The following is a 56,162-nucleotide window of genomic DNA, read 5'->3' on the forward strand; positions in this document are numbered from 1 at the left end:
GCCGCGGCCGCCGGCGCCGCCGCGGCCCTCGGCACGGCGGCCCCCGGCTCCGCCTCCGCCGCCCCGCGCGCGGGCCGGGCCGCCGCCCCCGACCTCGGCCCGAACGCCCTGGTCTTCGACCCCTCGATGTCCGCCGAGTCGATCCAGGCGAAGCTGGACGAGGTCTTCGCACAGCAGGAGAGGGACCAGTTCGGCAGCAGCCGGTACGCGCTGCTCTTCCTGCCGGGCAGCTACCGGGTGGACGCCAATATCGGCTTCAACACCCAGATCCTCGGGCTCGGCCTGTCCCCCGACGACGTGACGATCGACGGCACCGTGCACGCCGAGGCCGACTGGTTCGACGGCAACGCGACCCAGAACTTCTGGCGGGTCGCGGAGAACCTCTCGGTGACCCCGCCGAGCGGCGGCGACCGGTGGGCCGTCTCCCAGGCCGCCCCCTACCGCCGTGTCCATCTGCGCGGCGACCTCGCGCTCGACGACAACGGCTGGGCCAGCGGCGGCTTCCTCGCCGACTCGCGGATCGAGGGGCAGGTGAACTCCGGTACCCAGCAGCAGTGGTTCACCCGCAACTCCGGCCTCGGCAGCTGGGCGGGCGCCAACTGGAACATGGTCTTCCTCGGCACCGGCGGCGCCCCCGGCGACTCCTTCCCCGAGCCGCCCTACACCACCGTCGACCGCACCCCGGTGATCCGCGAGAAGCCCTTCCTGTACGTGGACGAGGGCGGCGCCTACCGCGTCTTCGTACCCGCGCTGCGCACCGACGCCACCGGCACCAGCTGGGAGAACGGCACCCCGCGCGGGGAGTCGCTGCCCGTCGAGGACTTCCTGATCGCCCAGCCGGGCACCCCGGTCGCCGAGATCAACAGCGCGCTGGCGGACGGCAGGCACCTGCTGCTGACCCCCGGCATCCACGAGCTGGACGGGACCATCGAGGTCACCCGCGCGAACACCGTGGTCCTCGGTCTGGGCCTGGCGACCCTGACCCCGGCGGGCGGGGCCGCGGCGCTCACCGTCGCCGACGTGGACGGCGTCAAGATCGCCGGGATCCTGGTGGACGCGAACGAGCAGTCCTCGCCGGTCCTCCTGGTGGTGGGCCCGGAGGGCGCGGACGCCGACCACGCGGCCAACCCGACCTCGCTGCACGACGTCTTCTGCCGGGTCGGCGGACGGCACGCGGGCCGGGCCGACGTCAGCCTGGCGATCAACAGCAACCACGTCATCTGCGACCACCTGTGGCTGTGGCGCGGCGACCACGGCGAGGGCATCGGCTGGGACACCAACCCGGCCAAGTACGGACTGATCGTCAACGGCGACGACGTCACCTGCTACGGGCTCTTCGTCGAGCACTACCAGGACTACCAGGTGTACTGGAACGGCGAGCGCGGGCGGACGTACTTCTTCCAGAGCGAGATGCCCTACGACCCGCCGAACCAGGACGCCTGGATGAACCGGGGCACCCGCGGCTTCGCCTCCTACAAGGTGGACGACGCCGTCGACGACCACCAGGCCTTCGGCCTCGGCGTGTACTGCTTCTTCAACGCCGACCCCTCCGTCGTCAGCGAACGCGCCGTCGAGGCACCGCAGAAGGAGGGCGTGCGCTTCCGGCACCTGGTCACCATCTCGCTCGGCGGCGGCACCGGGACCATCAACCATGTCGTCAACGACACCGGGGGCGCGGTCACTTCGGGCCACACCGAGGAGAACCTCGTCTCCTATCCCTGAGCCGCGGGCACGGTCGGCGGGGCCGGGCGCACCCCGCCCCCGCCGACCGCGGCACCTGCCCCGCTACGGCCGCCGCGGGAATGTATCCGCTTTGTATGCCCGCCCCCTTGAATCGCCGGGTCACCCGACGATCCAAGGGGAGAACCATGCACAGACACATGCGCCGGCTGCTGGCCGCCGCGGGGACCGCCGCCGCCGTGCTGGCCACCGCTCCGCTCGCCTCCGCGGCCACCCAGGAGAACGCCGCGGGGGTCGGCGTACTGGCGAGGCCCGCCTTCAAGCTGCCCTTCGACTGCGGCCAGAGCTGGCGCGGCAGCAACTGGAACGGGCACAGCCCGGCGCACTCCATCGACTTCAACCACTACGACGCGAACGGCACCCCGGACGACTTCGGCCGCCGCGTCTTCGCCAGCGCGGGCGGCACGGTCCTCTCCTCGTACTACGCCACCGACACCGGTTACGGGAACACCATCGTGATCGGGCACGGCGACGGCTGGCAGACCCGCTACGCGCACCTGAGCGCGCGCGACGTGAAGGCGGGCGACACCGTCGCCGTCGGCCAGCAGATCGGCAAGGTCGGCAAGTCCTCCGCGCTCTACGACCTCTCCCCGCACCTGCACTACGAGCAGATACACAACGGCAGCGTCGTGGTCTCCGTCCTGCAGGGCGTGACCTGGAACGACTTCCTGGCGCGGTACCAGACCAGCACCAACCGCTGCTGACCGCGCGGCGGCCGGGCCGGGCACGGGGCCGGACCCGGCCGCCCGCCCGGCCGCTCAGTGCAGCGCGCGGAGCTTGGCGTCCACCAGGGCCGCCTGGTCGCGGGCCTCAAGGCGGCGCCAGGTGGACAGCGAGCGGTGGAAGTAGCGGCGGGCGGTCTGCTTGCGGCCGGTGGCGTGGTGCAACTCGCCGAGCAGACAGGCCACCCGCGCCTCCGCCCGCCGGTCGCCCAGCTGCCGCTGCACCACGAGCGCGCCCACGAGCAGCGCCGAGGCCTGCGCCGCATCGCCCTGGCGCAGGCAGAGTTCGCCGATGCTCTGCTGCACATAGGCCGCGCAGTGGGTGTCCGCCAGCTCGTCGAAGATGCCGAGCGCCCCCTCCAACTCGGCCCGCGCGGCGCCCGGTTCACCGCGCAGCTCGTGCAGTACGGCGATCCGGCGGCGCACCTGTGCCTCGCGGTGCCGGTCGCCCAGCTCACGGGAGAGCCGCAGCGCGCCCTCCAGCCAGCCGGCCGCCGCCCGGGGTTCCCCGCGCTCCAGCCACACCGAGGCGAGGGCGTTGCGGGCGATGGCCTCGCCGTGCCGGTCACCGGCCCGGACGAAGAGCTCCAGCGCCTCGGTGAAGGCGGCCAGCGCCGCGTCGAGCCCCCCGGTGACCCGGTGCACCGACCCCGCGCCCACCGCGGCGAAGCCCTCGCCCGGCAGGTGCCCGAGGGCCGCGAACAGCGTCCGGGAGCGGGCGAAGCTGTCCAGGGACTCGGCGTACCGGTCCTGGTAGAGGTGCAGTTGCCCGAGGTTGCGCAGCAGGGCGGCGGCGTGCACGTCCCGCGGCTCGTCCATGGCGTCGAGCACCAGGCGGTGGGTGCGCAGCCAGTCGTCGTAGTAGCCGCGCATGTCGAAGAAGCTGGCCAGCTCCACGGCGAGCGCGGCGGCGCGCGGGACGTCCCCGAGCCGGGCCGCGCGGTCCACGGCGGCGACCAGGACGCGGCGCTCGCCCTCGAACCACTCCACGGGCCGGGCGCGCACCGCCTCGGTGAGCGCGGCGGCGGGACCGGCCGGGGCCACCGGCTCCCCGAGCACGCCGAGGAAGCGGGTCGGCATCGCCGCGTTGGCGGCCTGCGCGAGCGCGGTGAGCGCGTCCAGCACCCGGGTACGCCGCCCGCTCCGTACCCGGCGGTCGTCCTGTTCGGTCAGCTCCCGGGCGTAGCAGCGCAGCAGTTCGTGCATCCGGTAGCGGGGCAGGCCGAGGCGGTCGGTGTCCACCAACTCGACCAGGTGCTCGTCGAGCAGGGTCTCCAGGCCGGTGGCCGCCTCTCCGCTCTCCCCGGTGGCCGCGGCCACCGTCCAGCCCGCCACCGCCTCGTCGGGCAGCTGGCCGAAGGCCCGGAAGGCGCGGGCGGCGGGCTCGGGCAGATGCCGGTAGCTCAGCTCCGCCCCGGCCCGCACCTCCAGTTCGCCGGTCTGCAACTGGTCGAGCCGCCCGCGCTCGTCCTCCAGGAAGCCGGCGAGGGCGCCGAGGGTCCAGCCGGGGCGGTTGGCGAGCCGCGCGCCCGCGATCCGCACCGCGAGCGGCAGCGAGCCGCAGCCCGCGAGGACCCGGTCGGCGTCCGCCGGGTCCCGGTCGAGCCGTTCCGCGCCGACCAGCGAGCCGAGCAGCGCCCGGGCGTCCTCGCGTTCCATCACGCCCAGCCGGATCTCGTGGACCGGCAGCCCGGTCAGCCGCCGTCGCGAGCTGACCAGGACCGCGCTGCCGCCGGTGCCGGGCAGCAGGGGGCGCACCTGGGCGCTGCCCGCGGCGTCGTCCAGGACCAGGAGGAGGCGGCGCTGGGCCAGCCGGGAGCGGAACAGGGCGGCGCGTTCGCCGAGCCCCGCGGGCAGCGCGCCGTCGATGACGCCGAGTCCGCGCAGCATCTCGGCGAGCACGTCGGCGGGCTCCCGGGGCCGGGCGCTCAGCCCGGCCAGGTCGACGTAGAGCTGGCCGTCCGGGAAGTGGGCGCGCATCCGGTGGGCCGCGTGCACCACCAGGGTGGTCTTGCCGCAGCCCGGCGGTCCGGTGACGGTGACCGCGACAGGCTGCCGCCCGGCGGTGGCGAGCCGGTCCTCCAGTCGGCCGATCTCCGCGGCGCGGCCGGTGAAGTCCGGTACGTCCATGGGGAGTTGGCAGACCGGGCCGGGGTCGGCCGGGCGCCGCCGGGTGGCGTAGCCGTTGATCTCCTCGCCCAGGGCGCGCAGCGGGGCGCTCGGCTCGGTGCCCAGTTCCGCGGCGAGCAGCCGCTCCGCCTCCGCGTACCCGGCGCGTGCCTCGGTGGTGCGTCCGGCGTCGTACAGCGCGCGCAGCAGCATCCGCCACAGGTCCTCGCGCAGCGGGTCCTCGGCGAGGCGGGAGCGCAGTTCGGCGACGAGCGGGGCGTGGTCCCCGCGCAGCAGCCGCACCTCGAGGCATTCGTCGGCCGCCGCGGACCGCAGCGCCTCCAGGCGGGAGACGGCCGGGTCCCAGACCACGCTGGAGGGCACGTCCTGGAGGACGCCGCCGCGCCACAGCCCGAGCGCGGCCTCGTAGCGGCGGAGCGCCCCGGCGCTCTCGCCGCGCTCGCGCAGGGCGCGCGCCTGCTCCAGGCGGCGCTGGAAGAGCAGCTGGTCGAGGGCGTCCGGTGGCACGTCGAGGGCGTAGCCGGAGGACTCGGTGCGCAGTCCCCCGATGGGCACCCCGGCCGCCGCGAGGGTGCGGCGCAGCGCGCGGACATAGGTACGCACATTGGCGAGGGCAGACCGGGGCGCGCCGCCGGGCCACAGCACCTCGGTGAGCTGGTCGACCGAGACGAAGCCGCCGGGCTGCAGCAGCAGGGTGGCCAGGATCGCCCGCGGCTTCGGCCCGCCGACCCGGACCGGCAGGCCGCCCACCCTGACCTGGAGCGTGCCCAGCACGCCGAACGTCGGTTCCCCCATCCCCGGCCTCCGCGTCCCGTGAACTGCCGCGCAGCGTACCGGCGTTCGAGCGGCGCCGGGCGGGCAATCCGGAAGGCGGCGCGGCCCGGTCCCGCCGCCGGGGGCGACATACCGGCCGCCGCACCCGAAATCCCTTCGCCCCGTGACGCGGTCCACTGCTTGGCTTGCCCCATGGAGACTCCGCACATCCGCCCCGCCACCCGGCCCGACATCGACGCCGTCCTGCGGTTCTGGCGGGAGGCCGCCGAGGGGACGAGCATCAGCGACGACGCCGAGGGGCTGACCCGGCTGCTCACCCGCGACCCCGGGGCCCTGCTCCTCGCCGAGCGCGAGGGCAGCGTTGCCGGGACCGTGATCGCGGGCTTCGACGGCTGGCGCTGCCACCTCTACCGGCTGGCCGTGGCGCCCGCGTACCGCAGGCAGGGCATCGCCCGCGCCCTGCTCGCCGCGGCCGAGGCGCGCTTCACGGCGCTCGGCGGGCGCCGCGGGGACGCGATGGTGCTCCGGGACAACGCGCGCGCCCAGCACGCCTGGCGGGCCGCCGGATACGGACCCGAGGAGCACTGGCGCCGCTGGGTGAAGCCGCTGGCCTAAGCCTTCAAGCCCGGCCCGGCTCACCCCCGACTTTGCCGATCCTTTACGATGGCTCCTACAGCCCAGCCACCGAGGAAAGGTGTGAGAGTCCCGCCGTGGACGAGCCCCCCAGTAGCCGATATCGCGCAGAACCGCCGCCCCTGTCCGACGATGGGACGGAGGTGACCCGATGATCGAAGTGCTCCTGCTCGCGGTGGCCGTCCTGCTCTCGCTGGCCTGCGGTGCCTTCGTCGCCGCCGAGTTCTCGCTCACCACCGTCGAACGCGGGGAACTGGAGCGCGCCGCCGAGCGCGGCGAACGCGGTGCCGCCGGTGCCCTCAAGGCGGCCCGGCACCTGACCTTCCAGCTCTCCGGCGCCCAGCTCGGCATCACGGTCACCAACCTGGTGGTCGGCATGCTCTCCGAGCCGTCCATCGCCAAGCTGATCGCCGGGCCGCTGGAGGACATCGGCCTCTCGCACTCCGCGGCCCGCTCGGCCGCCCTGGTGCTCGGCACCGCGCTGTCCACGGTCTTCTTGATGGTGGTCGGCGAGCTGGTGCCGAAGAACTGGGCCATCTCCTCGCCGCTGCCCGTGGCGAAGCGGGTGGCGACCCCGCAGCGCTGGTTCAGCGCCGCCTTCCGGCCCTTCATCACCCACCTCAACAACACCGCGAACCGGGCCGTACGCCGCTTCGGCATCGAACCCACCGAGGAGCTGGCCTCGGCCCGCGGCCCGGAGGAGCTGGTGGCGCTCGCCCGCCACTCCGCCAAGGAAGGCGCCCTGGAACCCGACACCGCGGAGCTGTTCGTCCGCACCCTGAACCTCGCCGACCTGACCGCCGAGAACGTGATGACGCCCCGGGTCCAGGTGATGGCCCTGGACGCCCAGGCCACCTGCGAGGACGTGGCCAACGCCACCCGCGCCACCGGCCTGTCCCGCTTCCCCGTCTACCGGGGCAGCCTCGACTCGGTGGTCGGCATCGTGCACATCAAGGACGTGCTGGCCGTGCCCGCGCAGCGCAGGCTCAGGCACCCGGTCTCCGCGCTGATGCGCGAACCCCTCCTGGTGCCCGAGACGCTCACCGTCGACCGGCTCCTGGACCGGATCTCCGGCCGCCGCACCATGGCCGTGGTGATCGACGAGTACGGCGGCACCGCCGGGGTGGCCACCCTGGAGGACATCGTCGAGGAGGTCGTCGGCGAGGTCCGCGACGAGCACGACCCGCACGAGACACCCGACCTCGCCCCCGCCGGACTCGACGAGGAGGGCCGGTCCCGCTATTCGGCCGACGGCGCCGCCCGCATGGACCAGCTCGCCCGCGTCGGACTGCGCGCCCCGGAGGGCCCGTACGAGACGCTGGCCGGTCTGGTCGCCCGGGAGCTGGGGCGGATCCCCGCCACCGGCGACAGCGTCGAGGTCGCGGGCTGGCGCCTGGACGTGGTGGACGCGAGCGGCCACCGCGCCGCCCGGGTCCTGCTGCACGCGCCGGTCACCGGCAGCGCCCTGAGCGAGGGGGAGCGATGATCGCCGTCCAACTGCTGATCGCCCTGGCGACCCTGGTCGCCAACGCCTTCTTCGTCGGCGCCGAGTTCGCGCTGATCTCGGTGCGGCGCAGCCAGATCGAGCCCTACGCGGAGCAGGGCAACCGGCGCGCGCGCAGCGTGCTGTGGGGCCTGGAGCACGTCTCCGCGCTGCTCGCCGCCGCGCAGCTCGGCATCACCCTGTGCACCCTGGTCCTCGGCGTGGTCGCCGAGCCCGCCCTCGCGCACCTCCTGGAACCGGGCTTCGACGCGGCCGGGGTGCCGCACGGCCTCGTCCACCCGATCTCCTTTGTCCTCGCGCTGGCGCTCGCCACCTATCTGCACATGCTGCTCGGCGAGATGATCCCGAAGAACGTCGCCCTCGCCGAGCCGGTGCGCAGCGCGATGGCGCTCGGACCGCCGCTGGTGGCGCTCGCCCGGGCGCTGCGCCCGGTGATCTTCACCATCAACGCCTTCGCGAACACCCTGCTCAAGCTGCTCAGGGTGGAGTCGAAGGACGAGGTCGCCGCCACCTTCTCCGACGACGAACTGGCCCGCCTGGTCAAGGACTCCTCGGCGGCCGGCCTCCTCGACGACCGCGCCACGGAGCGGCTGCGCGAGGCCCTGGAGCTGCGCCGCCACGCGGTACGCGATGTGGTGCTGCCGCTGGAGCGGGTGATGTACGCGAGGCTCGGGATCACCCCGGAGGGGCTGGAGCGGCTTTCCGCCGAATCCGGCTTCTCCCGGTTCCCCGTGGTGGACGACGGCCGCCGGATCATCGGCTATCTGCACGTCAAGGACGCGCTGGACGCCATGCCGCCGGACGTCCCCTTCCAGATCCGGGACATGCGGCCCATCGCCCGGATCCGCGAGAGCACCCCGCTCGACGAGGTGCTCGCCGCGATGCGCGGCAGCCGCACCCACCTGGCCGCGGTCCTCGGCGACGACGGGCGCCTCGCCGGTCTGGTGACCATGGAGGACGTGCTGCGGGTGCTGTTCAAGCAGCCCACCGCCTGAGCCGGGGCGCCGTCGCGGCGCGGTGCCGGCCCCTCCTCGGCGGGGTCCGGCACCGCGCTACGATCGTCGGCGTCATGGGGATCGATGCGAAATTCACCAGTCTCGTCACGCTCGGCGACAGCTTCACCGAGGGCATGTCCGACCTGCTGCCCGACGGCAGCTACCGCGGCTGGGCCGATCTCCTCGCGGCCCGGATGGCGGCCGCCGCCCCGGACTTCCGGTACGCCAACCTGGCGGTGCGCGGCAAGCTGATCGGGCAGATCGTCGAGGAGCAGGTGGGCCCCGCCGCGGCCATGGGCGCCGATGTGATCACCCTGGTCGGCGGCCTCAACGACACCCTGCGCCCGCGCTGCGACATGGGCCGGGTGCACGCCCTCCTGGAGGAGGCCGTGGAGCGGCTCGCGCCCTCCTGCAAGCAGCTCGTCCTGATGCGCAGCCCCGGCCGCAGCGGCCCCTTCCTGGAGCGCTTCCGGCCGCGCATGGAGGAGCTGTACACCGCCCTCGGCTCACTGGCCGAGCGGCACGGCGCCCTCGTGGTGGACCTCTACGGCGCGCCCTCCCTCGCCGACCAGCGGATGTGGGACGTGGACCGGCTGCATCTGACCGCCGAGGGCCACCGGCGGGTGGCGGAGGCGGTCTGGCAGGCCCTCGGCCACCCCGGCGAGAGCGACTGGCAGGCCGCGCTGCCCCCGGCGGCCCCGGCGAACTGGGCGGCCAGAAGGGCGGCCGACGCCCGCTTCGCCCGGGTGCACCTGCTGCCGTGGATCGGGCGCCGCCTGACCGGCCGGTCCTCCGGCGACGGCCGCGCGGCCAAGCGCCCCGAGCTGCTGCCGTACGAGGACCGGGTCCGCTGAGCCCGCGGCACCCGCCCGCGCCCGAGGGCGGCGTGACGCGCCTCTCGTAGCTTCCGACGAACGCGTGCACGGCGCTGGCCTGCAGGAATCGACCAGTAGAATCGTCTTCCGTGACTGCGTCTGCGAAGCCCCGCATCCCGAACGTCCTGGCCGGCCGCTATGCCTCCACCGAGCTGGCGACCCTGTGGTCCCCCGAGCACAAGGTGCGCCTGGAGCGCCGGCTCTGGCTGGCCGTCCTGCGCGCCCAGAAGGACCTCGGCATCGAGGTGCCCGAGGCGGCGCTCGCCGACTACGAACGCGTCCTCGACGAGGTCGACCTCGCCTCCATCGCCGACCGGGAGAAGATCACCCGGCACGACGTGAAGGCCCGGATCGAGGAGTTCAACGCGCTCGCCGGGCACGAGCACGTGCACAAGGGCATGACCTCGCGCGATCTCACCGAGAACGTCGAGCAGTTGCAGATCCGCCTCTCCCTGGAACTGGTCCGGGACCGGGCGGTCGCCGTCCTCGCCCGGCTCGGCAAGCTCTCCGGCGAGTACGGCGAGCTGGTCATGGCGGGCCGCTCGCACAATGTCGCCGCCCAGGCGACCACCCTCGGCAAGCGCTTCGCGACCGCCACCGACGAACTCCTGGTCGCCTACGCCCGGGTCGAGGAACTCCTCCGCCGCTACCCGCTGCGCGGCATCAAGGGCCCGGTCGGCACCGCGCAGGACATGCTCGACCTGCTCGGCGGCGACGCGGCGAAGCTGGCCGAACTGGAACAGCGCATCGCCGCGCACCTCGGCTTCGGACAGGCCTTCACCTCGGTCGGCCAGGTCTACCCGCGCTCCCTGGACTACGAGGTGGTGACCGCCCTGGTGCAGCTCGCGGCGGCGCCCTCCTCGGTGGCCAAGACGGTCCGCCTGATGGCAGGACACGAGCTGGTCACCGAGGGCTTCAAGCCCGGCCAGGTCGGCTCCTCGGCGATGCCGCACAAGATGAACACCCGCTCCTGCGAACGCGTCAACGGACTCATGGTCATCCTGCGCGGCTACGCCTCGATGACCGGCGAGCTGGCGGGCGACCAGTGGAACGAGGGCGATGTCTCCTGCTCGGTGGTGCGCCGGGTCGCCCTGCCGGACGCCTTCTTCGCGCTCGACGGCCTCCTGGAGACCTTCCTCACCGTCCTCGACGAGTTCGGCGCCTTCCCCGCCGTCGTCGCCCGGGAACTCGACCGCTACCTGCCCTTCCTCGCCACCACCAAGGTCCTGATGGCCTCGGTACGCGCCGGGGTCGGCCGGGAGCTCGCCCACGAGGCCATCAAGGAGCACGCGGTGGCCTCCGCCCTCGCCATGCGCGAGCAGGGCGCCGAGCGCAACGAACTGCTCGACAAGCTCGCCGCCGACACCCGGATCCCCCTGGACCGCGCGCAGTTGGACGCCCTGATGGCGGACAAGCTCTCCTTCACCGGCGCCGCGAGCGACCAGGTGGCCGCCGTGGTGGCCCGCGTCGAGGACGTGGTGAAGCAGCGCCCGGAGGCCGCCGGGTACACCCCTGGTGCCATCCTCTGAACCTGCGGCGCGCAGCCGGGGCGGGATCGCTCAACTCCGTTTCTCACCGGGGCCGTTGACCTACCGGACGTCCGCAGATCGCGGGCGTCCGGCGCTGGGCGGGCGGCGCTGGGCGGGCGGCGCTGGGCGGGCGGGCGGACGACGGGAGAGCGGACTGCGCCCCGCCGCAGCAGGGAACGCTCCCCGTCGTAGGGGGACCGCTCCCCGTCTCACGGCGGGTCGGTCTCGGTGACCACGGCGAGCAGGCGGGGCGCCTGCTCGGGGCCGGTCCGTGTGATGCCGAGTCCCAGCCAGCGCCCCTCGGGGTCGGTGCGCCAGAGGTAGAGGTGCCCGGCCTCCTCGCTCAGCGTCTTCCAGGGCTCCGGTATCTCCTCCGCGCGCTCCCAGGAGCGCAACAGCAGCCCGTCCAGGGCCAGTTCCCCCGGGTCACCCCAGCGCGCGGTCAACTGCGCCCGCAGGGCTTCGCGTTCGGCCTCGCGCTGCTCCAACTCCCCTACGCGGGCCTCTGGTTGACCGCACTCCTCGGCTCCGGCCCACCCCGGCCCGGTACCCCGGGACGTCTCCGCACTCTCCACCGACTGCGTACCGAGGTACGCCATCCGAAAGCCGGGACCCGCGAAGCCCGCACCGGATCCGCTGTGCTCGGCGGGGAACTCCCCCGAGCACAGCAGCTCTATCGCCGCGAGATCCTGTGGCCTGGTCATGCCTCAAGTAAACAGCCCCGCACCGACATTGGCGGTACGTCAGGTGGGTCGACTCGGGGCTCCGGGGCCTGCGCCGGGAAGCCCGTCGGCAGCCCCACCCCCCGTGGACGAGACCGCCACCCTGCTGCTCAGGCGTCCCGCCACCGTAGCGCCCACCACCCCGCGAGGGCGTCGAGGGCGGCCCAGGCCGCGCAGACCGCGCAGAAGACGATCAGGAGGATGGGGATGAGCAAGCTCAGTACGGCCACGGCGCTGCGCGGCAGGACGGTCAGCCGGGCCACGCCGAGGATCCCCGCCGTCTTCGCCCCGTATAGCAGCCCCCGGCCCGACACCGCGGACAGCGAGACACGCAGGGCAGCCGTTCCGGTACTCGGCACCGGCCGCGGTGGCGCCGAAGCAGAGAGCGGCGATCTGGCCGAAGGTGAGGGCGAAGAAGGCACCGAAGAGCGGGTCGGTGTCCTCGGCGGGGCCGGCGGTGGCGTGGACGAGCACGGTGACGGCCGAGGTCACGCCGAGGGCCGCGAGCAGGGACCCCCAACTAGCGCGCACCGAACGGATCTTGAGCCATTCGGAGTGGGCGACGGCGAGCGGTGACATCTCAGGGGTCCTGCCGGGTGGCGGCGAACTCGGCGTCCGAGGCGGCGAGTCGGAGGTACGCCGCCTCCAAGGTCGGTTCCTCTTCGGCGAGTCCCTGGAGGGCACCCCCGCCGCGGCGGTGATCCGCCCACCTCCGCGGCCCTGGCCCCGGCCACCCGCCAGCGATCCGGCGGGGCGGGCGCCAGGGTGTGGCCCGCCTGGGCGAGGGCGGCGGCCCGCCGGGCGTGCCACATCCAGGAATCCGCCCCAGCACCCGGGGCCGGAACAGGAAACCGGAACCAGGGGCTACCCACCGGTAGGGACTTACTGACAGACTGTCTAACCCCCCTGCCCGACCCCGATGACCCTCCGAGGAGCAGCATGACCGCCACGGCCTCCTTCACCGTCGAGTCCGCGCACGGTCCGCAGACCGTGACCGTCGCCTACGACCGCGCAGGCAGCGGCGAACCGCTGGTCCTGCTGCACGGCATCGGCCACCACGGGCAGGCCTGGGACCCGGTCGTCCCGGCGCTCGCCGCGCAGTACGACGTCATCACGGTCGACCTGCCCGGCTTCGGCGTCTCCCCGGGCCTGCCGGACGGCGTCCCCTACGAACTGGGCAGCGTGGCGCGGATCCTCAACGCCTTCAGCGAGTCGCTCGGCATCGAACGCCCGCACCTCGCGGGCAATTCGCTCGGCGGACTGCTCGCCCTGGAACTCGGCCGCCAGAAGCTGGCCCGCTCGGTGACCGCCCTCTCCCCCGGCGGCTTCTACACCGAGGGCGAGCGCATCTACGCCTTCCGCACCCTGCAGGCGATGCGCGCGGGCGCCCGGCTGCTGCCGCTCTCCCTGATCGAACGGCTGTCCCGCTCTGCGGCCGGCCGCGCGGCCTTGACCGGCACCATCTACGCCCGTCCGGCCCGCCGTTCACCCGAGGCCGCGGTCGCCGAGACCCTCGCCCTGCGCAACGCCACCGGCTTCGACAAGACTCTCGCCGCCGGACTCGACCTGCGCTTCACCGAGGACGTGACCGGACTCCCGGTCACCATCGCCTGGGGCGCGAAGGACCGCCTCCTCCTGCGCCGCCAGGGCATCCGCGCCAAGCGCCTCATCCCCGACGCCCGCCTGATCCGCCTCCCCGACTGCGGCCACGTCCCGATGAACGACGACCCGGCCCTCGTCGCCCGGGTCATCCTGGACACCGCGGGGCGGTAGCGGGCCGGGCGGTCCAGCGGCGGACGGTGCCCAACCGCACTACCCCCAGGCCCAGTTGCCCGAGCCGCCAGCCCGTCCCGCCGGAGCGGCGGCCAGGCTCCCGCGGAGCTTTCCGGTCATCCCCGCGCGGACGCCTCCGGACCTGCCGCCCGGTGCCTACAGTGGGCGCCCATGCCTCCCCTCTCGGGTTCGCTGCTGCGGCAGCGGCCCTTCCTCCTGCTCGTCCTCGCCCGGGCCGTCTCGGTGCTCGGCAACGGCTTCGCGCGGGTGGCGCTGGCCTTCGCCGTCCTCGGGCTGCCGGGGACCGGGCCCGGTGCCCTCTCCCTGGTCCTGGCCTGCCAGGCGCTGCCGCAACTGGTCTTCGTACTCTTCGGGGGTGTCCTCGCGGATCGGATGTCGCGGGCGCGGCTGATGGTGCTCGCGGACGTGGCCGGTGCCGCCGCCTACACCGCGCTCGCCGTGCTCGTGCTCGCCGGGCGCGCGCCGCTGTCCGCCCTCTGCGCCCTCGCGGTCGCGGCCGGGACGGCGACCGCGCTCTTCGCACCGGCCATGGAGGGCATCGTCGTCCAGGTCGTCCCGCGCGAACGCCTCCAGCAGGCCAACGGCACCCTGCGGATGGCCACCAACACCTCCCTCGTCCTCGGCCTCGCGCTCTCCGGCGTCACCGTCGCCCTCGTCGGGGCGGGCTGGGCCCTCGCCCTGAACGCGGCCTCCTTCCTGGTGAGCGCCCTGCTCACCGCGGCCCTCGGTACCAAGGGCCCACCGGCGAGGGGGACTTCGGGCTGGGCGGACCTGCGGGAGGGTTGGCGGGAGTTCGCCGGGCGGCAGTGGCTGTGGGTGGTGGTCGCCCAGTTCACCGTCGTGGTGGCCGCGCTCAACGCCTACCTGGGCGTCCTCGGCCCGCTCACCGCCGAGGAGCACGCGGGCGGCGCCCGGGCCTGGTCCCTGCTGGTCGCCGCGCAGGCCGTGGGCACCGTCGCGGGAGCGGGTGCGGCCGCGCGGCTGCGGGTGCGCCGCCCCCTGCTCGTCGCCGTGCTCGCGACCTTTCCGTACGCGCTGCCGCTGGTCCTGCTGAGCATGGGCGCCCCGCTGTGGACGAGCGCCTGCGCCATGTTCGCCTGCGGGGTCACCGGCGATGTGTTCGCCGTCCTGTGGTCGACCACCTTGCAGCAGCGGGTCCCGGAGGCGGCGCTGTCCCGGGTCAGCTCCTACGACCTCTTCGGTTCGCTGGCCTTCGCCCCGCTCGGGCTGCTCCTCGCCGGTCCGGTCGCCGGGGCGGTGGGCACCCGGGCCGCGCTCGCGGGCTGCGCCGCCGCCATGGTCCTGGCCTGCGCGGCGGCCCTGCTCTCGCCCCAGGTGCGGCGCCTCACCGCGCCTCCGGCCGCACCGGCACCGGTCCCGCAGCCGCCGCCCGTCCCCACCCAGCAGGACGCCTCGACCGAGCAGGACACCTCAGCACAGCGCCACCCCGGCTGACCGCCCGCGCCGCCGCCCGCTCACCCGTTCCGCCACCCCCGCCGGCACAGCACCAGCCGATAGCCGTCCGGGTCCTCCACCGTCACGCCCCAGGTGTTCCAGTACGGATTCGGCGAGGCGACGACCCGGCCGCCGTTCTCCTCAAGGCCCCGTACGGTCTCGCCCGGCACCTCCCCGTCGACGTACAGGACGAGCAGGTCCTCCTCGGTCGGGCGCGGGAGGACCGGGTGGGCCGGGTCGCGGCCGAGTTCCAGGTGCCAGTCGGCGTCCGGCCAGCCGAGCATCAGCAGCTCGTGCTCGCCGGGCTCCCGGCCCTCGGCGCGGTACTGGACGGCGAGGCCGAGGCCCCGGGTCCAGAAGCGTTCGGCGGCGGCGAGGTCGCGGCTCGGGCGGGCGAGGCGCAGGTGACTCCGTGCGTCCAGGGGCATGTGCGGTGTCCTCTCCTCCGGCCGCCGGTGCTCCGCCGGAGACGGCCCGGCCGGGAGCCTCCGGTGGCCGCGGCCCGGATCGGGAGCCTAGGAGGTGCCCGGGGTCGGGCGCCTCGGTCCCGGGCCGGGGCGCGGCTCCTCCGCTCGGCCTCCTCCGCAGGTCCCGTACGGGCAACGGACCGGTCGTCCGACCGAGGTTCGGGGAGTGCCGGTCGCCGGGAAGGAGGAGGGGGCGTGCGTCGTGGACGACGGCGGGCGCTCACTTCTGGAGGTCCTGCCCATGACATCGCGTTCGCCGCTTCCGCTTCCCGGCCGCCGCAGTGTGCTGCGCGGTTCGCTCGCCGTCCCCGCCGCGCTGGCGCTGCCCGGGCTCGCCGCCGGGGCCCCGGCCTTCGCCCGGTCCGGGCGGCCCGCCGCGCCCTGGGGTGTGCAGAGCGGGGATGTGAGCGCGCACTCCGGTCTGGTCTGGGTACGCGCGGACCGGCCCGCCCGGATGCTGGTGGAGACCGCGGCCACCGAGTCCTTCCGCGACGCGGTGCGCCACCCGGGGCCCCTCCTCGGCCCGGGCACCGACTTCACCGGGACGACGCGCCTGGCCGGGCTGCCCGCGGGCGAGCGGATCCACTACCGGGTGCGCCTCGCCGACCCGGACGACCCGCGCCGCACCGGCGAGCCGATCACCGGCAGCTTCCGTACCGCGCCGCTGCGGCGCCGCGAAGGGGTGCGCTTCGTCTGGTCGGCGGACATCGCGGGCCAGGGCTGGGGCATCAACCCGGACCGCGACGGCTGGACCGTCTTCGCGGACATGCGCCGCCGCTCGCCCGACTTCTTCCTGTGCAGCGGCGACACCATCTACGCCGACGGCCCGATCGAACCCCTGGTACGGCTCCCCGACGGCCGGACCTGGCGCAATCTGGTCACCGAGGAGAAGGCGAAGGTGGCCGAGACCCTCGCCGAGTTCCGCGGGGCACAGCGGTACAACCGGCTCGACCGGCACGTACGCGCCTTCTCCGCGGAGGTCCCCGTGATCGCCCAGTGGGACGACCACGAGGTGCACAACAACTGGTCCCCGGGCGAGATCCTGGACGACGACCGCTACACCGAGAAGGACACCCGGGTCCTCTCCGCGCGCTCGCTGCGCGCCTTCGGCGAGTACCACCCGGTCTCCACCCTGAGGCCGGACGGCGGCCACGGCCGGATCCAGCGCGTGGTGCGGCACGGGCCGCTGCTCGACGTCTTCGTGCTCGACATGCGCACCTACCGCAACGCCAACTCGCCCGGCCGCCAGCCCGAGGACCGCACGGGCATCCTCGGCGCCGAGCAACTGGCCTGGCTGAAACGGGAACTGGCGCGTTCGCGCGCCGTGTGGAAGGTGATCGCCGCCGATATGCCGCTGGGTCTCGTGGTCACCGACGGGAAGACCGACTTCGACGGGGCGGCCCAGGGCGACCCGGGCGCACCCCTCGGCCGCGAACTCCAGCTCGCGGAACTGCTGCGCTTCATCAAGCACCGCCGGATCACCGGCACCCTGTGGCTGACGGCGGACGTGCACTACACCTCGGCCCAGCAGTACGTTCCGGAGCGGGCGGCCTTCCAGGACTTCGCCCCCTTCTGGGAGTTCGTCTCCGGGCCGCTCGCGGCGGGCGGCTACCCGGCGGCCGCCCTCGATCCGACCTTCGGCCCGGTGCAGCACTTCCTCAAGGCACCGGCGGCGGCCAACACCTCACCGCTGGACATGCCGCAGAACTACGGCGAGGTCGATATCGACGGCGGGAGCGGGGAGTTGACGGTCCGGCTGCGCGAGGAGGGCCGGGTGCTCTACACCAAGGTGCTCCAGCCGGGCCGGGTGGGACAGTAGGACCGGCGGGGCGGGAGAGGGGCGCGGGCCCGGCTCAGCCGCCGGGCCCCGAGGGGCGCCGCGAGACACCTTCGTACGCCGGAAGAATCTGTCCGCTTGCGACCTGCATGTTCCCGATCAGGAGTAAAAGCGCGACAAAAACGGCGGAGTCGCCCTTTACTCATCAGACACAATACGTTCGTGGTCACGCAACACCCCTCCGGCACAGTGGAATGCATGACTCAGGACATGTCCGATGTGAACCGCGAGACCCCCGCCACCCGGACCCGCCCCGCGCTCAGCGTGGTCCGCTCCTGGTGGACACGCCGCCAGGAACACGCCCCGCCGAGAAGCGATACCGGCGCCCGGTCCGCCTCCCCGGAGCGCGAGACCGGGCGGTCCGGCACCGCCGAGCGGGACCGGGCGCCCGAGTCCGCGGACTCCCCCGCCCCGAGCACGCTCTGGCGCATGCGGACGACGGTACGGGACACCCCGGGGGCGCTGGCCTCGCTCTGCTCGGCACTGGCCGGGCTCCGGGTGGACATCCTCAGCCTGGGGACCCACCCGCTCGCCGAGGGCACGGTCGACGAGTTCCTGCTGCGCGTCCCGGCCGAGCTGGAGTCCGGCACGCTCACCGCGGCCGTCGCCGAGGCGGGTGGCCGCGACACCTGGATGGAGCTGGCCGACACCCACGACCTCGTGGACGCGCCCACCCGCATCCTCGCCCTGGCCACCCGTACCGCCCTCGACTCGGCCGAACTCCCGCTGGCCCTGCGCCAGTTGCTCGGCCGGTGCACCATCCGCTCGGTGCCCGCGAAGCCCGAGGACGGGGCCGTCGAGGACACGTTCGACGGCACCGTGATGCGGCTGGCGAGCGCGCAGGGCAGCGCCCTGACCGTGGAGCGGCCCTATCTGCCGTTCACCCCGACCGAGTTCGCCCGGGCCCGCGCCCTGGTCGCACTGGACGCCCGCCTCGGCCGCCGGCTGCCCGACCAGGAGGACGTGGTGGACCTGGCGCGCGGCTCCGTCACCGTGCGCCGCGCCGACACCGCCGACCTGGACGCCGCGAAGGCCATGCACGAGCGCTGCTCGGCACGCACCCTCTCGCTGCGCTACCACGGCCCGGTCGGCGACGCGGACCGCTATCTGCGCCACCTGCTGAGCCCCCGCTTCGGCCGGACCCTGGCCGCGCAGACCGCCTCGGGCCGCATCGTCGCGCTCGGGCACCTGCTCTGGGACGGCGACGAGACCGAGATCGCGCTGATCGTCGAGGACGAGTGGCAGCGCCGGGGCATCGGAGCCGAACTCCTTGGCAGACTGGTGGCGATGGCCGCCGAGGCGGGCTGCGCGCACGTCTACGTGATCACGCAGTCCGCCAACACCGGAATGGTCGCCGCCATGCGCGGACTCGGCCTCCCCCTGGACTACCAGGTCGAGGAGGGCACCCTCGTGATCACCGCCCGCCTCGACGCGAGCACGGCAGCGGGGCTGGTCCGGGCGGAGGCGGCCCCGGCGGGCGAGGAACCCGCCGAGGTCACCGCCGGAAACTGAACCCGGACCCGGGCACAGGGCCCGGGGGGCGTCCGGCCCCGATCAGCCGGACGCTCCCCTACGCCCCTGCCGCTCCCCTACGCCTCCGCGACCGCCGTCGTCCGCCCCTCGCGACCGCTGGTGCGGACCGGCCCGAGGGCCTGGTCCAGGTCCTGCCAGAGGTCCTCCACGTCCTCCAGGCCGACCGAGAGGCGGAGCAGTTTGTCGCTCACCCCGGCGGACCTGCGGTCGCCCGCGTCCACGATGCGGTGGCTGATCGAGGCCGGGTGCTGGATGAGGGTGTCGACGCTGCCGAGGCTGACCGCGGGGGTGATCAGCCGTACTGCGGCGATGAGTTCGTGCGGTTCGCCGGTCACCTCGAAGGCGACCATGCCGCCGCCGATCCGCGGGTAGTGGACCCGGGAGACCCGCGGGTCGGCGGCGAGCCGCTCGGCGAGCTGGGCGGCGGTGGCCGAGGCCGCCTTCACCCGGACCGGCAGGGTGGCCAGTCCGCGCAGCAGCAGATAGCCCGCGAAGGGGTGCAGCACCCCGCCGGTGGCGAAGCGCACCTGGCGCAGCTTGCGGGCGAAGGCCTCGTCGCAGGCGACGACGCCGCCGAGCACATCGCCGTGGCCGCCGAGGTACTTGGTCGCGCTGTGCAGGACGAGCCGGGCCCCGCTCTCCACCGGACGCTGGAGCACCGGGGTGGCGAAGGTGTTGTCGACCAGGAGCGGCACCGAGCCGCAGCTGTGCGCGATGGCGCGCACGTCGAGTTCGGCGAGGGTCGGGTTGGCGGGCGACTCGATCATGATCAGACCGGTCTCGGGCCGGATGGCGTCGGCGATGCCCGCCGGGTCCACCCAGGTCACCTCGGAGCCGAGCGCCCCGGCGGTCAGCAGGTGGTCGCTGCACCCGTACAGCGGGCGTACGGCGACCACATGCCGCAGTCCGTCGCCGAGCCGGGCGAGCAGCACCGCGGTCAGCGCGGCCATGCCGCTGGCGAAGGCGACGGCCGACTCGGTGCCCTCCAGGGTGGCGAGCGCCTTCTCGAAGCGGCTGACGGTCGGGTTGCCGAGCCGGGCGTAGACCGGCGGCCCGTCCGGCTCGGCGCCCTCGGCGGCGAAGGCGTCGATCCGGGCGGCCTCCCCGCGGCTGTCGTAGGAGGGGTAGGTGGTGGACAGGTCGAGCGGCGGGGCGTGCAGTCCGAGTCCGGCGAGGTCCTCGCGGCCGGCGTGCACGGCTTCGGTGGCCAGCGCCCGGGGTAGGGGAGCGGCGTCCATGGCATCGAGACGGAAGTCCATGGGCTCCAGCCTGAACAGCTGCCGGGAGGCTGCGGAGAAATCCCGTGCTACGTTCGGCCGATGGTTGACTCCGTCGTACTGGACCCGGTTGATCTGCATATTCTGCGGCTCCTGCAGAACGACGCCCGGCTCACCTACCGGGAGCTCTCGGCCGAGGTCGGCGTGGCCCCCTCGACCTGTCTGGACCGGGTGGCCCGGCTGCGCCGCAGCGGGGTGATCCTCGGGCACCGGCTCCGCCTCGACCCGGCGCGCCTCGGGCGCGGGCTCCAGGCCCTGCTCGCGGTCCAAGTCCGGCCGCACCGACGGGAGTTGGTGGGCCCCTTCGTGGAGCGGGTGCGGGCCCTGCCGGAGGCGCGCTCGGTGTTCCACCTGACCGGTCCGGACGACTACCTGGTGCATGTGGCGGTAACCGACGCCGCCGATCTGCAGCGCCTGGTCCTGGACGAGTTCACCGCGCACCGCGAGGTCGCCCGGGTGGAGACCCGGCTGATCTTCCAGCAGTGGGAGTGCGGGCCGCTGCTGCCGCCCCGCTGAGCGGGCGCCGCCCGCGCCGTTTCGCCGTGACGCGGCCGCCGCCCCGTACGAGGATGGCGGCATGTCCGACACGACGCTCCCCCCGCTGCCCCGCGAGGTCGCCGACGCCTACGTCGACGAGCTCGTCGCCCTCGATCCGGCCACCGGTACGTATCTCGGCGTCGCCGAGAGCTCCTCGGCGCTGCCCGACTACTCGCCCGAGGGCCAGGAGGAGGTGGCCGCGCTCGCCCGCCGGACCCTCGTCCGGCTCGACGCGGCGGAGCGCGGCGCGGGGGCGGACCGCGGTGTGGAGCGGCGCTGCGCCCGGCTGCTGCGCGAGCGGCTCGGCGCCGAACTCGCCGTGCACGAGGCGCAGGAGGGGCTGCGCGCGGTGAGCAATCTGCACTCCCCGGCGCACACCGTCCGGCAGGTCTTCACCCTCACCCCGGCCGGGACCGAGGAGGAGTGGGCGGCCCTCGCGGAGCGGCTGCGCGCGGTGCCCGAGGCGCTGGCCGGGTACCGCGCCTCGCTCGCCCTCGGCCTGGAACGCGGGCTGCCCGGCGGACCCCGCGCCACCGCCACCTTCCTCGGCCAGCTCGCCGAGTGGGCCCGCGGGGCGGACGGCAGGGGCTGGTTCGAGGAGTTCGCCGCCGCCGGTCCCGACGCCCTGCGCGCGGAGCTGGACGACGCCTCCCGCACCGCGACCGCGGCCGTCGGCGCCCTGCACGACTGGATCCGGGACGTCTACGCGCCCGGTGTCGCCGGTGCCCCCGACACCGTCGGCCGGGAGCGCTACGCCCGCTGGGTGCGCTACTTCAACGGCACCGACACCGATCTCGACGAGGCCTACGCGTACGGCTGGTCCGAATTCCACCGGCTGCTCGGCGAGATGCGCACCGAGGCGGAGAAGGTCCTGCCCGGCGCGCGCACGCCCTGGGCGGCCCTCGCGCACCTGGACCGGCACGGCCGGCACATCGAGGGCGAGGAGGCGGTCCGGGAGTGGCTGCAGGGGCTGATGGACGAGGCCATCGAGGCCCTCGACGGCACCCACTTCGCGCTCGCGCCCCGGGTACGGCGGGTGGAGTCCCGGCTCGCCCCGCCCGGCAGCGCCGCCGCGCCCTACTACACCGCGCCCTCCGAGGACTTCTCCCGCCCGGGCCGCACCTGGCTGCCCACCCTGGGGCAGACCCGCTTCCCCGTCTACGACCTGGTGTCGACCTGGTACCACGAGGGCGTGCCGGGACATCATCTGCAACTGGCCCAGTGGACCCATGTGGCGGGCGAACTCTCCCGCTACCAGGCGAGCGTCGGCGGGGTGAGCGCCAATCTGGAGGGCTGGGCGCTCTACGCGGAGCGGCTGATGGACGAACTGGGCTTCCTCGGCGACCCGGAGCACCGGCTCGGCTACCTCGACGCGCAGATGATGCGTGCCGTACGGGTCGTCATCGACATCGGCATGCACCTGGGGCTGCGCATCCCCGGGGACTCGCCCTTCGCGCCCGGTGAGCGCTGGACGCCCGCGCTGGCGCAGGAGTTCTTCGGCGCGCACAGCAGCCGCCCGGCCGACTTCGTGGAGAGCGAGCTGACCCGCTATCTCTCCATGCCGGGCCAGGCCATCGGCTACAAGCTCGGCGAACGCGCCTGGCTCACCGGCCGGGACCGGGCGCGGGCCCGGCACGGCGCCGCCTTCGACGCCCGCTCCTGGCACATGGCCGCGCTCTCCCAGGGCTCGCTCGGACTGGACGATCTGGTCGAGGAGCTGGCGCGCCTGTAGCCCTCCGCCCGGGCGGGTTGCCCTCCGCCCGGGCGGCCGGGGCCGCTCACCCCGGCTCGCTGCGCAGCCGGACCGAGGATCCGGTACGCCCCTTCACCACCTCCAGCTGGGTGTGCACCCGGCGCCGCAGGTCGGCGACATGGCTGACGATGCCGACGCTGCGGTCCCGCTCGCGCAGCGAGTCCAGGACGTCCATGACCTCGTCGAGGGTCCCCTCGTCGAGGCTGCCGAAGCCCTCGTCGATGAAGAGGGTGTCCAAGCGGACGCCGCCCGCCTCCTCGGTGACCACATCGGCGAGGCCGAGCGCGAGGGCGAGGGAGGCGAAGAAGGTCTCGCCGCCGGAGAGGGTGGCGGTGTCGCGGGCCCGGCCGGTCCAGGCGTCCACGACATGCAGCCCGAGCCCCGAACGCCCGCGCCCGCTGCGGTCGTCGGAGTGCACCAGGGTGTAGCGGCCCGAGGACATCCGGGTCAGCCGCCGGCTCGCGGCCGCCGCGACCTGTTCGAGCCGCCCCGCGAGGACGTACGACTCCAGGCGCATCCGGCGCTCGTTCTCCGCGGAGGTCCCGGCGGCGAGCGTGGCGAGGCGGGCCACCCGGTCGTACTCCTCGCGCAGCGGTCCCCCGCGGCGTACCCCGGCGGCGGCCCGGCGGGAGAGCCGGTCGAGCTCCCGGCAGCGGGCCTCGGCCGCGTCGGTCGCGGAGGAGACCCGCTGCAGCGCACCGGCCGCGGCGCGCGCCGCCTCCTCGTCCGCCGCCACCGGGGCGGGCGGCTGGGCCGCGGCCCGCTCCAGGACCGGATCGGCGAGTACGGAGCGGACCTCGGCCTCCTCCCGCTGCCAGGCGTCGAGCCGGTGCTGGAGTGTCCGGTGGGCTTGGTCGTCCAGGAGGGCTTCCGCGGCGGCCCGGGGGGTGTCGAACCCGGCGCGAAAGGACTCGTCGGCGAGGCGGGCGTCGGCGGACTTGAGGCGCACCGCGGTGTCGGCGGCGAGCCGGGCCGCCTCCGCCGCCTGCTCCAACTGCTCCCGGAGCCGGTCCAGTTCGCGGGCGCGGGCGTCCACCGAGCCCTCGCCGCGCACCTGGGCCAGCTCGCGGTCCAGGGCGGTCTCCTCGCGGGCGAGCGCGTCGCGCAGGGAGGCGCGGGAGGCGGCGCGCTCGGCGGCCTGCTGGCGGCGGCCGAGCCTGCGCTCGTGCTCGGCCTCCGCGTGGCCGAGGGCCTCGCGCGCGGGATGCAGCTCGGAGGCGAGGTCTCTGGCCCGGCCGTGCTCGCGCAGCAGTTCTTCGTACTCCTCGTCCAGCAGGCCCAGCGGGGCACCGGTGGCCTCCGCGGTGGCCGCGGCGAGGGACTCGCGCAGCGCCGAGAGCGAGGCCTCGGCCCGGGCCCGCCGCTCCTCGGCCCGGCGGTGGCGCTCGAAGGCGGCCTCCTCCGCCTGCCGGTCCACATGCCCCTCGGACTTGCGGGCCGGTGCCGGGTGGTCCGGGGAGCCGCAGACCGCGCAGGGCTCGCCGGGGCGCAGCGCGGCGGCGAGTTCGGCGGCGAAGTGCTGGAGGCGGCGCTCCTTGAGGGAGAGCCACCGCTCGTGCGCCTCGGCCGCGCTCTCCCGGGCCCCGGTCAGGGCGGTTTCGGCGGTGGCGGTCTGCTCGGTGAGGTCCGCGCGCCGCCGGGCGGCGTCCAGGCGGGCGCGGGCGGGGGCGAGTCGGGCCGCGAGATGTTCGGCGCGGGTCAGCGCCTCCTGGCACTCCTCGACCCGGGCGCGCAGTGCCTCCCGGCGCTCGGGCCAGTCCGCGAGCCACTCCCCCGCCTCGTCCAGGGAGTCGGCGTCGGCCTGCTCCTGCTGGTCGAGTTCCCCCCGCTCGCGGCCGAGTTCGGCCTTGCGGTGCTCCGCGCGGCGGGCCGATTCCAGGGCGCCCAGCTCCCCGGCCGCGGTGCGCGCGGCCGCGCCGAGGGCGCTCGCCCCCGCCTCGGCGTACCGCGCGGGCAGGGCCGCCCGGGCGCGCCGCTCGGCCTCGGTGGCGCCCCGGTGTTCGGCCTCGGTGCTCTCCCGCAGGGCGAGGACGGGGGCGACCCGCTCGGCCTTGCGCGCCCGGGCCATGCGCTCCTCGGCCACGCGGTGCTCCCCGGCCCGCTCGGCGAGCCGCTCGGCCGCCGCGCGCGCGGTGGCGGCGCGCTCCTGCGCCCGGGCCAGTTCGCGGGTGCGGTCCAGTCGCTCCTGGGTCTCGGCGCGGGCGGTCTCGGCGGTGCCGCGGGCGGTGCGGGCCACGGTCAGCCGCTCGCGGGCGGCGCAGCGGGCGAGCGCGGCCCAGGTGAGGACGGCGGCGGCGAGGCCCGGCTCGCCCGGCGCGAGATCCGGCAGCGGGGTCTCTGCGGCCGGGCCCGCGGCCTGCTGCATCCGGTGCGCCTCGGCGAGGAGTTCGGCGTCGCCCTCGCGGACCGCCGCCTCGGCCTCCCGGCGGCGCTCGGCGAGCCACTGCTCGACGGCGGCGAAGCGGCCGGTGTCGAAGAGGCGGCCGAGGAGCCTGCCCCGGGCCTCGGCGTCGGCGCGCAGGAACCGGGCGAAGTCGCCCTGCGGCAGGAGCACGACCTGGCAGAACTGCTCGCGGCTCATGCCGAGCAGCTGGCCGATCTCCTCGCCGGTCTCCTGGTGGGAGCGGCTGAGCGCCTTCCACTCGGTGCCGTCGAACTCCCTCAGCCCGGTGGCCGCCTTCTCGACGGTGGTGCCGCTGCCCTTCTTCTTCGGCCGCTCCCAGGGCGGCTGCCGGGTGACCTCCAGACGGCGTCCGGCGACGGTGAACTCCAGGCAGACCGTGGTCCGTTGCCCCCCGTCCGCGTGGTCGCTGCGCAGCGAGAGGCCCTGGCCGTTCTGCCGGGCGCCGGGGACCGCCCCGTAGAGCGCGTAGCAGACGGCGTCCAGGACCGAGGTCTTGCCCGCGCCGGTGGGGCCGTGCAGCAGGAAGAGTCCGGCCGCGGAGAGGTTCTCGAAGTCGATGTCCTGGGCGGCGCCGAAGGGCCCGAAGGCCGTGAGCCGCAGCCGGTGCAGCCTCACCGGACCACCTCCCGGGCGGCGTCGGCGGCGCGCACCTCGTCGATCGCCTGCCGCAGCACCGCCGCCTCCGCCGCGTCGGCGGCGCTGCCGCGCACATGGGCGACGAAGTCCTCGGCGATCTGCTGGTCGCTGCGGTCGCGCAGCCGGCGGGCGTACGAGATCTCCGGTGCGCCCTCGGTGCGTTCGGGGGCGAAGACCAGGGTCAGGGTGTGCGGGAAGCGCGCGAGCAGGCGGGCCATCGGCTCGGCGGGGCGCGCGGCGTCGGTCAGGGTCGCCTCGATCCAGTGGTCCTCGTACCCGGTGAGCGCGGGGTCGGCGAGGAGTTCCGCCAGGGTGCCGCTGATCCTGGCGAGCGGGCGGGGTACGGGGGTGTCCAGCTGCTCGGCGGTCAGCGCGCCGTCCGCGCCGAGGTCGACGAGCCACATGCCCTTGCGGTGCCGGGCCTCGGAGAAGGAGTAGGCGAGCGGGGAGCCGGAGTAGCGCACCCGCTCGCCGAGCACCTGGCTGCCGTGCAGATGCCCGAGGGCCACGTAGTCCACGCCGTCGAAGACCGCGGCGGGGACGGAGGCGACCCCGCCCACGGTGATGTCGCGCTCGCTCTCGCTGGCCTGCCCGCCGGTGACGAAGGCGTGCGCGAGGACGACCGAGCGGGTGCCCGGCGGGCGTCCGGCGAGGTCCGCGCGGACCCGGTCCATGGCCTTGCCGAGGACCGCCTCGTGGCTGGTGCCCTCGGCGCCGAACTCGGCCTTCACCAGGGCCGGTTCCAGATAGGGAAGTCCGTAGCAGGCGACCTCGCCGTGCGCGTCGGAGAGGACCACGGGCACCTCGCAGGAGGCGGGGTCGGTGCGCAGGTGGATGCCTGCGCGGCCGATGAGTCCGGCGGCGACGCCGAGGCGGCGGGCCGAGTCGTGGTTGCCGGAGATCATCAGGGTGGGCACGTCCAGCGCGGCGAGCCGGTGCAGGGCCTGGTCGAACAACTCCACGGCGGCCAGCGGCGGGACCGCCCGGTCGTAGACGTCACCCGCCACCAGGACGGCGTCCACCTCCCGCGCGCGGACCACCTCGACCAGGTGGTCGATGAACTCCTCCTGGGCGCCGAGCATGTTCACGCGATGGAACGACCGGCCCAGGTGCCAGTCCGACGTGTGCAGCAACCTCATGGGCCCCGAGACTAACGGCCGGGTCCGACAACGCGGTCCCCGCTCAGGCCGCGGCCGGGCCGGGGGCCGCCGCCTCGCGCCCGGAGTCTCTCCGGTAGGCGAACCAGGGCAGGAAGAACTGGGTGACCGGCCCGACCAGCAGGGCGTACGCCACCGTGCCCACGCCCACGCTCCCGCCGAGGGTCCAGCCGACGGCGAGCACGGTGAGCTCGATCAGGGTGCGCACCAGGCCGATGGAGCGCTTGGTCACCGCGGACATGCCGGTCATCAGACCGTCCCGGGGGCCCGGCCCGAAGCGCGCGCCGACGTAGACGGCGATGGACAGGCCGTTGAGCACGACGCACCCGAGGAGCAGCCCGACCCGCTCGACGGCTCCGAGGTCGGCGGGGATGAGCCAGAGCCCGAGGTCCGAGGAGGAGCCGACGACCAGGATGTTGGCGAAGGTCCCCAGCGTGGGCTTCTGCTTGAGCGGGATCCACAGCAGCAGCACGAGTACGCCGAGGAGCGCGCTGATCATGCCGAAGCTCAGCGGGGTGTGCCGCTCCAGCCCCTCGTAGAGCACGCTCCAGGGGTTCACGCCCAGCGAGGAGCGCACCATGGCCGAGAGGCTGAACCCGTAGAGGGCGAGCCCCAGGAGCAGTTGGGGGAAGCGGCGGAAGGGGCGCTCCCCGAGCGGGACATAGGTCAGGGGCGGCAGCGGCGAGCGCCCGCGTGTGGCCCGGCGCCCGCCGCCCGCCCCCTGCGGGCGGCGGAGTGTGCGTCTGCTGCGGTCGGTGATGTCCTGCTCCACTCCGGTCGCCCTCCGGCGTCTGCTCGTCCGTGTAGTCGCGGTCAGGATTCCAGGTCGCGCAGAGCGTGCCTGATCCGCCGGCCCGCCTCGGTCAGCAGCGCGCCGGTACGGCCGCAGTTGATCCGGACATAGTGGCGCAGGTACTCCTCCTCTCCGAAGTGGTCGCCGCAGATGGTGGCGACCCTCGCCGCGGAGAGCAGGAAGGCGTCGGCACTCTCGTGGCCGCGCTTGCGGTAGGCCTCCTGGTAGGCCGAGAAGTCGACGAAGAGGAAGTAGCCGCCCTGCGGGACCTCGACCGCCAACTCGGGGACGGCACGCAGCTGTTCGAGCATGGCCTCCAGGTTGCCGCGCGCGGCCCTCGCCCGGTCGGTCGCCACCTCGTCCATCTCCGGCTGGAGCGCGAGGTGCGTCGCGACCTGGCCGTAGGTGGAGGCGAACGAGGTGAGGTTGACCTGGGCGCGTGCGCAGGCGTCCACGATGTCGGCGGGGCCGCAGAGGTAGCCGATCCGGTCGCCGTGCATGCCGTAGGTCTTGCCCGGTCCGGTGACGGCCACGGTCCACGGCCGCATGGAGAGGCTGCCACCATCTGCGCGCGGGACGTCGAGGGCGGCGAAGGTCCTGGCCCGCTCCCCCAGGATGTGCGCCTCGTACGGGGAGTCGAACAGGACGTACGCCGGGCTCTCGTCCCGGGCCTCGCGCCGCAGGTTGTGCTCGGCGAGGACCGCGGCCAGCGCGGTGAGTTCGGCGGTCGAGTAGACCTTGCCGGTCGGGTTGATGCAGTCGCCGAGCAGAACCAGCTTGGTCCGCTCGGAGAGTGCCGCCCGCAGGGCCGGCGCGGTCAGGCCCTCCCGGGCCGTCACCGGGACGGTTCTCGCGACGGCCTCGTGCAGCCGCACCATGTCGGAGTAGTGGGGCCAGTTGGGAACCGGGAGGACCACTTCGTCCCCCGGATCGAGCAGCGCGTGAAAGGCCGCGGATATCGAGCCTTTCACCCCACCGGGGGTGACCAGGATTTCCGTGTCCGGGTCGTAGGTGATTTTGTGGAGGCGCTCGACCCGTGCGGAGACGGATTCCCGCAGGAACGGAAATCCCCGGATCGGTGCGAAGGCGTGGATCGTGTCGGGTTGCGTTCTGATGAACTCGATGACCCCGCGGTCGATACGCGGGTCGGCCGGCAGATCAAGGGCACCGATACTGAGATCGATGACCTGTTCCTCCTCGGCGAGTCCGCGGTTGAGCGCCGCGAGTTTCGCGGCGGTGCCGTGGGTCGCCGATTCCGGAATACTCAGGACGGCATCGGAGATACCGCGGTTCTTTCGCACGTCGACGGGATTCACCTCGCCTCTCGATTCACCGCTCGGAGAGATCAACTCGCGGCCACGGCCTTGTACATGGCGTTCCACATGTCGAGTTGGATGTTCAGGGTCTCCCTCGCGCCGTAGGCGACCTCCGCGACGTCCGCCTCGGTACGGCAGTTGTTCACCACGCACCGCTTCGCGTCGGCGGCGTGCCGCTCCTCGACGCCCTCGTCGCCGACGTGGACGTCGAAGTAGATCTGGACGCGCTTCACGAACTCGTCCTCGCCGAGGCCCTTGCGGCTGGCGCGGAAGGCGGCGCGGCAGATCTGCAGCATGGGGTCGGCGTGCGACTCCAGGGCCGTCGCCACACCCAGCATCCGGTGGTAGTTGCCGCTCAGGAGCTCCAGGGTGCGCTCGCGGTAGGCCATGGTCTCGGGGATGAGCAGCTCGCTGTCGCGCGCCTCGCGGACGAGCAGCGGCTCCAGGCCGAACTCGACGCGGCCGTGCAGGTTGTGGGCGTTCTCCATCAGGATCTCGTGGCAGTGCTCGGCCACGCCGTCCCCGGTCTCCTCGTTGAGGATGTGGGAGAACAGCACCAGGGTGTCGCGGTCGTCGTGGGCCGCCGCCTGGGCGCAGACATAGGCGATCCCCTTGACCGTGCCCTCGGTCCGGTGGAAGAAGTTGGCGCGGTGCACGTCGAAGGTGCGGTCCGTCCACGGCGTGTTCGCCAGGAACGCGAAGTAGTCGTTCCCGTAGACGCGGTGCTGCTCCAGTTCCTCCAGTAGAGCGGTGACCTGAACCTGTATCGCGGTTTCACCGAGTTCCGTCATCTCGCGGCTGCTCCCTGTGCACGCAGGTTTCTGGATCGCGGCACCGCAGGGTTCTTCCGCGATCCACTGGATGAATTCCCCCCACCGGATCTCTCGCCCAGCCGGTTTCTCCTCCGCTGCCGCGCGTCCTCGCGGCGGAGGCGACGTCCTTTCGCCTCGCGAAGGATTACCGGGTTGCCCCGTAAATGCACCCCGCCGACAGTTTCGCGGGGCACACAAACCGACTGCAGAGCACTGTGGCATAGCGGGAGTTGACCGAGCCAGGTCACTCTCGGCCAGATGCGCTGCGGCAAATCGCGGATAAATCAGGCCGGAAATCCCTCACCCCGGAAACGGGCCGTACGGGCGCCTTCCGGCCTGCGTACGGCCGGTGAGACCGGCCCCCGGCGCCGCGCCCGAACCGCAGCGGTCACGGCCGCCCCGCGCGCCCCTCCGGCCACGGCGGACGGGCGCGCCCGCCGCCGCCCCTTGACTCAAAGCAAGCGCTCTCTGGCACCTCCCGCGTGCGGGCGGCGCCCGGAGCGCCCAGCCCCGGGAGCGCCCAGTCCCCGTTGCGCCCGGTCTTGGTTGCCCTCAGTCCCCGTACGCCTCGCCGCCGAGTTCGAGCGCGGCGGTGCCCGCGGTGGCGTCGGCCAGCCAGGCGCGGAAGGCGTCCACCTCGGCGTCCGGCAGGCCGATCTCCAGGGCCACCGACTCGGCGTAGCGCACCTCGCGCACCTGGCGTCCGGTGGCCCGCAGTTCGTTCTCCAGCTTGCCCGCGCGCTGGTGGTCCACGGTGACGGTGGCGATCCGGAACCGGCGCCGGGTGCGGGTGCCGAGCGCGTCGATCGCCTCGCCGACCGCGCCGCCGTAGGCGCGGATCAGACCGCCCGCGCCGAGTTTGACGCCGCCGTAGTAGCGGGTGACGACGGCGACCACGTACCGCAGGTCCCGGCGCAGCAGCATCTGGAGCATGGGCACCCCGGCGGTGCCGCCCGGTTCGCCGTCGTCGCTCGCCTTCTGGACCGAGGCGTCGGCGCCGATCACGTACGCGAAGCAGTGGTGGCCGGCGTCCGGGTGCCGGGCCCGGATCCCGGCGACGAAGTCCTGGGCCTCCCGCTCGGTCGCCGCGGGCGCGAGGGCGCACCGGAAGCGCGAGCGGTTGACCTCGGTCTCGTGCACTCCGGCCGCGGCCACGGTGCGGTACTCGTCCGGCATCCGGCCAGGGTATGCGGCCGGGTTGCGGCTACCGTGCCGGGGCCGGGCGGGAGCCGGGCGGCGGGAATCCCGGGACCCGCCCGGAGGTTGTGCCCAGGAGAGGCGGCAGGGCCGCACCGGGCAGCCGAGGACGGGAGAGCGCGCATGTACGGCGACAAGGAGACGGTCCGGCGGATCCTGGACGAGACCGGGGACACCTGGGCCGTGGTGGGCCTGTCCGCCAACTCCGAGCGCGCCGCCTACGGGGTGGCCCGCGTCCTGCAGCGCTACGGGAAGCGGATCGTGCCCGTGCATCCCAAGGCGGAGACGGTGCACGGCGAGCGGGGCTACGCCTCCCTCGCCGAGGTGCCCTTCCCGGTCGATGTCGTCGATGTCTTCGTCAACAGCGCGCTCGCCGGTGCGGTGGCCGACGAGGCGGTGGCCGCCGGGGCGCGAGCGGTCTGGTTCCAGCTGGGCGTGGTGGACGAGGAGGCGTACGCGCGCACCACGGCCGCGGGCCTGGACATGGTGATGGACCGCTGCCCGGCCATCGAGATCGGCGCCGCGGGCTGACCGCCCCGCAACGCCCCTGACCCCGCCGGTCCGCTCAACCCGCGGGCGGCACCGAGACGGTGAGCGTCATCTCCATGGGCTCCTCGCCCTCGTTGCGGTAGCCGTGCGGCACCCCCGACTCGAAGCTGGCCGAGGCGCCCGCCGGGACCTGGTGCCGGGCGCCGTCCACGAGGAGGGTGAGCACCCCGGAGCGTACGTGCAGCATCTCGACGGTGCCGCGGGGGTGCGGGTCGGACTCGCTGCCCTCGCCGGGCATCAGGCGCCAGGACCAGAGTTCGAGCGGGCCGCGCTTCTCGGTGCCGACGAGCAGCACCGCCTGGCTGCCCGCCTCGGTCGTCCACATCCGCACCGCCTGCTCCTCGGGCACGACCCGTACCTGCGGGCCCTGCTCGTAGTCGAGGAGCGTGGTGATGCTGATGCCGAGGGCGTCGGCGAGCTTCACGGTGGTGCCCACGCTCGGATTGGTGCGGGCCTGCTCGATCTGGATGATCATGCCGCGGCTGACCCCGGACCGCGCGGCGAGCGCGTCGAGGGTGTAGCCGCGCTCCGTGCGCCAGCGCTTGAGGTTGCGGGCCAGGGACTGGGTGAGCTGGTCGAGGTCCGACACGTACCGTCCAATATTCTGGATGACGCAGTTCAGTTTGTTGAACTACGATGTGGTGCACCCGAAGGTCCACCACACTGTACGGCGAGGTCCCCATGACAGCACTCCTGGCCCTGGCGACGAGCGCCCTGTGGGGCTTCGCCGACTTCGGCGGCGGGCTGCTCACCCGGCGGATACCCGCCCTCACCGTGGTCGTGGTCTCCCAGACCCTGGCCGTGGTGGTCCTCGGCGCCCTGGTGCTCGCCACCGGCGGCCCGCGGGAGGCGGACGGTGCCCTCTGGTACGCGGTCGCCGCGGGCGTGGTCGGCCCGGTCGCGATGCTGGCCTTCTACCGGGCGCTCGCCCTCGGGCCGATGGGCGTGGTCTCCCCGCTGGGCTCGGTGGGCGTGGCCGTCCCGGTCGGCATCGGGCTGCTCCTCGGCGAGCGCCCCGGGCTGCTGCAGTGCGCGGGCATCGGGGTCGCGGTGGCGGGCGTACTGCTCGCCGGGGGGCCGCAGTTGCGGGGCGCCCCGGTGCAGCGCCAGGCCATCGGGCTGACGCTGCTCGCCGCCGTCGGCTTCGGCGCGGTGATGGCCCTGATCGCCGAGGCCTCCAGCACGCTCACCGGACTCTTCCTCGCCCTGTTCGTACAGCGGATCACCAATGTGGCCACCGGCGGCGCGGCCCTGTGGCTCACCGTGCGGCGCGGCGCACCGGCCCTGCCCGAGGACGGCGGCTGGACCGCGATCCGGGGCTCGCTCGGCGCGCTGGCCTTCGTCGGCCTGGCCGATGTCGCCGCCAACGGCACCTACGCGCTGGCCGCCCAGCGCGGCCCCGTCACCGTGGCCGCCGTCCTCGCCTCGCTCTACCCGGTGGTCACCGCGCTCGCCGCCCGCGGCGTCCTCGGCGAACGCCTGAAGTGGGTCCAGACCGCGGGCGCCGGACTCGCCCTCCTCGGCACGGTCCTCCTCGCCACCGGCTGATCCCGGCCCCGAAGGGCTCAGTGCTCCGAGGGCAGGTCCCCGGCTCCGGGTCCGCCCGGCGCCTGCGGCAGGGACTCCAGGTCGAGCAGCTGCTCCGGGGTCACGTCCTCCAGGGCCCGCAGCTGCTCGGGGGTCACGCCCTCCGGGATGGGCACCGGCGGCGGCGTACGCAGCGGCGGCTGCCAGCCCGACTCCGGGTCCCAGCGGCGCACGACCCGGGCCGGGGCCCCGGCGACCACCGAGTGCGCGGGCACCTCACCGCGCACCACGGCGCCGGCGGCCACCACCACATTGCGCCCGAGCCGCACCCCCGGCAGGATCACCGCGCCCGTACCGATCCAGCAGCCGGGACCGATCTCCACCGGGTCCATCCGCGGCCACTGCTTGCCGATGGGCTCGTGCGGATCGTCGTACGAATGGTTGGTGGACGTCACGTACACATAGGGGCCGAAGTAGCAGTCCGCGCCGATGGTGACGGAGGTGTCGGCGATGAGATGGCTGCCGCGGCCGAGGACGACGCCGTTGCCGATCCGCAGGATGGGCTCGGGGCCGAGGTCCAGATCGGGCATCATCCCGGCGGTCAGCGTGACCTGCTCGCCGATGATGCAGTGGTCGCCGAGGTGGATCCACGGCTCGCCGAAGACCGTGCCGAGCGGGAAGGCCAGCCGGGTGCCGGTACCGATGGCGCCGAACCGCAGCCGCCCCGGGTGCTCCGCGGTCACCGCACCGGTCCGCCGGACCCAGTCCCAGACCGTGTGCACGGCACGCTGACCGAGGTCGCGCCGCCGGCCGGCCAGGGACGAGAACACGTTCTTGCTCTTCGTCACGCGCCCACCGTACTCACGCACCTCGGACCCCCACCTTCCGGCACCCTGTGATCTTCACCCCAACCGCTCCCGCCCGCGGCGGCCCTCGCTACGGTTCGGTGACCGCCGTCCGGCGGTTCCGGCACGAGGAGGCGGCAGTGGAGCACACGGCGTTGATCGCGGCGATCGGCGGCAAGGAACCGCGGGTGCACGAGACGGCGTTCACCGCGGCCACCGCGGTGGTGCTCGGCGAGGTGACCCTGCACGCGGGCGCGAGCGCCTGGTACCACGCGGTGCTGCGCGGCGACGGCGGCCCCATCGAGATCGGCGAGGGCAGCAACATCCAGGACAACTGCACCGTGCACGCCGACCCCGGCTTCCCGGTACGCGTCGGCGCGGGCGTCACGGTGGGCCACAACGCCGTCCTGCACGGCTGCACCATCGGCGACGACTGCCTCGTCGGCATGGGCGCCACGGTGCTCAACGGGGCGGTGATCGGCGCCGGTTCACTCGTCGCCGCCCAGGCTCTGGTGCCGCAGGGCATGGAGATCCCGCCGGGCTCGCTGGTGGCGGGGGTGCCCGCGAAGGTACGGCGCTCCCTCACCGCGGAGGAACTCGAACTCGTCAAGGCGAACGGCGCCGTGTACGTGGACCTCGCGAAGGAGCACCCCGAGAGCTTCGGGGAGGGCTGAGACCGGGGAGGGCCGAGGCCCCGGGAGAGCGGCGAGGGACCCCGTACCGTCGGCGTCAGTCGGTGGCCGCGACCGCGGTGCTCTCCGCGGTCCCGGCCGGACTCCCCGCGGCCTCCGCCTCGGCCTCGGCCACCATCTTCGCCGTACGCCGCTTCACCACCAGGAACGAGACCAGGCCGATGACGACGGCCAGCACGAGCCCGAGATAGGAGAAGCGCTTCAGCCAGGACTCGGCGACCACGCCCACGTAGTAGATGACGGCCGTGGTGCCGCCCGCCCAGACGATGCCGCCGAGGACATTGGCGACGAAGAACTTCCAGTACGGCATGCGCAGCACCCCGGCGAGCGGACCGGCGAAGATCCGCAGCAGCGCCACGAACCTGCCGAAGAAGACCGCCCACATCCCCCACCGCTGGAAGGACCGCTCGGCGGCGCCGACATGGCCCTCGCTGAAGTGCTTCGGGAACTTGCGGCCCAGCCAGGCGAGCAGGGGGCGGCCGCCCTTGCGTCCGATGGCGTAGCCGATGGAGTCGCCGATCACGGCCCCCGCGGTGGCGCAGACGCCCACCAGGACCGGGTTGACCCCGCCGTGCTGCGAGGACAGCAGCGCCGCCGAGACGAGGACGATCTCGCCCGGCAGCGGGATGCCGAGGCTCTCCAGACCGATGACCGCGGCCACCAGGGCGTACACCGCCACCGCGGGAATGCTGTCGAGCCACTCCTGGACGTGCACGTCCGGTCCCTTCCCTCGCTCCGCTCGCCTCGGCCGCCGGCTCACCCCGAGCGGCCGGGCACCCGGCGAAGCCTACCGGTTCACCGGGGACCGGCCGGGGCGCCGGGAAGGAGGGAGGTGAGGAAGGAAGGAGGAAGGAACAGAGGGAGGCAGAAGGGAAGGGGACCCGCCGCGAGCATTGCCGACGGCCGGGGCCGCGGCCGTCCGTCAGCCGTTGGGCCGCAGGGTCCAGACGACGGTCATCTCACCGGTGACGGCGCCGTCCTCGCGCGCGATCGCGATGCTCACGGGGAACTCGGGCCGCCCGCCCGCGTCCAGTTCGGCGATCACCTCGGAGGCGGGCCGCCCCAGCGTCGCGGTGGCGGTGACCCGGCCCCGCGCCAGCTTCTTGTACGCGATGTCCGCCCGGACGGCCAGCGGCACGGCCCGGGTGAGCTGCTCCCCGAAGGCGGTGAGCACGATCGCCCCGCTCGCGGACTCGGCCAGCGTGAACATCGCCCCGGCGTGCGGCCCGGCCACATGGTTGTGGAAGTCCGGCTGGTCGGGCAGCGCGAGCACCGCCTTGTCCGCCGTGGTCTCGATGAACTCCAGGTTCAGCGTCCGCACCATCGGCACCGTGGCGGCGAGCAGCTCGCCGATCGACATCTCTCCATCGCTCATGAACGCGAGGTTACCCACCAGTAAGACGACTTGGCCAGGAGGGATTCCGCCGGGTGAGGCAGAACACGGTCGGCGGGAGACACCTCTGAGGTGGACATGGACCCGCTCATCTAGGCTACGGAGCCATGTGGCCAGGAGAGCAGCCGCCCGGGGGCGGACAGAACCCGCAGCAGTCGACGCCGGGGACACCGAATCCCTATCAGCAGCCCGGAGTTCCGTACCCGAACCCGCCCCAGCAGCCCGGCGGGCATCCGTACCCGACGGCCGGACCGCAGGGCCCCGCTCCCTGGAACGCGCCGACGCAGCCGGGCGGGCCCCTGCCGCCCGCACAGCCCCCCGGCGGGTCCGGGCGCGGCAGCACCCGGCTCATGGTGGCGGGCGCCGCCGTACTCGCGGTTGCCGCCGCTGCCGTCGGCGCCTTCCTGTTCCTCGGAGGGGACGAGGACAACGGGGACAAGGAGGCGGCACCCGGGCCCAGCGGCTCCGCCTCGGCCTCACCGACCGGGAATCCGCGCGAGGAGGGCGGCCTGAAGCCCACCGTCGCGGGCTGGCAGACCGTCGCCGACACCGGACGCGGAATGGCCTTCGACGTACCGGCCGAGTGGAACCTCAAGGCGCGGAGCTGGGTGAGCTGGGTCGAAGACGAGTCCGATCCGGAGCTCAAGCCACTGATCGGCGTCGCAGGTCCCGCCTTCCTCAAGGAGAAGTGGTGCAGCAGCGACGAGGACCGCGACGGCACCCGGAGTGACACGGCACTCGCCACCACCGGCTCCCGGAGCAACAAGGGCGCCCGCAGCACACGGGAGGCGGCGGTCGACGACGCGCAGAAGTGGGTCTACGGCGGATACGCCCAGCCCCGCCGCAAGGCGGTGAAGGCGGGTACGGCCGAGGAGTACACCACTACTTCCGGCCTCAAGGGGACGGTCGCCACGGCCAGTTCGTCCGGTGCACCGGACACGGACAAGTGCGACAGCGAGGGCAAGGCCACCGTCTTCTCCTTCGAGAACGGCGACGGCCAGATCACCTCCTGGGCCTTCTTCGGCGCGAGCGAGGTCGAGGACGAGGTTCCGGACAGCACGATCCGCAAGATCCTCTCCACGGTCCGACTCGTCGAGGGCGGCGGAAAGACGTCCTGACCCGGGCAGTTCGGCACGGGCGGTTCAGCTCGGGCAGTTCGGCACGGCCGCGCTCGAACGGAACACATCCGGCAGCTTGCGGCGAGAGGCCCGACTCGCGCCTTTTGGCCAAGCTCCCGGTACAGCCTTGACAAGGGCCGGTGACCAAATCGTGTCCCCGGCGCCACTAAGGTACGGCTCATGTGGCCAGGACAGCAGCCGCCCGGGGGCGAGCAGAACCCGCAGGACCAGAACCCGTACCAGCAGCCGGGTTACCAGCAGCCGAATCCCTATCAGCAGCCGGGATATCAGCAGGGCAACCAGTACCAGCAGCCGGGACAGCCCGGGCAGCCGGGTGGCTGGAGTGCGCCCACCGTACCGATGGGCTCCCCGCCTCCGCCGCCGAACGGCGGGAACGGCAAGCAGACGAAGATTGTCGCGATCGTGGCGGCCGCCGCCGTGGTCGTCACGGCCGGTGTCACCGGTTTCCTGGTCCTCGGCGGCGACAAGGACGACGAGGCCAAGGACGACAAGGGCAAGGACAAGCCCAGCGCCTCGGCCTCGGCCAAGCCCAGCAAGGAGCCCGAGTCCACGCCGACCGGCGGCGGGGACAATCCGCGCGGCGGCGGCAACGCCATCAAGCCGACCATCGCGGGCTGGCAGGTCGTGGTCAACCCGAAGTGGGGCACCGCCTTCGACGTCCCGCCGGACTGGGAGCTGCAGAGCCCGGACACCCTGATCGGCTTCGAGGACGACAAGAGCACCACCGGCAAGCCGCTGATCACCATGTCGGCCCCCGCCTACTACAAGTCCAAGTGGTGCGAGTCCGACGAGGACAAGGACGGCACCAAGGACACCACGGCGCTCGGCGCGGTCGGCACCAAGGGCGCCGACGGTGCCAAGGACGAGAACGAGGCCGCGGTCAACCAGGTCCCGTGGTGGGTCTTCGGCGGGTACACGCAGCCCGACAAGAAGAGCATCAAGTTCGACAAGAAGGCGAAGTCCTACACCACCAAGTCCGGCATCAAGGGCAAGCTCGCCCGTGCCGAGTCGACGAACACCCCGCAGACGGGCAAGTGCGCCAGTGACGGCAAGGCTCTGACCTTCGGCTTCAAGAACTCCAAGGGCAACTTCGTGGCCTGGAACCTCTACGGGGCCAAGGGTGTCAAGGACGAGATCCCCGAGAAGACCATCATGAAGATCCTCAGCACCGTCCGCTTGCACGGCAACCCGACGGGCTGATCCGGGCACTCAGTTCCGGCCACCGGTCCCCGTGACCCCGCCCGGCCGGGGGCGGACCACCTCACCACGAGGGGTCCCGCCCCCGGCCGTCGCGTTTTCCGGGTCTGGGCCTAACTCCCGTGCACGGAAGGGGAGTTCCGGCGCCTCGGACCCGTACTGCCGCCACGAGGCGGGGAGCGTACGCGGATCTCCCGGCCCCTCGGCGGGCCTACGGGAAATCGTTTGCCGGGAGCCTCGTCCACCGGGGACAGTGCCTCCCGTGAGCCGATTCCACCCCCGCTTCTCGCCTACCCACTGGGCGGGCCGCAACTACTCGCTGCTGACCGCCGCGACCGTCATCACCAACCTCGGCAGCCACGGCGCCCTCATCGCCGCCGCCTTCGCGGTGATCGAGACCGGGGGCGACAGCGGGGACGTGGGGCTGGTGGCAGCGGCGCGGACCCTGCCCCTCGTCCTCTTCCTGCTGATCGGCGGCGCGGTCGCGGACCGGCTGCCCCGGCACCGGGTGATGGTCGCGGCCAACGCCCTCAACTGCCTCTCCCAGGCGGCCTTCGCGGTGCTCGTGCTCGGCGGGGAACCGGTGCTCTGGCAGATGATGGCGCTCACCGCACTCGGCGGCACCGGGCAGGCCTTCTTCAACCCGGCCTCCGAGGGCATGTTGATGTCCTCGGTCTCCCGCGAGCAGGCCGGACGCGCCTTCGCCTTCTACCGGATGGCGATGCACGGCGCCGGGATCGGCGGGGCCGCGCTCGGCGGGGCGCTCGTCGCCGCCCTCGGCCCCGGCTGGGTACTGGCCGTGGACGCCGCCGCCTTCGCGCTCGCGGGCGCCCTGCGCGCCTTCCTGGACGTCGGCCACATCCCGCGCCGCCCGCCCGGCGGCGGCATGCTGCGCGATCTGCTCGACGGCTGGCGGGAGTTCACCGGGCGCAGCTGGCTGTGGAGCATCGTCGCGCAGTTCTCCGTGGTGGTCGCCGTCATCGGCGCCGCGGAGGCGGTGTACGGGCCGATGGTGGCGCGGGACGAACTCGGCGGCGCCGGTCCCTGGGGCCTGGTACTCGGCGCCTTCGGTGCCGGAACCGTCGCCGGCGCCTTCCTGATGATGCGCTGGAAACCGCGCCGGCTGCTGCTCGCGGGCACCCTGTGCGTCTTCCCGCTCGCCCTGCCCTCGGCAGCGCTGGCCGTGCCGCTGCCGATACCGGGCCTCGCCTCGGTGATGTTCGCGAGCGGGGTCGCCATCGAGGTCTTCGGCGTCGCCTGGATCACCGCGCTGCACCAGGAGATCCCGGAGGAGAAGTTTTCCCGGGTCTCGGCCTACGACTGGTTCGGCTCCATCGCCATGGTGCCGCTGGCCACCGCCCTCGCGGGTCCCGTGGAGGGCGCCGTCGGGCGGAGCACCGCGCTGTGGGCCTGCGCCGCCCTGGTCGTCCTGGTCACCGCGGCCGTCCTCTTCGTCCCCGAGGTACGCACGCTGACCCGGCGCTCGACCACGGAGGGCGCAGGGGGCGCGGGATCCGCAGGGGACGCGGGGGTCACCGAAGCGCCCGCGCCCACCGGGTCTGTGAAAACCGCCGAGCCCGGGAAGGCCGCCGAAGCCCCTCCCCCGGTCCCCGCCCCGACGACCGCTCCGGCGAAGGCCCCCGCCCTGGCCGCCAACTCCCTGGAGGACGTACCGGATCCGGGCCCGGCCGCGACCTCGTAGCAGGCACGCGCAGCAAGTACCTCGTAGCAGGCACCTCGTACGAAGTCCGGGCCTGGAGGCAGTACGAGCCCGAAGGCGGTACGCGCCTGGAGGCGGTACGAGCCCGGGAGCCCCTTCGCAGTCCGGGACGCATCGCGCGGGACCCGGGACCCGGGAGCCGGCCGCTCAGCCGCCCACTCGGAACGCCCCGGAGGGCGGCGCGGGTGAGGGCACCGCTGTCTCGTCCTCGACCGGGGCCGCGTCCCCCGTGAAGCGGCGCAGTGCCGCCCCGTCCTCGACCCGGGCGGCGAAGGGGTCGGCGGCGGCGCGGCGGCTGAGCGCGGCCACGTCGATCTCCCGGTGCGAGGCCACCAGGACGGCGTTGCCGAACCGGCGCCCGCGCAGCAGCGAGGGCTCGGCGACCAGCGCGAGATGGGCGAACACCGCGCCGAAGGTGGCGAGTTGGGAGCGCAGAAAGGCGAAGGGCGTGCCGTCGGCGAGGTTGGCCGCGTACTGCCCGCCCGGCCGCAGCACCCGCGCCGCCTGACGGGCGTACGGCAGCGTGGTGAGGTGCGCGGGGATGTGCGAGCCGCCGAAGACATCCGCGAGCACCAGGTCGGCGCTCTCCCCGGGGGCGGCTTCCAGGAAGTCCCGGGCGTCGGCCGTGTGCAGCTCGGCCGTCATCCCCTCCGACAGCGGCAGGTGCTCGGCGACGAGTTCGAGCAGGGCGCGGTCGGCCTCGACCACCTGCTGCCGGGAGCCGGGGCGGGTCGCCTCGACATAGCGCGGCAGGGTCAGCGCGCCGCCGCCCAGGTGCAGCACGTCCAGCGGCCGCCCGGGCTCCGCGGCGGTGTCGATGACGTGCCCGAGCCGCCGGGCGTACTCGAACTCCAGGTGCTCGGGCGCGTCCAGGTCCACGTACGACTGGGGCGAACCGTCGAGGGTGAGCAGCCAGGCGCGCGGCCGGTCGACATCGGGCATCAGCTTGGCGGTGCCGAAGTCCACGGCTCGGGTCACGGGTACCGGCTCGTCCACGACTCCATTGTGCCGTCCCCGTGCGCCACGGGCAGAGCGGGCAGGTCACGGCCGCTTGACAGGGCGCGGGGCGGCCTTCCGCAGGGGCGGCCGTGACGCCGGTGAGACCTCGCCTCCGGCGATCAGTCACGTACGTCGGCTAGTCTCCCCGGATGCCTCCGACCGCAGCAGCACGTACCGAGGTCCTCGCCCCGGCCCCGCCCCGGGGCCTCGCCGCGCGACTCGGCAGACGGCTGCTCTCGCCCTGGTCCCGGCTGTCGCTGCTGCTCGTGCTGCTCGCGGGGATGGGCGCGAGTGTGCTGCTCCTGGAGCCGCAGCGGCTGCTCTCCGACGGCTGGCCGAAGCAGCTCGGCGGGGCGGCGGCGCTGCTCGTCTTCGTGGCGGCCTACGGGCTCTGCTGCGTGGCCTTCGTGCCGCGGCCGCTGATGAGCCTGGCGGCGGGCGCGCTCTTCGGCTCGACGCTCGGCCTGGTGGCCGCGGTCGGCGGTTCGGTGCTCGGCGCGGCCCTCTCCTTCGGTCTCGGCCGGATGCTCGGGCAGGACGCGCTGCGCCCACTGCTGCGCGGCCGGCTGCTGACGGCGGTGGACGGGCAGTTCAGCAGGCACGGCTTCCGCACGCTGCTCGCCACCCGGCTCTTCCCCGGCGTCCCCTTCCTCGCCGCCAACTACTGCGCCGCGGTGTCCCGTACCCGCTGGCTGCCCTTCCTGCTCGCCACCGGGATCGGGATCATCCCCAACACCGGGGCCTATGTGGTGGCGGGGGCGCGGGCCTCCACGCCGACCTCGCCGGTGTTCCTCTTCGCCATGGGCTTCATCGCGGTGACGGGCCTCGCCGGGGGCGCGGTGGCCTGGTGGAAGCGGGAGAAGTTCCGGGGGCGTTGAGCGTCCTGGGCCCAACCGCCGTACCGGGCAAGGCCGCCGGTCCCGTCTCAGACGGGTCGCCGCGGCCTCGGGGCCTTCGCGGCGCCCGGGCCCTGTGCCGGGCGCGGCGACCAGGGGCGCTACGCTGCACCGCAGCACCTGATCCCCCGGCGGCACCGTCACCGCCCCGCCCACCGGAGCGTCACGAAGAGCCGAGTCCCTCACGCCCGCCGCCCGCGGGCGAGATGCCGCACCCTTCCATCGCCCCTGGCCCTCGCGAACGGTCAGCGCCCGACCCAGTTGGACCCCTCACCCCATGTCTTGGTTCGAATCCTTCATCCTCGGGCTCGTCCAGGGACTGACCGAGTTCCTGCCGATCTCCTCCAGTGCGCATCTGCGCCTGACGGCCGCCTTCGCGGGCTGGCACGACCCGGGGGCGGCGTTCACCGCGATCACCCAGATCGGCACCGAGGCGGCGGTGCTCATCTACTTCCGCAAGGACATCGCCCGGATCATCTCGGCGTGGTCCCGCTCCCTGGTGAACAAGGAGATGCGCCGCGACCACGACGCCCAGATGGGCTGGCTGGTGATCGTCGGCTCACTGCCGATCGGGATCCTCGGCGTGACCTTCAAGGACCAGATCGAGGGCCCCTTCCGCGATCTGCGGCTGATCGCCACCACCCTGATCGTGATGGGCGTCGTGCTCGGCATCGCCGACCGCCTCGCGGCCCGCGACGAGACCGGCGGCAGGCACCGCGCCGCGCGGGCCCGCAAGTCGCTGGAGCAGCTGAACGTCCGCGACGGCCTCATCTTCGGCATCTGCCAGGCGATGGCCCTGGTCCCCGGCGTCTCCCGCTCCGGCGCCACCATCAGCGGCGGACTCCTGATGGGCTACCGCCGCGAGGCCGCCGCCCGCTACTCCTTCCTGCTCGCCATCCCCGCGGTGCTCGCCTCCGGCGCCTTCGAGCTGAAGGACGCGGGCGAGGGACATGTCTCCTGGGGCCCGACCATCTTCGCGACACTGATCGCCTTCGTGGTCGGATATGCCGTCATCGCCTGGTTCATGAAGTTCATCACCACCAAGAGCTTCATGCCCTTCGTCTACTACCGGATCCTGCTGGGCATCGTGCTGATCGTGCTGGTCCTCAGCGGCGCTCTGTCCCCGCACGCCGGGGAGTCGGTCGGCTAGGCGGGCCGGACCGCCCCCTAACCCGCCTGCCCCGCACACCGAGCGGTGCGCCCGCTTCCGTCCTACTTTGAGCCGGTAAGCGAACCACCCTAGACGTGAGGAGTCGCCGTGAGCGACAACGCCATGGACAAGCTCAAGGGCAAGGCCAAGGAGATGAAGGGCAAGGCCACCGGCAACGACCGGGAGGCCGCCGAGGGCCAGACGGACCAGGCCAAGGGCAAGGCCAAGGACGAGATGGGCAAGATGCAGGACCGCGCGAAGGGCATGCGCGACTCCATGGACGACAACTGACGGTCCGTCCCCCACGGAGCCCCCGCCCCGGCGGGGGCTCCGTCGTATCCCGGCACCCGCACACCTCTCAAACCACGGACACCCGGAGTGAGGCCAAGGTCACACACCTGGACACTTCCCGGTCAGGACGTCCAATTTGCCTGGTCAGGGCGGTTGCCCCGACTACGTGTGGCGATCAGCACCTGACGCTGCGGAGCGCTCGGAGCCGTCGAGGCCCTAGACTCGACGGCATGCCCCCAACCGATGAGTCCCACGATTCCGCGCGTTCTGCTGCCGATGTGAATGAGCAGATCCGCAGCCTCTGGCTGCGCGCGGGCGGCCGACTCTCGAACGAGCAGCGCAAGGAGTACGAACTGCTCGTCACCGAGTGGGCGGTCGCGATGCGCGAGGAGCGCGAGGAGATCGTCAAGGCCGCCTGAGGCCCGTCTCCCCGGATCCCGCCGCCGTCGCGGTCCCGCCGCACCGAGTCCGGCACCCGTACCGCATCCGTTTCCCCTGGCCCGCACGTCCCCGCCGATCCGCGTACAGCGGTACGGCGCGGGGAGGTGCGGGCCTTCGCGTGCCCAGGGCCCGTGCGCCCGTGCACCCGTGCTTCCGTCCGCCCCCGCACGGCCCTTGGTTCCGCGCCTCGCATGGCCAAGACTGAGCCGATGACGCAGCGTGGAGAACTCGCCGCAGTGGTCGACCGGCTCGCCGTCGACGCCTTGGTCACCGAGTACGCCGTGACCGTGGACGACTCCGACTGGGCCGGGTATCCACAGCTGTTCACCCCGGACGGCCGGGCCGACCACAGCGCGGCGGGCGGCATCGCCGCGGACGCGACCCGGACGGCCGAGTGGCTGGCGGAGAGTCTGCGGAGCCACCCGGTGCGGCAGCTCCTGCTCGTCAACCGGCGCCTGCGCTTCACACGGTGGGAGCAGGACCTCGGCGACACCGCCGAGGTCCAGGCCGACTACCTCAGGTCACTGCGCCCGGCCCCGCCGGACGGCACCGGCTCCGCCCCCGGCCTCGCCTCGGGCGGGCGCTACGAGTTCGCGCTGCTGCGCACCGAGGACGGCTGGCGCTTCCGCGGCCTCCTCGTCCAGGAGAAGTGGCGGCAGCCCGGCTGACCGCCGGCCGCCGGGGCGGGGCTGGTCTCCGGTCGCCGGGCCGACTGCCAGCCGCCGAGCCGGGCCGACCGCCGCCCGCCGCCCGCCAGGCCAACCCCCGGGCCCCGGACACTCCCCCGGGCGCCGAACATGCCGCCGACCATCCGGCTGACCACCGGCCACCGCTGACCAGAACCCTCCGCCGGGCCTGTGCATGATCGGCCCGAACCCGCAGACTGGAGGCAGGCACCGGTGAGGGCGAGTCAGGGAGGCGCGGCATGGATCTGCTCGATCCGCCGTCCGCTCCCCGCCGCGGCAAGGACCGCCCGCCGCGGAACCGCCTCGCGCCCGGCCGCCGCGATCTCGCCGCCGTACTCGCGGGTGCGCTGCCCGCGCTCACCTTCCCGGCGCCCGCGCTCTGGTGGCTCGCGCCCTTCGTCCTGGTGCCCTGGCTGCTGCTGCTCCGCTCGGCGCCCTCGCCGCGCGGGGCGATGCGGGAGGGCTGGCTCGGCGGGCTCGGCTTCATGCTCGCGGTGCACCACTGGCTGCTGCCGAGCCTGCATGTGTTCACCTTCGTCCTCGCCGCGCTGCTCGGTCTGCTCTGGGCGCCCTGGGGCAGGCTCGTGCACCGGCTGCTCGGCGGCGCGGGCCTCCCCCTCCGGCCCTGGGCGGCCCTCGGACTCCTGCCCTGCGGCTGGCTGCTGATCGAACTCGTACGGTCCTGGGAGGGGCTCGGCGGCCCCTGGGGACTGCTCGGTTCCAGCCAGTGGCAGGTGGCGCCCGCGCTCCGGCTCGCCTCCCTCGGCGGGGTCTGGCTCCTCAGCCTGCTCCTGGTCGCCGTGAACACGGCACTGGCCCTGCTCGTCCTGGCACCGGCCCATCGCCGCGCCGCGCTCTGCGCCCTGCTCGCGGTCGCCACCCTGACCGGCACGGCCTGGCTGCTCGCCCCGCGTCCCGAGGAGTCCGGGCGCACCCGGGTGGCCCTCGTCCAGCCCGGGGTGGTCGGCAAGGACGCCACCGGGTACGCCCGTCTGGACCGGGAGGTGCAGCTCACCCGGCAGCTCGCGGGGCGGGGCGTCGACCTGGTCGTCTGGGGCGAGAGCAGCATCGGCTTCGACCTGCGGGACCAGCCCCGCCTGACCGAGCGCATCACGCGGCTCTCCCGGGAGGTCGGCGCGGACATCCTGGTCAATGTCGACGCCCGGCGCGGCGGGGCGCGGGCCGTCGGCGGCATCTACAAGAGCGCCGTACTCATCGGACCGGACGGACCGACCGGCGACCGCTACGACAAGATGCGGCTGGTCCCCTTCGGCGAGTACGTGCCCGCCCGGTCGCTGCTCGGCTGGGCCACCTCGGTCGGCCGGGCGGCGGGCGAGGACCGGCACCGGGGCACCGGCCAGGAGATCATGCGGCCCGCCGGGGCGCCGCGCCTCGGCACCGTGATCTGCTTCGAGTCGGCCTTCCCGGACATGAGCCGCCGACTCACGGCGGACGGCGCGCAGTTGCTCCTCGCGCAGTCCTCCACCTCCTCCTTCCAGAACAGCTGGGCCCCCCGGCAGCACGCCTCGCTCGCCGCGCTGCGGGCGGCGGAGACCGGGCGGCCGATGGTGCACGCCACCCTCACCGGGGTCTCGGCGGTCTACGGCCCCGACGGCACCCGCGTCGGCCGGACCCTCGGCACCTCCGCCTCCACCACCGAGGTCTACGAGGTCCCGCTCGCCGGGGGCACCACCCCCTACGTCCGCTTCGGCGACTGGCCGGTCCACGCGGCGGTGACCGCGCTCGCCCTCTACGCGCTCGCCGGCGGGGTGCGGGTGCTCAGGAGCGGGACTCCACCTCGCGTACGATCCGCTCGCACAGCTCGTGCGTGGCCAGCGCGTCCCGGGCGCTGAGCACCTCGCCCCGGCGTACCGCGTCCAGGAAGGCGAGGACGGCCTGTTCGACGCCGCGCTGGCGGGCCACCGGCACCCAGTCGCCGCGCCGCCGCTCGGAGGGCTGGCCCTTGTGGTCGATCACCTCGGCGAGATTGCGCACCACCCGCTTGGTGTCCTGGCCGGAGACCTCCAGGACCTCCTCCGCGGAACCGCTCATCCGGTTCATCACCCCGAGCGCGGTGAAGCCCTCCCCGGCCAGCTGCAGGACGAGATGGTGCACGAGCCCGTCGACCACCCGGGCCCGTACGTCCACCGTGTCCGCCGGGCCCGGCAGCAAAAAGCGCAGGGTGTCGGCGACATGGATGAAGTCGTCCAGGATCATGGTGCGCGGGCGCTCGGGCAGCCCGAGGCGGTTCTTCTGCAGCAGGATCAGCTCGCGCGGGTGCTCGGCGCACTGGGCGTAGCCGGGCGCGTAGCGGCGGTTGAAGCCGACGGCCAGCGAGAGGCCCCGGGCCTCGGCGAGGTCCACGAGCCGGGCGCTGTCGGCCAGTTCGTAGGCGAGGGGCTTGTCCACGTACGTCGGTACGCCCGCCTCCAGGAGCGCGGCGACCAGGGCGGGGTGCGCCCCGGTCGCCGCGTGCACGAAGGCGGCGTCGAGCCCCGCGGCGAGCAGGGAGTCCAAGCCGGTGTGGCGGCGCTCCGGCGGGATGTGGTGCGCCTCGGCGGTGCGGCGCAGGTTCTCCGGGGAGCGGGTGTGCAGATGCAGTTCGACGTCCGGCTGGGTGGTGAGCACCGGGAGGTAGGCCTTGCGGGCGATGTCGCCGAGACCGATGCAGCCGACCTTCACGGGTACTCCTTGGTTCGCGGGCGGGGCCGAGGCAGCTGAAGCATACGGCCGGAGCGCGGCGGGGCCCCTGGCCGAGCCGGACCCCCGGCCCGCCCGGGCGGGTGCGGTCTCGCCGCGCCCGCCGCACCCCGGCACCGCGCGGTCCGCTCCCCCGGTGTCTCATCGCGGTCCGCTCCCCTGGTGCCTCACCCGCGCGTCACCCGTGCGGGGCAACCTGCCCGCCGGGAGTATCCGAACCCCCGGTGACCACGGCAGAGTGCTGCGGTGCACAGGATTTCCACCACCGCTCTGCTCCTCGCCGCGTTCCTCCCGGCCGCGGCCGGCTGCGTGACCGTGGGCCCGCCCTCACCGGGGCGGGCCGTCTCCCCGAGCCCGGATCCGGCGGGGCCGCACGGCAGCGCCCGGCCCGCGGAGATCCTCGAGGCGCCCGCCCGCGAGGCGCTCGAGTACATCGGCCCGCGCCCCACGTCCCCGGCCCCCACCGCCCCGGGCCGGAGCGGGGCACCGGCCGCGCCCTCCGCCTCCGCCGCACCGCCGGGCGCCACCGGGGCCCCGGCCGCTCCCGCCCCGGCCCGGCCGCGCTCCCCCGGGCCCGCCCTGCCCACCAGCGAACGGCAGCTGTGCGCGCTCTCGGACCGCTGGGACGTGCTGCCGCCGGACAGCAAGGCCGCCCGTATCTGCAAGGAGAGGTACGGGAGTTGATCGCGCTCCGCACCGGCGAACCGCCCACCGGCCGGGGAAGTTCCTTCGCTCCGTACCGAGTCGGCGAAGCGCGTCGCAGTCGGTGTCACCGGGAAGGAGGGGGGAAACGGTGGTCGGTACGGGGAGGCGTGATGGACTCGGCCATGGCGGGCCTGCTGGCCGCAGTGGTGGGTGTGGGCGGCACCTTGGGCTCGGCCTGGCTGACCCAGCGCCGGGGAGATGCCTCGCGCCGTGCGGAGTGGGAACACCTCGAACGCACCCGCCGTGCCGAACTCGCCGCCCAGCAGTCGGAGTCGAGCCGGGAAGCCAGGAAGCTGGCCTATACGAACTTCAACGCGGCAGCCCGCCACTACCTGGCGACCCTGAACGATCACAGGCACGTACTCCGCCTCGGGTATGACCCGCAGGAGTCGCTGGCCCTGGTCGAGACAGCTCGTGTCGAGTACCGCCAGCAGTACGCCGAGGCCCAGATGACCGTGCCGGACTCCGTGCTGGCCGAGGTGAAGCACGTCGACATCAGCCTGGGCTCGGTCTACGGCGTCCTGGCCCGCCTCAGCCACCACACGCCACGTGAAGGCGACGACGTCGAGACCGTACGGGACGACATCACGCGGAGCTGGCACGTCTTGTCCAGGACACGTCGCGCGATGCGTACGGATCTGGGAGTGACGGGGCCGTCATACGAATGAGGCGGGCCGACCCCTCGATCCCCCGTCTGACGCGGCTGCGCCTCCCAGGTGAAGGCGGCCTCTTCACAGACCGCGCTGTTCCAGGACCACGAGACCCCGACCGGCGGTACGGGAGCCGGGCCCCGTCGCGGTTCAGGGCTCCCGGCGGGGTGGGCCGAGCGGGCCGCGGTGGTCCTCGGCCGCCGACTCCTCCAGGCCTGCCTCCAGCCGGTCGACGGCTGCCCGGACGCCGTTTCCGTAGCCGTCCTCAGGCAGGGCGCCGAGGGCTCCGCGCGCCCGCTTGAGGTGGCTCCGGGCCGCGGCGAAGTGGCGGAGCCCCACGTAGTCGGCGGCCAGGTTGAGGTGCAGGGAGGGGTAGAGGGCGCGTACCGCGAGCCGTCCGTCGTGGGCGGCGGGGCGGCCCTCGGTCAGTTCCTCGGCGGCGGAGAGCGCGCGCAGGTCCCAGGCGAGCTCCTCCACCGGGTCGTCCTGGGCGTCGGCCATGAAGTGGGCCAGGGTGCAGCGGTGCAGCGGGTCGCCGCCGTCGCCGATCTCGCCCCAGAGCGCGCCGAAGCGGTGCCGGGCCTCCTCGCGGTCCCCGGCGTGGTGCAGCATGATGACCTGCCCGATCCGGGTCATCACGCCGTCCTCCGACGCCTCCTGGCCTCGCTCCGCCACCGCGACCTCCGTACTCGTACGCCAAGCGGCGCCCCGGCCGCCCGCCCCCTGAAACTAACCGCCGCCCGGCGGGATGCGCCTCAGGCACGGGCGGGGGCGGGCAGGGCGCTGGGCCAGGCCGGTGACGCACCGGCCCGGCCCGGGGCGGGCTCAGCCGAGGTCGGGGATACGCCAGTCGATCGGGGTGTGGCCCTGCGCGGCCACCGCCTCGTCGATCTGGGTGAAGGGCCGGGAGCCGAAGAACTTCCGCGCCGAGAGCGGCGAGGGGTGGGCGCCCTTCACCACGGCGTGGCGCTCCTGGTCGATCAGCGGGAGCTTCTTCTGCGCGTAGTTCCCCCAGAGCACGAAGACCGCCGGGTCGGGGCGGTCCGCCACAGCGCGGATCACCGCGTCGGTGAACTTCTCCCAGCCCTTGCCCTTGTGCGAGTTGGCCTCCCCCTCGCGGACGGTCAGCACCGCGTTGAGCAGCAGCACGCCCTGCCGGGCCCAGGGCATCAGATAGCCGTTGTCGGGCACCGGGTGGCCCAGCTCGGACTCCAGCTCCTTGTAGATGTTGCGCAGCGAAGGCGGCGTGCGCACCCCGGGGCGCACCGAGAAGCACAGCCCGTGGCCCTGGCCCGGGCCGTGGTAGGGGTCCTGACCGAGGACGAGGACCTTCACCTGCTCGTACGGGGTGGCCTCCAGGGCGGCGAAGACCTCCTCGCGCGGCGGATAGACGGGGCCCTCGGCCCGCTCCTTCTCGACGAATTCGAGGAGTTCCTCGAAGTAGGGCTGGTGGAGTTCCTCGCCGAGGACGCCGCGCCAGGATGCGGGCAGCACGGAGGTGTCGGTCATTCAACTTCCTTCACAGGACGGCCTGGTGGGGCCGAGTAAGGTGCGGTCACTTCCCACCGCAGAACCTACTCGCCCCCACTGACAACGACCGCCACCGCTGCCGCCGGACCCCGTCCTACCAGCTGGTCTTGCGGTGCAGTTCCCACATCATCATGATCGTCGAGGGGTCGAGCGCACGCTCCCCGCCCGCGATCTCCTCGCTGGCCGCCACGTACTGCTTGCCCTGCCAGAGCGGGAGCAGCCGCACATCGTCCAGCATGATCTGCTGCGCCTGCTGGAACTGCTCGACCACGGCGCCGCGGTCGTTCTCCCGGCGGGACTCCGGCAGCAGCTTGTCGATGATCTCGGGGGACTTGTACTGCGGGCCGAGCAGGTTCTGCTCGCCGACGAACGGGGCGATGAAGTTGTCCGGGTCGGGGAAGTCGGGGAACCAGCCGCGGCCGAAGACGGGGTACTCGCCCTTGCGGTAGGCGGCCTCGTAGTCCTTCCAGGGGCGGCCCTTGACACTCACGTCGAACAGGCCGGTCCGGTTGAGCTGCTTCTTGATCTCCTCGAACTCCGGGCCGGTCGCCGATCCGTAGCGGTCGGTGGTGTACCAGAGGGTCAGCTTCACCGGCTCGTCGATGCCCGCGTCGGTGAGGATCTTCTCGGCCTTCTCCGCGCTGGGGTTGCCATACTGGTCGAAGAAGCCCGTGGTGTGGCCGGCGAGGCCGCGCGGCACCATGGAGTACAGCGGCTCCACGGTGTCCTTGTAGATCTTGTGGGCGAGGGCGCCGCGGTCGAGGATCTGGGCGATCGCCTTGCGCACGGCCGACTTGCCCGCCCAGCGGTCCTTGGGGTTGAAGACCAGGTAGCTGATCTCGGTCCCGGAGCCCTCGACGAGCTGGACGCCTTCCTTGTTCTTGTTGCCCTGCAGGGCAAGCGTGTCGTCGGCGCCCAGTCCGCGGTAGGTCACATCGATCTGCTTCTTCTTCAGCGCGCCCACCAGGGCCGCCGAATCCTGGAAGTAGCGAATCGTCACTGCGTCGTTCTTGCGGTCGGCGAAGCCCTTGTACGAGCCGTTCCTCGCCAGCTCCGCCTTGGTGTTCTCCTCGTAGGACTCAAGGGTGTACGGGCCGGAGCCGGTGACCGCGCCGTCGTCGCGGACCTCGTCCTCGGGGTACTCCTCGGGGTCGACGATCGACATCGCGGGGGTGGCGAGGACGAAGGGGAAGGTGGCGTCCGACTTCTTCAGGTGGAAGACGACCTGGCGGTCGCCCTTGGTCTCGACCCGGTCGAGGCTGCCGAGGAGACCGGTCGGACCGCCGTCCACGCCGATCTTGCGGATCCGGTCGATGGAGTACTTGACCGCCTTGGCGTCCAGCGTGTCACCGTCGGAGAACTTGAGGCCCTCGCGCAGCTCGCAGGTGTACTCCTTGTTGGAGAAGTCGGTGAACTTGCACTTCTCCGCGGCGTCCGGCTCGGGGGACGAGGCGCCGGAGGGGTAGCTCAGCAGGGTCTGGTAGATGTTGCGGAAGAGTTCCCAGGAGCCGTCCCAGGAGGCGGCGGGGTCGAGCGTGCTGGGGGCACTGGTGGTGCCCACGACGACCCGCTTCTCACCGTCGTCGTCGCCGGAAGAGAGAACCCCGCACCCGGCCAGCACGGTAAGGGACGCGACGGCGGCTATGGGCCGCAGGTGGATCCGGTTGAACACGCGCTCGCTCCTCGATAGGCCACGCCGTACGGGTTGGCAGACCATATCGCAGTGCCCCGCCGAGTGAACTGGCCACTGCGGCGGGGCACTTGAAGATCCCTTACGTGGCATTGGGGAGCTTTGCGAAGGCCAGGCGATTTCCTATCCGACGCCCGCATTGAGGAAGATGCCGCCATCGACCACGAGTGTCTGCCCGGTGACCCACCCGGCGGACTCCGAGGTGAGGAAGGCGGCGGCCCCGCCGATGTCCTCGGGCACCCCGAGGCGGCCCAGCGGGTACGCCGCGGCGGCCTCCTCCTCGCGGCCCTCGTAGAGCGCCTCGGCGAACCTGGTCTTCACCACCGCCGGGGCGATGGCGTTGACCCGTACCTTCGGCGCGAACTCGTGGGCGAGCTGCTGGGTCAGGTTGATCATCGCGGCCTTGCTCATGCCGTAGGCGCCGATGAAGGGCGAGGCGGAGACGCCGGCCACCGAGGCGATGTTCACGATGGCGCCGCCGTTCTCCTGCTGCCAGGCCCGCCAGGTGTGCTGGGCGAAGCCGAGCGCGGAGAGCACATTGGTCTCGTAGACCTTGCGGGCCACCGCGAGGTCCAGCTCCGCCATGGGGCCGAACACCGGGTTGGTGCCGGCGTTGTTGACCAGGTGGTCGACGCGGCCGAAGGCCTCGACGGTCCGGGCCACGGCCGCCGCCTGGTGCTCCGGGTCGTGGGCCTTGCCCGCGACGCCGATGACCCGGTCGGCGCCGAGACGTTCGACGGCCTCCTTGAGGGCGTCCTCGTTCCTGCCGGTGATGCAGACCCGGTCGCCGCGGGCGACGAGCGCCTCGGCGATGCCGTAGCCGATACCGCGGCTCGCCCCCGTGACGAGGGCGGCCCTTCCGCTGTCCTGCACTGTCACTGCCGTGCCCTTCCGATCAGTTGAGCGGGCCGCCGGCCACGTACAGCGTCTGTCCGGAGACGAATCCGGCGGCGTCCCCGGTGAAGAAGGCGACGGCGTTGGCGATGTCCTCGGGGGTGCCGACGCGCTGGACGGGGATCTGGGTGGCCGCGGCGGCCTTGAAGTCCTCGAAGCCCATGCCGACGCGGTCGGCGGTGGCCTTGGTCATCTCGGTGGCGATGAAGCCGGGGGCGACCGAGTTGGCGGTGACGCCGAACTTGCCCAGCTCCTTGGCGAGCGTCTTGGTGAAGCCCTGCATACCGGCCTTGGCGGCGGAGTAGTTGACCTGGCCGCGGTTGCCGAGGGCGGAGGAGCTGGACAGGTTGACGATCCGGCCGAACTTGGCGTCGACCATGTGCTTCTGGACCGCGCGCGACATCAGGAAGGCGCCGCGCAGGTGGACGTTCATGACGGTGTCCCAGTCCGAGACGCTCATCTTGAACAGCAGGTTGTCGCGGAGCACACCGGCGTTGTTCACCACGATGGTCGGGGCGCCCAGCTCCTCGGCGATCCGCGCCACGGCGGCCTCCACCTGCGTCTCGTCGGAGACGTCGCAGCCCACGGCGAGGGCCGTGCCGCCCGCGGCGGTGATCTTCTCGACGGTGTCCTTGCAGGCGGCCTCGTCGAGGTCGATGACGGCGACGGCGCGCCCCTCGGCGGCCAGGCGTACGGCGGTCTCGGCGCCGATGCCGCGGGCCGCGCCCGTGACGACGGCTACGCGCTGCTCGGTGGTGGACATGGTGATCTCCTCGCCCTCGGAAGCCGGTTGACGCGGCTCGTGCGGCCGACCCCTGGGTGAGCGACCGCTTAGTACCTCACGGGTCGTGACGCTAGAAGCCACGGCACCCGGTGTCAACGGCAACCGCCCCGCTGTGATCGATTACCTCACGGGGAAGTACCGGAAGTACCGGCCCACCCGGACCCTGCGTACCGGCTCACCGGACCAGCAGCGCGAGCAGCCGGTCGGCCTCGGCGGCCGGGTCCCTGGTCAGGCCGGTGTGCACCGGGCCGGGCTGGACGACCGTGGAACGCGGCGCGACCAGCCAGCGAAAGCGGCGCCCCGCCTCGTCGCGCGCGGCCTGCCCGGCCTCGTCGCCGCCCCGGCAGACCCCCTCGACGGCATGGAGTGCCGCCCGGATCCCCGGGACGTCGGCCTCGGGGTCGAGCGCGCGGAGCCGGTCGGCGTCGAGGTGCGTACGGGCCCCGACGAAGGAGGCGCCCCGGCAGTAGACCAGGACCCCCGCGTTGATCTGCTCCCCGCGCTCGATCCGGGGCACCACGCGCAGCAGGGCGTACTCGAAGACGTGCAGCGGGGCCGGTGCGGTCATCGGGCGGCGCCCTCTCCCGCGGCGGGGCGGGGCGCGGACGCGGTGCCGGGCTCCCCCGGATCGCCGGTGTCCCGCCGGTCCGGCGGGGTGATCCAGCCGAAGGGCCCGGTGGCGGCGGCCGGTTCGGGCAGGACGAGGTGCCGGTGCACCCGGGCGGCGCGCGGCAGCAGGACGGCGGCGTAGGCCGCGCGCACCTCCTCGGGTCCGGCGAAGCCCTCCTCGCCTTCGAGCCAGGCGTCCGGGACCTCGGCGGTGACCTCGGCCAGGAGTTCGGGGGTGATCCGCGGGGCCAGCTCGGCGGCGGCGCGCTCCACCTCGGGGGCGCAGCTCGCGAGGGCGTGCTCCGAGGCGTCGTAGGGGCGCTCGGCTGCGCGGGCGGCGCCGGGCCAGTGGTGGTGCCAGATCATCGTGGCGCCGTGGTCGATCAGCCACAGCTCGCCGTGCCAGACAAGGAGGTTGGGGTTGCGCCAGGAGCGGTCGACATTGCCGGTGAGGGCATCGAACCAGAGCACCCGGCCCGCCTCGACGGGGTCCACCCGGTAGGCGAGCGGGTCGAAGCCGAGGGCGCCGGACAGGAAGCGCATGCCGAGGTTGGCGCCGCCGCTGGACTTGAGGAGCTCCTGCACCTGCTCGTCGGGCTCGCCGAGGCCGAGCACCGGGTCCAGCTCCAGCCGGACCAGCTCCGGCACCCGCAGCCCGAGCCGCCGGGCGAGCCCCCCGCAGATCACCTCGGCCACCAGCGTCTTGCGGCCCTGCCCCGCCCCGCGGAACTTCATGACGTACGGGGTGCGGTCGTCGCCCTCGACGAGCCCGGGCAGCGAGCCGCCCTCGCGCAGCGGTGCCGCATAGCGGGCCGCCCTGACTTCGGTGAGCATGGGACCAGGCTACTGCCGGTGACGACCGCCTCCGCTCCCCCGCCCGGAGCACCCGCGCGTGCCCGCCGGGCACTTCGGGCGTTGAACGGCCGGTCGTGCCGACGCGTACGACAGGTAGGAGCCCGGTTCTGGGCCGGCCCGTACGGAAGGACAGCACCATGTCGCGCTCGCAGGAATCCGCTTCCGCCCTCACCCGGCGTACTGCCCTCGCCGCCGCGGGCACCGCGGGGCTCTCCGCCGCCCTCGCCGCCTGCGGGGGTTCGGGGGACTCCGGGCCGTCCGGGGACGCGCCGTCCGGCGGCGGCAGCGCGGGCGCCGCGCTCGGCAGGACCTCGGAGATCCCGGTGGGCGGGGGCAAGATCTTCGGGGACGAGAAGGTGGTCGTGACCCAGCCGGAGAAGGGGCGGTTCAAGGCCTTCTCCAGCATCTGCACCCACCGGCAGTGCCAGGTGGCCTCGGTCGGGGACGGGACCATCAACTGCAACTGCCACGGCAGCCGGTTCTCCATCGAGGACGGCAGTGTGCAGGCGCCGCCGGCCACCCGGCCGCTGCCCGAGAAGAAGATCGAGGTCACTGGCGGGCAGGTGAAGCTCGCCTGAGAACGTGAGGGCCCGGCGCCGCCCGCCTCAGTGCGAGACGTGGTCGGCGGCGCGGCGCAGGGCCTCCACGGCGGCGCGGATCGAGGGGCGCCGGTCGGCGTCCGCCCGCCAGACCGCGTAGACATGCCGGAAGACGCCGTCCCGGACCGGCACCGCGCACACCCCCGCGGGCATCGGTTCGCGGCCGAGGCGCGGGGCGACGCAGACGCCGAGCCCGGCGGCCACGTAGGCGAGCTGGGTCTGGTGCTCCTCCGCGCGGTGCGCGATGCAGGGTTCGATGCCCTGGGCGCGCAGGGTGAAGAGCAGCCACTCGTGGCAGAAGGCGCCCTCCGGCCAGGTGATCCACTCGTCCCCGGTGAACTCGGCCAGCTCCGCGGAAGTGCGGCCCGCCAGCGGGTGGTCGACCGGCAGGGCCACGTCGATCGGGTCGTCGAGGAGGGCGGCCTTGACCAGTCCGTCCGGCAGTCCGAGCGGCTTGTTGTACCAGTCGAGGACGACGGCGAGATCGAGGTCGCCGCGCACCACCCCGGCGACCGCGCGCTCCGGCTCCCACTCCACGGTGCGCACCCGCAGCCCGGGGTGGCGGGCGCGCAGTTCGGCGACGGTCGCGGGGAGCAGTCCCCGCGCGCCGGTGGGGAAGGCACCCATCCGCAGTTCGCCGACGGCCTGGCCGCGGTGCGCCTCCAGGTCGGACTGGGCCAGCTGCACCTGGGAGAGGATGCGCCCGGCGTGCTCGGCGAGGAGCTGCCCGGCGTCGGTGAGGCGCACGCCCCGGCCGTACTTGGCGAGGAGCTGCTGCCCGACCTCGCGTTCGAGCTTGGCCATCTGCTGGGAGACCGCGGAGGTCGTCACGTGCAGTCCCTCGGCGGCGCCGCTGACCGAGCCGTGCCGGGCGAGGGCGTCGAGGGTGCGCAGCCGCTCCAGGTTCAACATATAAGCGATGCTAAGCCATAGCTCGCATGGAATCTCGCTTGTCCTTATCAGTGCCTGGTCGCAGGCTTGCTGCCATGACGCGTACGACGGCCACCCCGCCACCCGCCACCGGTTCGG

53 protein-coding genes and 1 pseudogene (1 of these 54 running past the window's edge) are annotated in these 56,162 nt (G+C 73.6%); 29 read left to right on the forward strand and 25 right to left on the reverse strand.

Annotation, left to right across the window (positions count from 1 at the left end):
• Positions 1-1,722: pectate lyase-like domain-containing protein (locus tag HFV08_RS27395; protein ID WP_168543145.1), on the forward strand; the 1,722-nt coding region annotated here is incomplete at its 5' end.
• 146 nt (positions 1,723-1,868) lie between these two features.
• Complete coding sequence (locus HFV08_RS27400) at positions 1,869-2,444, forward strand: M23 family metallopeptidase (protein WP_210430859.1); 576 nt, start codon at positions 1,869-1,871, stop codon at positions 2,442-2,444.
• Between the two features lie 54 nt (positions 2,445-2,498).
• Here the strand turns inward: HFV08_RS27400 and HFV08_RS27405 are convergent, their stop codons facing one another.
• The gene (locus HFV08_RS27405) at positions 2,499-5,387 is read right to left on the reverse strand and encodes an AfsR/SARP family transcriptional regulator (RefSeq protein ID WP_168543146.1); all 2,889 of its coding nucleotides are present in this window, start codon (positions 5,385-5,387) and stop codon (positions 2,499-2,501) included.
• Positions 5,388-5,558: 171 nt separating this feature from the next.
• Here HFV08_RS27405 and HFV08_RS27410 point away from each other — a divergent pair, with 171 nt between their 5' ends.
• The 5 genes from HFV08_RS27410 (at position 5,559) to purB (ending at position 10,902) form a co-directional block, all read left to right on the forward strand.
• Complete coding sequence (locus HFV08_RS27410) at positions 5,559-5,981, forward strand: GNAT family N-acetyltransferase (RefSeq protein ID WP_168543147.1); 423 nt, start codon at positions 5,559-5,561, stop codon at positions 5,979-5,981.
• Between the two features lie 169 nt (positions 5,982-6,150).
• On the forward strand, positions 6,151-7,485 hold the full coding sequence (locus tag HFV08_RS27415; protein WP_168543148.1) for a hemolysin family protein: 1,335 nt from the start codon (positions 6,151-6,153) through the stop codon (positions 7,483-7,485).
• A complete protein-coding gene (locus tag HFV08_RS27420; RefSeq protein WP_168543149.1) occupies positions 7,482-8,498 on the forward strand; it encodes a hemolysin family protein in 1,017 nt (338 codons plus the stop codon). The genes HFV08_RS27415 and HFV08_RS27420 overlap by 4 nt, the downstream gene beginning before the upstream one ends.
• Positions 8,499-8,572: 74 nt before the next feature.
• A complete protein-coding gene (locus tag HFV08_RS27425) occupies positions 8,573-9,352 on the forward strand; it encodes an SGNH/GDSL hydrolase family protein (RefSeq protein WP_168543150.1) in 780 nt (259 codons plus the stop codon).
• A 110-nt stretch (positions 9,353-9,462) separates the two neighbouring features.
• Positions 9,463-10,902, forward strand: a complete 1,440-nt coding sequence (purB, locus tag HFV08_RS27430) for an adenylosuccinate lyase (protein ID WP_168543151.1) — start codon at positions 9,463-9,465, stop codon at positions 10,900-10,902.
• A gap of 209 nt (positions 10,903-11,111) precedes the next feature.
• Here purB and HFV08_RS27435 read toward each other — a convergent pair whose 3' ends face one another.
• On the reverse strand, positions 11,112-11,606 hold the full coding sequence (locus HFV08_RS27435) for a hypothetical protein (protein WP_168543152.1): 495 nt from the start codon (positions 11,604-11,606) through the stop codon (positions 11,112-11,114).
• A 128-nt stretch (positions 11,607-11,734) separates the two neighbouring features.
• Positions 11,735-12,203 (reverse strand): annotated as a pseudogene (locus tag HFV08_RS32605) (hypothetical protein).
• 360 nt (positions 12,204-12,563) lie between these two features.
• Between HFV08_RS32605 and HFV08_RS27445 the strand changes: the two are divergent.
• Together HFV08_RS27445 and HFV08_RS27450 are read left to right on the forward strand one after the other, a co-directional pair.
• Positions 12,564-13,397, forward strand: coding sequence for an alpha/beta fold hydrolase (locus HFV08_RS27445; RefSeq protein WP_168543153.1), 834 nt, complete (start codon positions 12,564-12,566; stop codon positions 13,395-13,397).
• A gap of 171 nt (positions 13,398-13,568) precedes the next feature.
• Positions 13,569-14,873, forward strand: a complete 1,305-nt coding sequence (locus HFV08_RS27450; RefSeq protein ID WP_168543154.1) for an MFS transporter — start codon at positions 13,569-13,571, stop codon at positions 14,871-14,873.
• 20 nt (positions 14,874-14,893) lie between these two features.
• Here HFV08_RS27450 and HFV08_RS27455 read toward each other — a convergent pair whose 3' ends face one another.
• The gene (locus HFV08_RS27455) at positions 14,894-15,301 is read right to left on the reverse strand and encodes a VOC family protein (protein ID WP_168543155.1); all 408 of its coding nucleotides are present in this window, start codon (positions 15,299-15,301) and stop codon (positions 14,894-14,896) included.
• A gap of 280 nt (positions 15,302-15,581) precedes the next feature.
• On the opposite strand from HFV08_RS27455, the gene HFV08_RS27460 reads away from it, so the two are divergent.
• Both HFV08_RS27460 and HFV08_RS27465 read left to right on the forward strand, forming a co-directional pair.
• A complete protein-coding gene (locus HFV08_RS27460) occupies positions 15,582-17,159 on the forward strand; it encodes an alkaline phosphatase D family protein (protein WP_168543156.1) in 1,578 nt (525 codons plus the stop codon).
• 216 nt (positions 17,160-17,375) lie between these two features.
• Positions 17,376-18,689, forward strand: coding sequence for a GNAT family N-acetyltransferase (locus HFV08_RS27465; RefSeq protein ID WP_246342125.1), 1,314 nt, complete (start codon positions 17,376-17,378; stop codon positions 18,687-18,689).
• A 77-nt stretch (positions 18,690-18,766) separates the two neighbouring features.
• Here the strand turns inward: HFV08_RS27465 and HFV08_RS27470 are convergent, their stop codons facing one another.
• Positions 18,767-19,969 carry a trans-sulfuration enzyme family protein gene (locus HFV08_RS27470; protein ID WP_168543157.1) on the reverse strand — a complete coding sequence of 401 codons (1,203 nt, stop codon included), beginning with the start codon at positions 19,967-19,969 and terminating at the stop codon, positions 18,767-18,769.
• A gap of 60 nt (positions 19,970-20,029) precedes the next feature.
• Between HFV08_RS27470 and HFV08_RS27475 the strand changes: the two genes are divergently transcribed.
• Both HFV08_RS27475 and HFV08_RS27480 read left to right on the forward strand, forming a co-directional pair.
• Positions 20,030-20,503, forward strand: a complete 474-nt coding sequence (locus HFV08_RS27475) for an Lrp/AsnC family transcriptional regulator (protein ID WP_168543158.1) — start codon at positions 20,030-20,032, stop codon at positions 20,501-20,503.
• 61 nt (positions 20,504-20,564) lie between these two features.
• On the forward strand, positions 20,565-22,256 hold the full coding sequence (locus HFV08_RS27480; RefSeq protein WP_168543159.1) for a DUF885 domain-containing protein: 1,692 nt from the start codon (positions 20,565-20,567) through the stop codon (positions 22,254-22,256).
• 46 nt (positions 22,257-22,302) lie between these two features.
• Here HFV08_RS27480 and HFV08_RS27485 read toward each other — a convergent pair whose 3' ends face one another.
• From HFV08_RS27485 to HFV08_RS27510, 6 genes are all read right to left on the reverse strand, one after another.
• Positions 22,303-25,296, reverse strand: coding sequence for an AAA family ATPase (locus HFV08_RS27485; RefSeq protein WP_168543160.1), 2,994 nt, complete (start codon positions 25,294-25,296; stop codon positions 22,303-22,305).
• Positions 25,293-26,456, reverse strand: coding sequence for an exonuclease SbcCD subunit D (locus tag HFV08_RS27490; RefSeq protein WP_168543161.1), 1,164 nt, complete (start codon positions 26,454-26,456; stop codon positions 25,293-25,295). Before HFV08_RS27490 ends, HFV08_RS27485 begins: the two co-directional genes overlap by 4 nt.
• A 43-nt stretch (positions 26,457-26,499) precedes the next feature.
• The gene (gene yczE / locus HFV08_RS27495; RefSeq protein WP_312885849.1) at positions 26,500-27,246 is read right to left on the reverse strand and encodes a membrane protein YczE; all 747 of its coding nucleotides are present in this window, start codon (positions 27,244-27,246) and stop codon (positions 26,500-26,502) included.
• 41 nt (positions 27,247-27,287) lie between these two features.
• Positions 27,288-28,568 (reverse strand): pyridoxal phosphate-dependent aminotransferase, encoded by a 1,281-nt coding sequence (locus HFV08_RS27500; protein ID WP_168543162.1) that lies wholly within the window; start codon positions 28,566-28,568, stop codon positions 27,288-27,290.
• 44 nt (positions 28,569-28,612) lie between these two features.
• Positions 28,613-29,374, reverse strand: a complete 762-nt coding sequence (locus HFV08_RS27505; RefSeq protein WP_168543163.1) for an iron-containing redox enzyme family protein — start codon at positions 29,372-29,374, stop codon at positions 28,613-28,615.
• 573 nt (positions 29,375-29,947) lie between these two features.
• Complete coding sequence (locus HFV08_RS27510) at positions 29,948-30,571, reverse strand: YigZ family protein (protein WP_168543164.1); 624 nt, start codon at positions 30,569-30,571, stop codon at positions 29,948-29,950.
• 144 nt (positions 30,572-30,715) lie between these two features.
• Between HFV08_RS27510 and HFV08_RS27515 the strand changes: the two genes are divergently transcribed.
• Entirely contained in the window at positions 30,716-31,123 is a 408-nt protein-coding gene (locus HFV08_RS27515) for a CoA-binding protein (RefSeq protein WP_168543165.1), read from the forward strand.
• 34 nt (positions 31,124-31,157) lie between these two features.
• Here HFV08_RS27515 and HFV08_RS27520 read toward each other — a convergent pair whose 3' ends face one another.
• Entirely contained in the window at positions 31,158-31,730 is a 573-nt protein-coding gene (locus tag HFV08_RS27520; RefSeq protein WP_040255217.1) for a helix-turn-helix domain-containing protein, read from the reverse strand.
• A 92-nt stretch (positions 31,731-31,822) separates the two neighbouring features.
• On the opposite strand from HFV08_RS27520, the gene HFV08_RS27525 reads away from it, so the two are divergent.
• Complete coding sequence (locus HFV08_RS27525) at positions 31,823-32,689, forward strand: DMT family transporter (protein WP_168543166.1); 867 nt, start codon at positions 31,823-31,825, stop codon at positions 32,687-32,689.
• A 17-nt stretch (positions 32,690-32,706) separates the two neighbouring features.
• Here the strand turns inward: HFV08_RS27525 and HFV08_RS27530 are convergent, their stop codons facing one another.
• Positions 32,707-33,516: an acyltransferase gene (locus tag HFV08_RS27530; RefSeq protein ID WP_168543167.1), complete on the reverse strand. Its 810-nt coding sequence runs from the start codon at positions 33,514-33,516 to the stop codon at positions 32,707-32,709.
• Between the two features lie 137 nt (positions 33,517-33,653).
• On the opposite strand from HFV08_RS27530, the gene HFV08_RS27535 reads away from it, so the two are divergent.
• Positions 33,654-34,187: a gamma carbonic anhydrase family protein gene (locus HFV08_RS27535; RefSeq protein WP_168543168.1), complete on the forward strand. Its 534-nt coding sequence runs from the start codon at positions 33,654-33,656 to the stop codon at positions 34,185-34,187.
• A 55-nt stretch (positions 34,188-34,242) separates the two neighbouring features.
• Here the strand turns inward: HFV08_RS27535 and HFV08_RS27540 are convergent, their stop codons facing one another.
• On the reverse strand, positions 34,243-34,920 hold the full coding sequence (locus HFV08_RS27540; RefSeq protein ID WP_168543169.1) for a DedA family protein: 678 nt from the start codon (positions 34,918-34,920) through the stop codon (positions 34,243-34,245).
• A 207-nt stretch (positions 34,921-35,127) separates the two neighbouring features.
• On the reverse strand, positions 35,128-35,565 hold the full coding sequence (locus tag HFV08_RS27545; RefSeq protein ID WP_040255214.1) for a DUF4442 domain-containing protein: 438 nt from the start codon (positions 35,563-35,565) through the stop codon (positions 35,128-35,130).
• 383 nt (positions 35,566-35,948) lie between these two features.
• Here HFV08_RS27545 and HFV08_RS27550 point away from each other — a divergent pair, with 383 nt between their 5' ends.
• The 3 genes from HFV08_RS27550 to HFV08_RS27560 all read left to right on the forward strand — a co-directional run bounded on the left by HFV08_RS27550 (position 35,949) and on the right by HFV08_RS27560 (position 39,636).
• Positions 35,949-36,716, forward strand: coding sequence for a DUF8017 domain-containing protein (locus HFV08_RS27550; protein ID WP_312885850.1), 768 nt, complete (start codon positions 35,949-35,951; stop codon positions 36,714-36,716).
• Positions 36,717-36,896: 180 nt separating this feature from the next.
• Entirely contained in the window at positions 36,897-37,937 is a 1,041-nt protein-coding gene (locus HFV08_RS27555; protein WP_168543171.1) for a DUF8017 domain-containing protein, read from the forward strand.
• A gap of 259 nt (positions 37,938-38,196) precedes the next feature.
• On the forward strand, positions 38,197-39,636 hold the full coding sequence (locus HFV08_RS27560) for an MFS transporter (protein ID WP_312885851.1): 1,440 nt from the start codon (positions 38,197-38,199) through the stop codon (positions 39,634-39,636).
• Positions 39,637-39,801: 165 nt separating this feature from the next.
• Here HFV08_RS27560 and HFV08_RS27565 read toward each other — a convergent pair whose 3' ends face one another.
• Complete coding sequence (locus HFV08_RS27565; RefSeq protein WP_312885852.1) at positions 39,802-40,650, reverse strand: spermidine synthase; 849 nt, start codon at positions 40,648-40,650, stop codon at positions 39,802-39,804.
• Positions 40,651-40,802: 152 nt separating this feature from the next.
• Between HFV08_RS27565 and HFV08_RS27570 the strand changes: the two genes are divergently transcribed.
• From HFV08_RS27570 to lnt, 6 genes are all read left to right on the forward strand, one after another.
• Positions 40,803-41,531 (forward strand): TVP38/TMEM64 family protein, encoded by a 729-nt coding sequence (locus tag HFV08_RS27570; protein WP_168543173.1) that lies wholly within the window; start codon positions 40,803-40,805, stop codon positions 41,529-41,531.
• A gap of 295 nt (positions 41,532-41,826) precedes the next feature.
• Positions 41,827-42,699, forward strand: a complete 873-nt coding sequence (locus tag HFV08_RS27575) for an undecaprenyl-diphosphate phosphatase (protein WP_168543174.1) — start codon at positions 41,827-41,829, stop codon at positions 42,697-42,699.
• Between the two features lie 108 nt (positions 42,700-42,807).
• Positions 42,808-42,990 carry a CsbD family protein gene (locus HFV08_RS27580; RefSeq protein WP_168543175.1) on the forward strand — a complete coding sequence of 61 codons (183 nt, stop codon included), beginning with the start codon at positions 42,808-42,810 and terminating at the stop codon, positions 42,988-42,990.
• Positions 42,991-43,220: 230 nt separating this feature from the next.
• A complete protein-coding gene (locus tag HFV08_RS27585; protein ID WP_040255207.1) occupies positions 43,221-43,409 on the forward strand; it encodes a hypothetical protein in 189 nt (62 codons plus the stop codon).
• Between the two features lie 231 nt (positions 43,410-43,640).
• Entirely contained in the window at positions 43,641-44,099 is a 459-nt protein-coding gene (locus HFV08_RS27590) for a nuclear transport factor 2 family protein (RefSeq protein WP_168543176.1), read from the forward strand.
• Positions 44,100-44,356: 257 nt separating this feature from the next.
• Positions 44,357-45,970, forward strand: a complete 1,614-nt coding sequence (gene lnt / locus HFV08_RS27595) for an apolipoprotein N-acyltransferase (protein WP_168543177.1) — start codon at positions 44,357-44,359, stop codon at positions 45,968-45,970.
• Here the strand turns inward: lnt and HFV08_RS27600 are convergent.
• A complete protein-coding gene (locus tag HFV08_RS27600; RefSeq protein WP_168543178.1) occupies positions 45,897-46,799 on the reverse strand; it encodes a Gfo/Idh/MocA family protein in 903 nt (300 codons plus the stop codon). The two genes, lnt and HFV08_RS27600, sit on opposite strands and share 74 nt — an antisense overlap.
• Before the next feature lie 264 nt (positions 46,800-47,063).
• On the opposite strand from HFV08_RS27600, the gene HFV08_RS27605 reads away from it, so the two are divergent.
• Both HFV08_RS27605 and HFV08_RS27610 read left to right on the forward strand, forming a co-directional pair.
• Positions 47,064-47,501 (forward strand): hypothetical protein, encoded by a 438-nt coding sequence (locus HFV08_RS27605; protein WP_168543179.1) that lies wholly within the window; start codon positions 47,064-47,066, stop codon positions 47,499-47,501.
• A 131-nt stretch (positions 47,502-47,632) separates the two neighbouring features.
• Positions 47,633-48,190: a hypothetical protein gene (locus tag HFV08_RS27610; RefSeq protein ID WP_168543180.1), complete on the forward strand. Its 558-nt coding sequence runs from the start codon at positions 47,633-47,635 to the stop codon at positions 48,188-48,190.
• 132 nt (positions 48,191-48,322) lie between these two features.
• Here HFV08_RS27610 and HFV08_RS27615 read toward each other — a convergent pair whose 3' ends face one another.
• From HFV08_RS27615 to HFV08_RS27645, 7 genes are all read right to left on the reverse strand, one after another.
• Positions 48,323-48,847, reverse strand: a complete 525-nt coding sequence (locus tag HFV08_RS27615; protein WP_168543181.1) for a hypothetical protein — start codon at positions 48,845-48,847, stop codon at positions 48,323-48,325.
• 150 nt (positions 48,848-48,997) lie between these two features.
• Complete coding sequence (gene ung, locus HFV08_RS27620; RefSeq protein ID WP_168543182.1) at positions 48,998-49,681, reverse strand: uracil-DNA glycosylase; 684 nt, start codon at positions 49,679-49,681, stop codon at positions 48,998-49,000.
• A 115-nt stretch (positions 49,682-49,796) separates the two neighbouring features.
• Entirely contained in the window at positions 49,797-51,419 is a 1,623-nt protein-coding gene (locus tag HFV08_RS27625) for an ABC transporter substrate-binding protein (protein WP_168543183.1), read from the reverse strand.
• A 96-nt stretch (positions 51,420-51,515) separates the two neighbouring features.
• Positions 51,516-52,271: an SDR family oxidoreductase gene (locus HFV08_RS27630; protein ID WP_312885853.1), complete on the reverse strand. Its 756-nt coding sequence runs from the start codon at positions 52,269-52,271 to the stop codon at positions 51,516-51,518.
• Positions 52,272-52,287: 16 nt separating this feature from the next.
• A complete protein-coding gene (gene fabG / locus HFV08_RS27635) occupies positions 52,288-53,049 on the reverse strand; it encodes a 3-oxoacyl-ACP reductase FabG (RefSeq protein WP_168543184.1) in 762 nt (253 codons plus the stop codon).
• 196 nt (positions 53,050-53,245) lie between these two features.
• Entirely contained in the window at positions 53,246-53,638 is a 393-nt protein-coding gene (locus tag HFV08_RS27640; protein WP_168543185.1) for a DUF3037 domain-containing protein, read from the reverse strand.
• The gene (locus tag HFV08_RS27645) at positions 53,635-54,513 is read right to left on the reverse strand and encodes a HipA family kinase (RefSeq protein ID WP_246342127.1); all 879 of its coding nucleotides are present in this window, start codon (positions 54,511-54,513) and stop codon (positions 53,635-53,637) included. Before HFV08_RS27645 ends, HFV08_RS27640 begins: the two co-directional genes overlap by 4 nt.
• A gap of 158 nt (positions 54,514-54,671) precedes the next feature.
• Between HFV08_RS27645 and HFV08_RS27650 the strand changes: the two genes are divergently transcribed.
• Positions 54,672-55,112 (forward strand): Rieske (2Fe-2S) protein, encoded by a 441-nt coding sequence (locus HFV08_RS27650; protein ID WP_168543186.1) that lies wholly within the window; start codon positions 54,672-54,674, stop codon positions 55,110-55,112.
• A 27-nt stretch (positions 55,113-55,139) separates the two neighbouring features.
• Here HFV08_RS27650 and HFV08_RS27655 read toward each other — a convergent pair whose 3' ends face one another.
• Positions 55,140-56,045, reverse strand: coding sequence for a LysR family transcriptional regulator (locus HFV08_RS27655; protein WP_168543187.1), 906 nt, complete (start codon positions 56,043-56,045; stop codon positions 55,140-55,142).
• A gap of 74 nt (positions 56,046-56,119) precedes the next feature.
• Between HFV08_RS27655 and HFV08_RS27660 the strand changes: the two genes are divergently transcribed.
• Positions 56,120-56,162, forward strand: the start of a protein-coding gene (locus tag HFV08_RS27660) for a DMT family transporter (protein WP_246342128.1). The gene runs 935 nt beyond the window's last position; 43 of the gene's 978 nt are visible here — the first part of the coding sequence; it begins with the start codon at positions 56,120-56,122; its stop codon lies off the right edge, out of view.

Source organism: Streptomyces physcomitrii, from assembly GCF_012273655.1.
Taxonomy (GTDB): Bacteria; Actinomycetota; Actinomycetes; order Streptomycetales; family Streptomycetaceae; genus Streptomyces; species Streptomyces physcomitrii.

Bases quoted from the DNA above. Each gene is read 5' to 3' on its own strand.
- HFV08_RS27400 (WP_210430859.1), top strand. From the start codon at position 1,869: ATGCACAGACACATGCGCCGGCTGCTGGCCGCCGCGGGGACCGCCGCC.
- HFV08_RS27405 (WP_168543146.1), bottom strand. From the start codon at position 5,387: ATGGGGGAACCGACGTTCGGCGTGCTGGGCACGCTCCAGGTCAGGGTG.
- HFV08_RS27410 (WP_168543147.1), top strand. From the start codon at position 5,559: ATGGAGACTCCGCACATCCGCCCCGCCACCCGGCCCGACATCGACGCC.
- HFV08_RS27415 (WP_168543148.1), top strand. From the start codon at position 6,151: ATGATCGAAGTGCTCCTGCTCGCGGTGGCCGTCCTGCTCTCGCTGGCC.
- HFV08_RS27420 (WP_168543149.1), top strand. From the start codon at position 7,482: ATGATCGCCGTCCAACTGCTGATCGCCCTGGCGACCCTGGTCGCCAAC.
- HFV08_RS27425 (WP_168543150.1), top strand. From the start codon at position 8,573: ATGGGGATCGATGCGAAATTCACCAGTCTCGTCACGCTCGGCGACAGC.
- HFV08_RS27435 (WP_168543152.1), bottom strand. From the start codon at position 11,606: ATGACCAGGCCACAGGATCTCGCGGCGATAGAGCTGCTGTGCTCGGGG.
- HFV08_RS27445 (WP_168543153.1), top strand. From the start codon at position 12,564: ATGACCGCCACGGCCTCCTTCACCGTCGAGTCCGCGCACGGTCCGCAG.
- HFV08_RS27450 (WP_168543154.1), top strand. From the start codon at position 13,569: ATGCCTCCCCTCTCGGGTTCGCTGCTGCGGCAGCGGCCCTTCCTCCTG.
- HFV08_RS27455 (WP_168543155.1), bottom strand. From the start codon at position 15,301: ATGCCCCTGGACGCACGGAGTCACCTGCGCCTCGCCCGCCCGAGCCGC.
- HFV08_RS27460 (WP_168543156.1), top strand. From the start codon at position 15,582: ATGACATCGCGTTCGCCGCTTCCGCTTCCCGGCCGCCGCAGTGTGCTG.
- HFV08_RS27465 (WP_246342125.1), top strand. From the start codon at position 17,376: ATGACTCAGGACATGTCCGATGTGAACCGCGAGACCCCCGCCACCCGG.
- HFV08_RS27470 (WP_168543157.1), bottom strand. From the start codon at position 19,969: ATGGACTTCCGTCTCGATGCCATGGACGCCGCTCCCCTACCCCGGGCG.
- HFV08_RS27475 (WP_168543158.1), top strand. From the start codon at position 20,030: ATGGTTGACTCCGTCGTACTGGACCCGGTTGATCTGCATATTCTGCGG.
- HFV08_RS27480 (WP_168543159.1), top strand. From the start codon at position 20,565: ATGTCCGACACGACGCTCCCCCCGCTGCCCCGCGAGGTCGCCGACGCC.
- HFV08_RS27490 (WP_168543161.1), bottom strand. From the start codon at position 26,456: ATGAGGTTGCTGCACACGTCGGACTGGCACCTGGGCCGGTCGTTCCAT.
- HFV08_RS27505 (WP_168543163.1), bottom strand. From the start codon at position 29,374: ATGACGGAACTCGGTGAAACCGCGATACAGGTTCAGGTCACCGCTCTA.
- HFV08_RS27510 (WP_168543164.1), bottom strand. From the start codon at position 30,571: ATGCCGGACGAGTACCGCACCGTGGCCGCGGCCGGAGTGCACGAGACC.
- HFV08_RS27515 (WP_168543165.1), top strand. From the start codon at position 30,716: ATGTACGGCGACAAGGAGACGGTCCGGCGGATCCTGGACGAGACCGGG.
- HFV08_RS27525 (WP_168543166.1), top strand. From the start codon at position 31,823: ATGACAGCACTCCTGGCCCTGGCGACGAGCGCCCTGTGGGGCTTCGCC.
- HFV08_RS27545 (WP_040255214.1), bottom strand. From the start codon at position 35,565: ATGTCGATCGGCGAGCTGCTCGCCGCCACGGTGCCGATGGTGCGGACG.
- HFV08_RS27550 (WP_312885850.1), top strand. From the start codon at position 35,949: ATGGTGGCGGGCGCCGCCGTACTCGCGGTTGCCGCCGCTGCCGTCGGC.
- HFV08_RS27555 (WP_168543171.1), top strand. From the start codon at position 36,897: ATGTGGCCAGGACAGCAGCCGCCCGGGGGCGAGCAGAACCCGCAGGAC.
- HFV08_RS27570 (WP_168543173.1), top strand. From the start codon at position 40,803: ATGCCTCCGACCGCAGCAGCACGTACCGAGGTCCTCGCCCCGGCCCCG.
- HFV08_RS27575 (WP_168543174.1), top strand. From the start codon at position 41,827: ATGTCTTGGTTCGAATCCTTCATCCTCGGGCTCGTCCAGGGACTGACC.
- HFV08_RS27585 (WP_040255207.1), top strand. From the start codon at position 43,221: ATGCCCCCAACCGATGAGTCCCACGATTCCGCGCGTTCTGCTGCCGAT.
- HFV08_RS27590 (WP_168543176.1), top strand. From the start codon at position 43,641: ATGACGCAGCGTGGAGAACTCGCCGCAGTGGTCGACCGGCTCGCCGTC.
- lnt (WP_168543177.1), top strand. From the start codon at position 44,357: ATGGATCTGCTCGATCCGCCGTCCGCTCCCCGCCGCGGCAAGGACCGC.
- HFV08_RS27610 (WP_168543180.1), top strand. From the start codon at position 47,633: ATGGACTCGGCCATGGCGGGCCTGCTGGCCGCAGTGGTGGGTGTGGGC.
- ung (WP_168543182.1), bottom strand. From the start codon at position 49,681: ATGACCGACACCTCCGTGCTGCCCGCATCCTGGCGCGGCGTCCTCGGC.
- HFV08_RS27625 (WP_168543183.1), bottom strand. From the start codon at position 51,419: ATGGTCTGCCAACCCGTACGGCGTGGCCTATCGAGGAGCGAGCGCGTG.
- fabG (WP_168543184.1), bottom strand. From the start codon at position 53,049: ATGTCCACCACCGAGCAGCGCGTAGCCGTCGTCACGGGCGCGGCCCGC.
- HFV08_RS27640 (WP_168543185.1), bottom strand. From the start codon at position 53,638: ATGACCGCACCGGCCCCGCTGCACGTCTTCGAGTACGCCCTGCTGCGC.
- HFV08_RS27645 (WP_246342127.1), bottom strand. From the start codon at position 54,513: ATGCTCACCGAAGTCAGGGCGGCCCGCTATGCGGCACCGCTGCGCGAG.
- HFV08_RS27650 (WP_168543186.1), top strand. From the start codon at position 54,672: ATGTCGCGCTCGCAGGAATCCGCTTCCGCCCTCACCCGGCGTACTGCC.
- HFV08_RS27655 (WP_168543187.1), bottom strand. From the start codon at position 56,045: ATGTTGAACCTGGAGCGGCTGCGCACCCTCGACGCCCTCGCCCGGCAC.